This is a genomic window from Vibrio intestinalis (assembly GCF_025195085.2).
Lineage (GTDB): Bacteria > Pseudomonadota > Gammaproteobacteria > Enterobacterales > Vibrionaceae > Vibrio > Vibrio intestinalis.
On record NZ_JANAVY020000010.1, the window covers coordinates 1 to 57671 of the forward strand.

Sequence of the window (57671 nt, forward strand, 5' to 3'; positions counted from 1 at the left end):
ATGGCGCGCTCGGGAGGATTCGAACCTCCGACCGCCTGGTTCGTAGCCAGGTACTCTATCCAGCTGAGCTACGAGCGCGCAATATGCTTTGTTTCAAAGCTATGCTCCGAAGAGCAAATCTTCTAAAAAATAGAAGAAGCAAGAATGGCGGTGAGGGAGGGATTCGAACCCTCGATACGGTATCAAGCCGTATACTCCCTTAGCAGGGGAGCGCCTTCAGCCTCTCGGCCACCTCACCGTCTTGCGGAGGCACATATTACGATTTACCAAAAATATGTCAAACACTTTCTTGGCAAAAATAGTAAAAAGTCATCCAACCGTTGGGTATTTAATCAAAGCGGTGTTTATTCGTGCTTTTCCGCATAATTATTGCTTTTTTATCCACAAAAAAAGCTGACAAATTGCCAGCTTCTTTTCTGTAATTAGTAGTTGCCTGATGCAACGTTACCATTACCTTTTTCTGCCTGAATGCGCATGTAGATTTCTTCGCGGTGAACAGACACTTCTTTCGGAGCATTTACGCCGATACGTACTTGGTTACCTTTAACGCCTAGTACGGTTACAGTGACTTCATCACCAATCATAAGAGTTTCGCCAACGCGACGAGTTAAAATTAGCATTCTGTGCTCCTTGAGTAATCTCTGATTTATCTTGCTATGAAGCTATTATCCATCAAAAGTTATATTTTCGTAAACTATAAATCTAGCCTAGAAAGGCATGTTTTTGTGGGCAATCGAGCGCTTCTCTAGAAGTAACGTAGGCATGATGCAGGATGTTCGCCGCTTTGTCGACACATTCTGGTAACAACACTAAGGTTATTGATTGCCTGTCAATTGCAACGGATCGTACCGCAATGCTTTGCTTTGAGAGCAATTCTTGGGAACGTTCCGCTAGGTGTTCTGCTTGTAAGCCAACAATGGTTAAAAGACTCACCTGTTCACTATTACTAATTTTGTCTTTGAAAACTAGCTCTAGCTTGGTGTAAGCGTCCTGTTTTATCGCGATACCTACCCATTCTGCATGGTCGATCACACTCCAAGTTTCAATTCCCAGCATCTGACACTGTTTTTCTAAACTTGAGAACGCTGTACGATCAACTCGAACAAGAGACATATCACGTTGAATTGCTAAGCCACAAACATCTTGTTGGCACACTTCACCCTTAACTAAACTGCCTTCATTAAGGTCAAAGCTCGAGACCACTCTCAGTGGTACTTGATTACGCCATGCATATTGCACCGACGGCAAATGCAGTACTTTCGCACCTTTATGAGCCATCAGTTCCATGGATGGGAAATCAATCACAGCCAACTTTTTCGCCTCTTTCACCACGCGAGGGTCACAAGTATAGACACCATCAACATCGGTAAATATCTGGCATTCATCTGCGTTTAATGCGCCCGCTAGCGTTACAGCACTGGTATCCGAACCACCACGACCTAAGGTTGTGATATCCCCTTTCTCATTGATGCCTTGAAAACCCGCCACAATAACAATTTGATCCTGCTCAAGAAGCTCAAGGATTGGCGCGGTATCAATGTATTTAATCGTTGCGTCATTGTGCTGATTATCCGTCACAATGTTCGCTTGTGCTCCGGTCAGTGAACGGGAGGTATAACCCATTTTATTCAGCGTCATGGCCAATAAGGCCATTGAAACCTGTTCACCAGCGGAGAGCAAAACATCAAGTTCACGAGCTGTTGGCACGCTATCAACTTGCTTCGCGAGATCCATCAATCGATTGGTTTCTCCTGACATAGCTGATACGACAACAACCACTTGATTACCATCATTCTTCGCTCTAATGATGTGCTCAGCGACATTTTGAATACGCTCTATTGAGCCTACAGAGGTTCCGCCAAACTTTTGCACGATAAGGGGCTTTTTCACCAGTCTTCACCTTCCCGAGACCGCAGTCTCTCGTTTTCTCTCTTGCTTTAGCAGAGTAGATAATCAATCTATTTACTAGCAGCAGATTACAAACTTAATTGGTATTCTGCTACTTGGAATATCCAAAAAAATACGCCCAATCGCAGAAACAATTGAGCGTAGAAATTTTATTGGTGAGCGTTTATAGGCGCTCTTCTAGCCATGGCTGTACTGACTTCATTGCCTCTGGTAGAGCTGCAACATCAGTACCACCCGCTTGAGCCATGTCTGGGCGACCACCGCCCTTACCGCCAACTTGCTCAGCAACCATCTTAACTAGGTCACCCGCTTTGACTTTACCGATAAGGTCTTTGGTTACACCGGCGATAAGGCCGATTTTGTCACCGTTAACGTTGGCGATCATGACAACGCCGCTACCCATTTGGTTTTTCGCGTTGTCGACCATGGTACGTAGGTTCTTAGGATCAGCGCCTTCCATGCCAGCGATAAGTACTTTAACGCCATTGATTTCTTGAGCTTTACCCATGATGTTCGCGCTTTCTGCAGCAGCCATTTTCTCTTTAAGCTTTTGAATCTCTTTCTCTAGAGATTTCGCTTTAGATGCCGATTCTGCTAGCTTCTCTTCGAACTTAGCTTGTTGCTCTTCGATTGCATCTAGAGCACCTTCACCCGTTACCGCTTCAATACGACGAATACCTGCAGCGATACCACCTTCTGACGTAATCTTGAATAGGCCGATATCACCAGTATTAGACGCGTGGATACCACCACAAAGTTCTGTAGAGAACTCGCCCATAGATAGCACACGAACTTCATCATCGTATTTCTCACCGAACAGAGCCATAGCGCCCTTCTGCTTAGCAGATTCGATGTCCATAACGTTGGTTTCAATCACGTGGTTGCGACGAACTTGTGCGTTCACTAAGCGTTCTACTTCTTTCAACTCAGCTGGCGTTACCGCCTCTAGGTGTGAGAAGTCAAAACGTAGGTTATCAGGCTTAACTAGTGAGCCTTTCTGCGCAACATGCTCGCCAAGCACTTGACGAAGTGCAGCATGCAGTAAGTGGGTCGCAGAGTGGTTTAGGGATACCGCAGCGCGACGTTCCGCATCAACGATAGCTTCAACAGCATCGCCTTTTGCTAGAACACCTTCAGCTAGAATACCGTGGTGTGCAATCGCATTACCCAGTTTTTGAGTATCTTCTACTTTGAACAGACCTGATTCAGTTTTCAGTACACCTGTATCACCACATTGACCGCCAGATTCAGCGTAGAATGGCGTTTCACCAAGAATGATGATTGCTTTATCGCCAGCAGATAGAGATTCAGCCACTTCACCTTCGACAAAGATTTCAGCAACGTTACTGTTGCCTTCTGTGCCTGTGTAGCCACAGAATTCTGATTCTACTTCTGATTTAAGCGTTGCATTGTAATCTGTACCAAATTGGCCAGCTTCACGAGCACGCTGACGCTGCTCTTCCATCGCTTTTTCGAAGCCTGCTTCATCGATAGTGAAGTCACGCTCACGTGCAACGTCGTTAGTTAAGTCAGCAGGGAAGCCGTAAGTATCGTAAAGCTTGAATACGGTTTCACCGTCAAGCTCTTTGCCTTCAAGTGCGTCTAGTGCTTCATTTAGAATAACCATGCCGCGCTCTAGCGTACGACCAAAGTTTTCTTCTTCAATACGAAGCACTTTTTCTACAACCGCTTGCTGCTTCTTAAGCTCATCAGCCGCAGAGCCCATCACTTCAGCCAATACGCCAACTAGCTTGTGGAAGAATACGCCCTTCGCACCAATCTTGTTACCGTGACGAACTGCACGGCGAATAATACGACGTAGAACGTAACCACGACCTTCGTTTGAAGGCATAACGCCATCAGCAATAAGGAATGAACAAGAACGGATGTGGTCAGCAATAACGCGCAGTGATTGGTTAGATAGGTCATCACAACCTGTCACTTCAGCTGCTGCTTTGATTAGCTTTTGGAATACATCAATTTCGTAGTTAGAGTGAACGCCCTGCATGATTGCAGAAATACGTTCGATACCCATACCTGTATCAACCGCAGGTTTAGGTAGTGGTTCCATCGTGCCATCAGCATGACGGTTGAACTGCATAAATACGTTGTTCCAAATCTCGATAAAACGGTCACCATCTTCTTCAGGAGTACCAGGACGACCACCCCAAATGTGCTCACCGTGATCGTAGAAGATTTCAGTACATGGACCACAAGGACCTGTGTCACCCATTGTCCAGAAGTTATCAGATTCGAACTGCTTGCCGCCTTCTTTGTCACCGATACGAACGATCTTATCAGCAGGCACGCCTACTTTCTTGTTCCAGATATCGAATGCTTCGTCATCTGTTTCGTATACGGTAACCAATAGTTTTTCTTCTGGTAGGCCCAGAGTCTTAGTAAGAAACTCCCAAGCAAACGCAATGGCGTCTTCTTTGAAGTAATCACCAAAGCTGAAGTTACCAAGCATTTCAAAGAATGTGTGGTGACGAGCTGTGAAGCCAACGTTCTCAAGGTCGTTATGTTTACCACCCGCACGTACACAACGCTGAGCCGTAGTTGCTCGAGTGTAGGCACGCTTTTCGGCGCCTAAGAAGCAATCTTTAAATTGGTTCATACCTGCATTGGTGAATAGCAGGGTTGGATCGTTATGTGGAACCAACGATGAACTGTCTACGATTTGGTGTCCTTTGCTCTCAAAGAACTTAAGGAACGCGTTGCGAACCTCATCTGTGCTCATGTACATGCAGCTCTTCCTGAAAATAGTCGAGATAGAATTTTGCTGTATTGTACACATAAGCCCGCATCAGATGCTAGCTTGGTTATTGGTCTAATTTGAGGGTTTTGAACAAGAAGTGAAGGCTAATGGACAAAAAGCTGACCGTTATACGTTAAATCAAACAATTACTACTCTATCAATCTTCATCGCTTGCACTTAGTGCATAATTTATTTGGTCGAAGTCAAAACCACGATATTGCAGAAATCGAACTTGCTTGGCGTACTCTTTGTGATCTTGTGCTTTTGCACCTTTAAATTTTTTATATGCGGTTTGTTTGGCTAGCTCATACCAATCTTGAGGTTCTTCAGCCAAAGCCGTCTCTATGTCGTTTTCTGACACCCTTTTTTGCTGTAACTCTTGGCGAATTCTTCGCTCGCCATGGCCTTTATACACATGTTGTCGCACTTGGCTTTTAGCGTAGCGTACATCGTCTAAATAATTATGCGAGGCACAAAAGTCGAGCGCTTGTTCAACCTCTTCTTGCTCATAACCTTTTAACGACAGTTTCTGCGCCAATTCATATTGACCATGATCGCGACGGCTTAGCAGCTGAATAGCGGCTTCTTTGACGGAGAGGGTTGGCGGGTTATTTCGATAATACATGGAAAATAAAACTGGTTAGTAATACGCAAAAAGCCCTGCATTGCAGGGCTTTAATAGAATGCTATCAGCAAGATTAGAACTCTTCTTCTTGCGGCATTTCACCAGTTTCTGGCTCTTCAGGAGAAGCTGGCGTTAGTAGCATTTCACGTAGTTTACTATCGATTGTTTTCGCCGCTTCTGGATTCTCTTTCAGGTACTTACATGCGTTCGCTTTACCTTGGCCGATCTTATCGCCATTGTAGCTGTACCAAGCACCTGCTTTTTCAACTAGCTTGTTCTTAACACCTAGGTCGATCAGCTCACCTTCACGGTTGAAGCCCAAGCCGTATAGAATCTGAGTTTCTGCTTGTTTGAATGGCGCAGCAATCTTGTTCTTCACAACTTTAATGCGAGTTTCGTTACCTACTACTTCGTCGCCTTCTTTAATAGAACCCGTACGACGGATATCTAGACGAACAGATGCGTAGAACTTAAGTGCGTTACCACCCGTTGTGGTTTCTGGGTTACCAAACATCACACCAATCTTCATACGAATTTGGTTAATGAAGATACACATGCAGTTAGATTGCTTTAGGTTACCTGTTAGCTTACGCATCGCTTGAGAAAGCATACGTGCTTGAAGACCCATATGGCTATCGCCCATTTCACCTTCGATTTCCGCTTTAGGTGTCAATGCAGCAACAGAGTCGACAACCATAACGTCAATCGCACCTGAACGAGCTAGCGCGTCACAGATTTCTAACGCTTGCTCACCTGTATCTGGCTGAGAAACTAATAGTGCATCAATATCAACGCCTAACTTCTTAGCATAGATTGGGTCTAGTGCGTGCTCTGCATCAATGAAGGCACAAGTTTTACCCTGCTTTTGTGCAGCTGCGATACATTCTAGAGTTAGGGTTGTTTTACCAGAAGATTCAGGACCGTAGATTAATGTCAAACTTACTATTATTAGCTTAACTGGTTCATCTTGATGATCTAGAGGCGTAACTCTAACTTCCTTCGTTTATTCATAGTTTATTCATTCTAGGGAGTTTGACAAGCTATCCCATCGAAAAAACAAAGAACCTCCTCAGACTGCATAAAGTACGTCTCGTCTTGATCACTAAACCTCTATCTATTCTCGTTTGGTACTAAACTTCTCTGATCAAAACTTTAGCCTTAAAACAAAAATGCTCTCAGAAATAATTTTGAGAGCGTCTTAACGATTTTATTCAGTCTAAGTGAACTTCGAAAGAATAATTGTCAGCAGTGATTCCTGCCATTTCGAGCACTTCTGGATCGCTACTATCTAAATCAACTTCGATATAGTGACCATAGAGTAAACCATCATCGCTTTCAGATTCATGGACTTCATATTCAAGCAACTGCATCTCTTCGTAGGTAAGATTTAGTTGTAGTGATAAGGCTTTATCTATATCAACACGGTCAGTACTGCCATCAGGGTAGAATTGAGCTAGCGGTAATACAACAAAGTGTGCTTTCTGAATTCCTTTCTCTTTCCAGTTACGTAGCAAGCCAGACCACAAGTTACCTCTTAGGTTTGAAGACTCTGTTAACCGATTGGCATTCCATCGGCTAACTTCACGAGTTCCGTCGACTTTGTAAAGCACCACTTCGGCTTCCTTAGATTTAATAAGCTCTCGTTTAAATTCAATTTCGTCTTCTGGAATGAACGTTAACGTTGGTTTAGTTTCTGGTTTACCCTCAGCTTTATCTAGAAGTCGCTTGATAACGGCTTCAGGACTATCAAAGCCAACAGCTAGCTTTTCTAACCGAGAATATGTCTCTACGGTTATGTCAATAGTATGAGTCATTTTAGTCCCCTTTAAATCACAATGAATATTTCGGAGCATTCCGAACAGTCATTTCGCTATTATCCGGTCATCAATTTCCTGAAACGAGAGATCGCAACAACCGAAGTGTGCACACAAAAAGCGAACAACCATATTGTTAACCAAATATAGTTTTATTTCAATCAAAAATTAGTTTTCTATGATTTAAAAAAGCCCCAGCAGAAGCTGAGGCTAGTTGTTCTATTCGATTAATAAAACTCGGGCAAGAATCCTCACTGAAATGCACGCCCCAAACTAGGCAGTTTCTTGAGCAAACTTTCAATACCTGAACATTGTTTGAAATTTGCTAATTTAGCAAATTATTGAAAAATAATTCTATCCACATTCAAGTCAACGAGTTCTTCGCTGACTCATTCACGTCCTATTTATGTTGGCTTGCCTCAGAAAGCGTTATCCAACTTATGGTTGTTTAGACCACCAACCAATTGACTGTTGTTCAATGATTACTGTAGCCAACTTGTTCTTGTCCTTGAAGATAGCAATAGCAGTATGAAATGGGCGAATTGAGCAAGTAATCCCGAAATTGTCTTTTGCGGCTTTATGAAGTTTGGCTGCACCACAACATTCTAGTGAAAGCCACAATCCATAGATACTTTCTAATTGCTGCCATACGTACATTGCATTAGGGTTGCTAGTAGTGCTAGGGTTTTCCCATGGAAGCCTCCCTTTCATATGTGAGTTAGCTGACATTAATAGCCGAGTCTTACCTGTAAATGATCTCCCAACATTAGCTACGGCAATTTTTTTCTTGGTTGCGTCGGTGTGAGGCATACCGTTTCTACCCCCCTTCCTACGAGCTACACCTGCCTGCTCTAATGCATATTGTACTGCTGTTGCACTACATCCCAACCTTTCACCAATCTGACTTAGAGTCTTACCTTCGTGATATTCTGCAATAGCAATAGTGCTCTCAACTTCATCTAGTTTAGCGTTTCTTTTTCCAATACCTTTGAACTGCGTATTACAATAGAACTGCATAGCGTTACGTACAGCCTGTTCATTACATTCAAATTCCACAGCTATTTCACGACCAGTCAACCCCTTTCTATACATGTCATCAGCCTTTTTAGCTTGAGCCTCTGATAGAAGTAATCTTCGTTTGATGCTTTCATTTCGTGCTGTACCGTAATCTTCTGAAGATACTATGACACCATCCACATTTACCATACGCCACCACGCAAAGTAGGCTTGGTTGTCATCAGGGTTAGCCTTAGCAAACAAACCATGCGCTTCACAGTGTTCTTGATTGGTCAGGTATACAATGTTAGTACCGTCATCACTCCCCCCTAAGTACTGTGGAATGATGTGATGCTGAATAAGCCCACTGATTCGTTGGGTGTTATACCTGTCGGGCTGGCCACGTTTAGCTACGGCTTTTTCTATCATACGGTTATATTGTTTTAAATAATGATTCATCCGTTTTCTCACATCTATTGATGTGTCAGGTTCCACTGAAACATCTGGTTCGAACTTGTCCATTTTTTATAGGCATGGCTTACTCAATAAAAGCAGCCGCATGGTGTTTTGAGTTGAAGCACACATATGCTGTTTAATAAAGATATTTCATAACCTCGGTAAGCTTGCAGGAGTTTGGGCATTGCGTTATCCTCAGCATTTAATAGAAACAAGTGTCATATGCAAACTTTTTAGAGTAAGTTTAAGTATGCGATCTTGTCGGACAAATACATGAAAAAAATTCTACTAATATCATTGAATATTATTTTAGCTGCGTCGTCGAAAGCAAATACGATTACTAGCTCTATAGAATGTAATGGTACGTACACTGCCGCGAGCAATGGTTGGAACTACAGGTCAAATTGCACCATAAGCACGAATCTACCCTCCAAGAGTATTATTCAAAAAAGAGATGAGTTTGAAGATAAGCCAACAATGTATCGCCTCGACATTCGTGATGAAAAGGGTTCCAAAAGATCTTCGATATTTTTTAAATGTGATGCTAGCACCGAAAACTATTCATTTAGTACCTATGTTGACGGGGGAAGTATTAAGGTAAGATTTGACGAAAATGATGCTTATGACCTTGACTTGATGGACTTTAGACAAGAGTCGTTGTGGAAGGCAACAAACGGAAAAAGCGGTGTTGACTACAGTGACTTTGATGAAAGAAATGTGACCAAATTTATAGACGATATTGCACAATCTAAAGTAATGAGAACAAAGGCAAAATATAGCACGTATAAATATGACCTAACTGATTACAATAGTAAAATTAAGCAGTTCACAAATCTATGCCGAGAAATGAAAAATAATATGGACTAGCATTAAAGTCCGCCATTACAAATATTAGAATTAGAAGATGGGAATTAGTCTGGGCAGAAAATAGTCTAGCCCAGATATAATTTGACAGGCACCAATGCGAAAAGTGGGTTAACCTCTGTACGATCAGGTCAAGATACGCCCCAAAACTCTTAGAGCGAGCGTGAGTCAGTACAAATTAAATCCAATACTGCCACCTTGCAAAAAAACTATTTATCTACCTGTTTCATAGCAGATTGCTTCTTCAGTCTGCTAGGCGTTTTTCCGGGCATTAAAAATGGTATTGTGAAAGCTTCTTTGATGTTTCCTGCTGCTTTTGCAGGAACTCGTTCACCCTCTTCATTTTTCACGAAGTTCGCTACACGTCTAACTGAAACTTTTTTGCCTACCACCGGAATATTGAAATAGGTATTCCACCCTTTGAAAATGCATGATAAACGGCATAATAGTGCATATGACGTAGACTCCTTTCGTATCGATTCAAGGTAGTCTCGTACTTTATATTCAATGCTCTCTGTTGAAGTTTGTCCCAACCCTGATATGACATTAGAGATGTACATATCCGGAGTAATAGGAATTTCATCGCCTTCATAGTTTTTTAATTTTTCGTTTATAAGGTAATGCGCAAACGCCAAAGTTGCCTGAGGTGCTTGAATTTGTTGCTTATGTTCTTTTGCTAAAGATGCAACCAGATTAACTGACCACGCCAGCTCATCTTTACCCTGTACGTAATCAAGAATTTCAGCGGGCTTAAATGAAGTGCCTTGAGTGCCTCTAAAGGCATAAGGGTTGGCTGTCATGTCAAAAGCCTTTGAAAGCATGGCTACTTGAGAAAGAACCTTTGCATCTACGCTAACTCCTGCCATTTCAAGGACGTTCGCCCTTGAACGGACGTTACCAGTATCAGTGTGAGCAAATGCTAGAGCATCTGATACCCCCCAAATAATGATCGCAATAAAACCGTAAGTTGATTTCGAAGCGGCCTCTAGCCTTGTGTGACCATCCAGTATTTCACCGTCATGACCTATAATGATCGGCTCTCCAGTAAGACACCACCGTCCCTCATTCATGTCTTCCGTGAACTTTTTGACTGTGCTTCGGTTAACTCGACGGTTGCTTAAGTCGGTATTAATTTTTCCTCTTCTTGAAAACTTAAGCATGTCTCTGGCTACAGTTGGAGAAATATGTACAACCTCATGCCGAATAGGAGTTTCTAGATTTATGATCTTGAGTTGAGGATAGTACTGGGAATTCGATTTAAAGATTTCGTCCATTACCGTCCTATCTAGCTTGAGAGTGGATGATTCAATTAACTGCTTTGAGCTGGCTAAGTATTCACTGGGAGATTTTTGATATTTATCCATTAACCCCTGAACAATGGATTCTTCTATCTCATTGTTTTCTTGATCCTTATCTATATCTCTAGTCATTTTCTTACCTCAAATCTATCAGGTTTATAAGTCTAAAACCTTCCAATTCCACAATTTTAGGCGTTCAATTATTGATCGGACGGGCCGTCCGATCAATATTTATTTTAATCTCAATTTAGAATGCAGGCTCAACATAATGAGGGGGTCATTCATTGCAAAAGAAATCTGTCAAGTTGGAAGGCTTGTGCTCAATGCACACGTTTGGAAAAGTTCAGCAATTAATGGCAAATGTTAAAGTTATTGATTTGTTTAATTTATTCTCATTATTTGACGTACCAAATGAACTTGAAGAAGCTTTTCAAACTATACACAGCCGAAACAATCAAAAGAGAATAGAGCTAGCAAAGAATGCTATTGAATCAGGCTTAGATAACGCAGTGGAGGTGCCCCCCCCATCTCTCACTTTTGTTGTGGAGGAAATCTTAAGTCATAAGACTTTAGGTAGAGGAATAGTCGAAATAGAATACGATCCTCTAGATACTATGATTGTGGATGGTGTAATTACGCTGTTTGCCATGATGCAGATTAGTGGTTTCAGTCATCCTTTCGAGAAAAAGCGTATCTCTAAGAATTTAACTCAGAAAAATAGTCGAGTTAGGCAAGAACTCGCAAGTTATCCTGTGCAAGTCAACTTGTTGTTCTCACCCACAGAGCCGCTGTCACAAAAGGCATGTATTACTCTTTATAAAAAATACAGCCAAGCTGAAAACAACATTTATGCACCTTTAATTGAAAGTCTAAATGCTGAATTGCCTTTGAACACTTATGTGAAAGAGATTGCGAATGATATAGCTCTTGATTCTTTCGGGGGAATGAAAACGTCATCAGTTAGGCTTTCGGTAAAAGACCCATATGTGACTACTGAGGCAACGATGATTCGTTTAGTTCTTGGTGCAATCGGCGGTGCAGATTACCAAGATAAAAACAAAGTCGATTTGTTTGGTTCTGGGTCATTTAGTGCCGAGCATATCGATACGATAAAGCCCTATATTTGTATATTTATGGAAGCGTGGTTGAACTCAGTAAAGGCTCAACTGCTTTCACATAAAAATGGCTTTCATTACTCAACGACGCTTTGGCAATCACTAGGGCTAGTCATACATAAACTTTACCTTGAGAAAAAAAACTTAGAAGAGTTTGCTAAGGCTGGGGCTGTTTTAGGTCGTCTGGATTACTCCAAATCAGCTAAGCACTGGGGAAGGTGCGATGCACTGGAACTTGACATGTCGGGGCAAAGCTATAAAAACGTTACTGGGGGTGGTAGAGCTTTTCGTATTGCCTTAACTAACTACCTACTTACATATTTGTCAGAACGAGCAAAATAAGAGTGCTTCAGGGCGTCTTTTCTATTCTGTTGACCACGCGTGGTCAATGATGGTCAATGGTAGACAATTACCGAACCCCAGTAAAAATTAGGGTTCGGTAATCACTGAAACCATGCTCAAAAAAAGACAAAAAATCCAAGCTACTTTTGACTCACTATGGCTTTGGTTTCTGCGTTTTTCAAGCTAGTAATCACTCATACTCTGTCCAGAACTGCTAGTGCGGAGCAGGTTCGTCGTGACTTGCAGTGATGCACCCTTGTTGGTTAGTAATCACCTGACCATGCCTTCTCTCCATCAAGACTCCAAGCATTAAGGATGGTTATTTTTTGTGCATCCAGAAGATGGTAAGCGGTAATGGTTACTTGGTTATCATGCTCAATTACCTTTAGAATTGATGAATACCCTTGTAACCCTAGAGCAAATAACCTTTTCAAGGTATTTTTCGGAGTCTTGATTGTAAAAGCAATACTCTCTCTATCGCTGTTATGGAAGATTGGTAAGTTCTCTAAACTTTCATATATCTTTGCGTTAATAACAATTGAAGGGATGTAGTACGTGCCATCTATGATTTCATTTGTAGTTTTATTTATGCTTGATTGAGTAATCGTGGCTTTCAAACTCAAGTATTTATTTGGATTTATTTTTTTTAGTTTCAACGCATCCAGTCTATGACTCAATTCCTCTACGGATATTGGTAGTTGCATATCAGGTTTATCGATGTATTGAACTTTCAATGTCTTGCCCTTACGACCATTTTTTACAAAAATCCTTGTCCCTTCTCTTTTTAACATCCTCTTTAAAGCTTTTGAACGTATACCAATGATCTCATTACCATATCGATCGATGAGACAATCAAAAGCAAATATATTTGAGTTAGGTGATAGAAATAGGGTTTCTTCACCTCCCAGTTGATCTATAGCGTTGAGGTCAATTAAGGCGAAGTCCCGTAGAAGGGATTTGTGGTTACTTGTAAGATCAACCAATTTGTTGAATACATCAATTGTAGTAATGGTATCAGCAAGAGATCGGTGTGCTTCTGGCTGCTTTATATTAAGCCGTTCGCAAACTTTTTCCAGTCGAGGCCATCTTTCATAATCAAGAACAGATTGACTCCATTTCATTACACAAAATCTTTTTTTAGTTGTTATCCCAATGGTTTGGAACAGCATCTGGCAGTCAAAATCTACATTAAACGATATTATCGTTTTTCCTTCTAACAATTCAATTAAGGCTGCTTTCGCTGATTCTAGAGGCATTCCATTAGCAATCTGCTCATCAGTTATGCCATGCACGGCTCTAGCTTGCGCACTACAGTTAACTTTTGAGCTAAGTATTGAGTCAAATACAACTCGTTTATCATGCGTGCATATTGATAACTCAATAATTTCATCACTACTAGAGACACCCGTAGTTTCGGTATCCAACCAAAAACAGTTGTTTGCCTTAATTTCTTCAAGTACTTCACTAATTGAAATGCTTTCACCAAGAGCACCGACTGGGTTAGCTTGTTGCGGCATACTACTTCTGGTGAGAGGCTTTACCTCTTCAACTACTTCACTAATTGAAATGCTTTCTCCAAGAGCACTGACTGAGTTACAGCGTTGCGGCATGCTACTTCTAGTAAGAGGCTTTACCTCTTCAACCACTTCATTTATTGAACTGGCTTCACTACTAGCACTGACTGGCCTATTTGGCTGCGATTTAGTTTTTCTAGGAATAAATGGGATGCGGTTTTTATAACACTTCTTACATAGCTCAATATTTTTGTTTTCTATAACAGAGTGATATGTTTTTTGACGATGCATATTCAAAGGGAGGCCACACGACCCACATTTGTTAGCGTTAGGCATCTTGATTAATGCCCATATACAGATAGGGAGTCCTATAATTGCCAAAAAAATAATGATCTCTTCATTGCCATTCATACTCATCCTTAAACTATGTTGGGTAGACCTCGTTGCTCTTACTGAGCATTTTTATTTTTGAAGTGGCTGAAGCACCTGTCAGCATTCTACATTTAAAAATGTTGGTCAATCAGCGCATACAGGTTTAGTGAAGAGCATCTACGCTAAGTGGTTTGGGGACAGAAACAGGTTATAGTTGGCGCACTAATTCGTTGGGTTTAAAGTCTGTGATTGATAGATTCGATGGAACCAGTCAGACATAACTGCTTCTTCGTTATGTGATGTAATTGCATTGAATAGTGAGAGTGCTGTATCTCTATCCATTTCAGTACCAGAACAAGTGAACTCATTCGATTTGATATTAGAGGTGTAGCACTTCATAACCTTAGTCATCTTATCATTGGTATGACCAGATTTATCTACTTTTGTGGTTCTTCCATCTTCCACTTCGACCATCATCATACCATCTTGGCGGACAGTGAAAGTTACTTCGCCTTCACGGCTTTCGAAGCTACTGCTGGAGTAGTCGATGCGGGCAAACTTTTCCAACTTATATGTATAGACGCCATTATCGATCTTAATAACACCCTCTATATCACCTCGCCATTTAGGGTCGTTATAACCTAGCCCTCCCGGATCGATCTTGTATTCGAACGCATAACCAACAGTCTCCCATGAAGGTGTGTTGATCTTCTTCTTTATCTTAGCTGAACTAAGTTTGAATTCGTCAGAGTACTCCACATCAGCACCAATACTAAATGACTCGGTGAAGCCTTCATATTCACCATTAGTAATTTTGTATGCTTCCCAAATGTCGTCAGGGAGTTCATCTAGATTCAAGTGGTCGAGTAAGGAAGAAATGTATTCGTTATACTTTTGTCTATATTCAGTTAAGTACGCTTCGTTAGCATATATTTCGGTAGTAATACCATTTTTTATACTAGCATCATCCAACACCCATTTAATGGTAGGTTCAACAACCTCGGGCTGTTTAGACGTAGACGTATCACAACCTCCAAGGGCAACAGCAACAACAGACGCAAAAATTAACTTTTTCATAAAAAACCAAGAATTAGTACAATGGATACCACGACCAGTCATTACAAATACTTTGCCTATCTTTCTCGGGTAATGGAATACAATATTTTGGAATTTGTGAAGAGATTCTTTTACATTTCGCACTCTTGGATTAATTTGGTCACTTTCGGTTCTTGAGAACAGTATTAACCCAGATCCAACTCATTTTGGGGGCAAACCGATTTAGAGCCACCTGTAATATCCTCGTACAACTAAAAACTGATCTGCAATCATGTTAAGTTTTCATTTCTCTAGGGACGCTAGGGCTTTGTTTAAGGTTGGACGACTTACGCAAAAGTGCTTAGCCACCTCAGACTTTGTTACCATAGGGTCTAGCAGCATCGCGTTAGCCTTACGGATGTCAGATTCGGACATTGATGGCTTACGACCACCTTTTCTGCCTCTCGCCCTAGCAGCAGCTAATCCGGTTTTTGTTCGGTCTGAGATCAATCTTCTTTCGAATTGCGCAATAGCACCGATGACATGGAATATAAGTTCACCTGTAGCTGTTGTTGTATCGATACCATCATGGATAGACACAAATCTCACACCGGACTCTTTAAAACCTTCTAGTAATTCGATTAGGTCTTTCAGGCTTCTTCCTAGACGATCTAAGCGTTGAACAACGACAATATCATCTGCTCTCAGTGTATCCAGCATCCTTTGTAGTTCTGGCCTACTTTTCGAATCTTTACCACTTGCTGACTCCACATAAATGCGCTCACAGCCATAATTCAAAAGAGCTGCCTCTTGCCCTTCAGGGTTTTGTTCTAGTGTACTAACTCGTGCATAGCCAATTAGCATAATTCCCTCTAAATAAGCTGCCCATCGTGAGCAGCTTATATCTTTAAATATTTACTCTCCAGTCGCCAGAGATTCTTTCGTTAACTCTTTGCAGGTTTCGGGCATGTTAACATTCAAGATGTAGTCACTACCGCCAGCTTCAGTCTTTGACCAGATAAAGTCTGAACTACTCAAGAACTTAATAACCTCAAGATCAACTGCGATATTTTCTTCTGCACAATACCATGCAGCTACAGGTAACCCTTCGAAATCACGAACGAGGAACTTATGCTCATTTTGCATTAAGTCCACATAGTATTCATATCCTTCATCATTGATAAATAGATGAAAGTGCTCATTAGTCAGGAAAATAGCGGCTTGAGTGCCAACATGCTTTGTAACTACATTATGGATCATTAGAAGTCCTTTTAAGGTTAATCAAACGTTCGTTTTATTTACGTCGCATATGATTGCATAGAATCGCATTCTCAAACTGTGACGGATGTAAACTAACCCGTAAATAAATCTACGTAAATAATTTCTATGTTTGTTTTACATCTAGAGGCGGTATAGCTTGGTACAATACTTTTGTGCCAAGCTATACCATTTATTACTGGTTGATATGCGTGAGGTAATTTGACAGGCAGGTGGTTCGTTTTTCTGCCTTACCTTCCAGTGCAATGCAGTTTTTTAGATCTTTCGGGCTACCTACGATTTCAATTTGAGCTACGGCGCGTGTTAGGGCGGTATACAGCCAAACTCTGTCGTAGTTAAACCCTTCGCCAACTGGGATAATTACTCGCGGGAAGTGAGAACCTTGAGCCTTATGTACAGTCATGGCGTGCGCAGGTTCAATCATGGGAGCTAGGTCAAAGATCCACTTTTCTTGATTTCCTTGGAAATGAATGCTTCTTCCATTTCCTGAGCATTGTTAAAGTCGTACCCTAGGGAGCCAACGTAGTCCATGACCTTATCGAGTTGCTCTTGCTGTTTTGGTGTTAGTTTTTTGTTTTAGCCATTGCAAATCCCTTATTGGCTCATGACTTTCTCTAAGTGCGCAAGTAACTGGCGTTGAGTTTCCAGTTCAGCCCTGTGTGATTCTTGATCTCTAATTGCGATCACCTGCGCAATGTCGAGGTAGTATCGCAACGTTGTATCTTCAGATTCATGACCAGCAAAGGCTCTTAGGTTTTTCATTAGCAAATCTAGGTCTGTGTCTGAGACCCTAGCAGTATCTCTCTTGTTGATAATTTTGTCAGCTTTAATCAAGATGACCGCATAATTTGTAATTGCGTATCGTCTAAGAGTGTGTGGAGTGATGGCATCTCGGCCACCTTGCTTGCGGATATCTATCTTTGAACGATTCTGACCCGTGAAATCAAACGTTATTATGTCTGCAATGCTTTGATCAGACATAATTGCATCTGACCCTTTCTTTTTGTTTGCAGAGACGATAAACACTTGCCCTGAGTCCTTGCAGTGCCCAGCTTTGAGAATTTCATCTCGCTCGAATTCAATGTAGTTCAAGGTTCGCTCAATTAGATCTGGTTGAACTTCTACAGTTCTGATTTTCTTATACTTTGTGCCGTCATCAAGAGTAACACTTATTGTTCGGCTAACTTTGACCTGCTCATATTCATCCCCCATCAGGTCAGCATACTCCTGTTCAAAAGCATTCACCTCAGCTTCCGCTCTTTCTAGTGCATACTTGATTGTTGAACACTGAAGGTGCCTTACTTCATTTAACCGGAGGCCAGCCTGTGTAAACCAGTCAAAGATTAGAAGGTTCCTAATGCTATATTCATACCCCAAATCAACAGGATGCTTTGGTGCGTGAATATAGGCTTGCTCTTGAATAATATCTGCAAGCCTAGACATTTGAATACTAGTAGGAACATATAATGCTTCTGTACGCTTAGCTGTTTTCTTTACATATGGGTTCTTGAAAGAATCAGGGTCTTCTGGGTCGCCACTACCAACTTCAATTCTGTGAGGTGGGATTCCCTTTTCATTGTCAGCCCATCCGCATAAGTACTTATGTCCGGTATCCCAGTTTTTCTGAAGCCACCAATAGAAATCCACAATTACAGCAAGATATTGGTTAGCCGTTTGGATAGCGTTACCCTCTCTACTGACGAGATATTCGTGGTAATCATCTAAATCACCACTAACGACATCAAACACTTTCCTGTCGAAGTAAGAATTAGGGTTGGTTTTGCCTACCACACCAATTCTCGTTAGGTAATTAAAGAAACAAGTAAGAGTATACGCAGCCCCACTCCGGGTGCTTTCAGCATTCTTTTTCTTCTCTTTTCGGTAAACCAAGTATTTAGTGGCAGCCCAAAACACGTGACCATTAGGATAGCCAATCAGGAAAAATCGACTTTCGTCATCGGAATAAAAGCCTTCAGATGACTGCTGAATATAAAACTTATACTTAGCCATCTATTTAACAACCGTTATTGTTGGGCGGGGGGATTCTAGCTTCTTCTTTAATTCAGCGATCTGTTTATTCGCCTTATCAAGAGCCTCATTCTTGTCTCTGATTACAGCATTTTTTCGTTGTAGTTCGTCCTTTAAGAACTGCTGAACTTTCACCTCTTCACCAAGGTCGTAAGTTAATGCCTCGTTCCTAAACTTATACTCTCGGTATAGAGCCTCGTAATCTGGTTCATCACTATTACTGTCACTAGAGTCCAGAAGTTTAACCGCAGCGTCCAGCCTCTCTAATTTCTTGATAATATTTGACTTATTTTCTTCATAGGTCTTTGATGCTTTACTGATCGTTTTGATATTTGCAAAAGAATCAGATGTCCAAGAGATAAACCAGTTAAGACTTACCTTCTTGATACCTTCTTTTTTCAGGGCATCAGCATCCTTAATTAGCAAGTCAATTGCTTTCAATTTTGAATCGATTTTACCTTGAACCTTTGAGATGTTGCCATCAGTGGCTGCTTGAGTATTTGACATAGTTGTTACCTTTGAGCAACTGCTGCTTGAAAAATAGGTGAAGACTCGGGGTTCAATAGACATTGGTCATCTACATTCCTAAACTTCCAATTATCTAAGCGAAGTAGGTTTGGGCACCCGTCACAGAACTCAGAGCAAGCCTTAAACGTGTGGGCTAATTCATCTCCTTTGATGCACTTGGATGCATCCCTATACTTTTTTGTGTTCCCAACACACAAGCCATCTTCGGTCATTTCAAAAACAATATCGTTATCTTCAATGACTCGGGCATAAGATTTTTCGACTCTTTTGGGGTGCATCGAGGTGATAGCTTGGGCGCAATCGTCGAACTCTTTACCAATCGATGTTGACCTATCAAACCTGCCATTTTTTCTGTGTTGTTCAGCAGTTACCTCAACCATTGCTGCACGTCGGTCTGCACTGGCTGTATCAGCCCCCGACTCTCTTTTGATGTATTCGAACGTCATTGCCACGTCTGTGTGTCGTAAGTGGTATTTCAATGCATTCATACTGCCACCAAAGTGATTTACAAAAACGACAGAGAAGAACCTTCGGAATTGGTGTTCAGAAAAATTCCAATTATATTCGTCAGAGATTCCAATGAACTCTAGGTATTGAGATTTCTGATCTTTAAACTCGTATTTAAACGGCTTCTCGTCCTTACCAATGAATCTCTGCATTTGGAATAGACTTTCATCATCGTTTTGAAGCCTAGAGGGTAGGGTTAACTCCTCGAGTATTTCTATACAAACTTTTATTAGATTAGTAGCTGTGAAGTTATCATTAACTCTGTAGGTTTTGGCTACGTACATTTGTATCCAGTGACCTGATTCAGTTGTGCTCATGCAACCTGCTTTTAAGGATGTGACCTCAGCACTTCGACGGGCTGTGAAGAAGCAAAGGATCATCTCGATAGCAACCATCAAGTGATAGCAAATGGTGGTGAAACCATGATTTCTAGAGTCATTTCCAAATGGGTCGTTATGATCCCTGATCCATCGACTAATAGTGCCCGTAGTTGTTTTAAATTCTGTGGCTATGTTAGCCATAGACTCACCATCATCATGTAGCTTTGCAGCTTTCTCCATCAAGGCTTTCTTTGCTTCATCCGCTTTTTTGTACACAGTCCGTTGGAAATTAGTTACCTTGATCGTTTTTGTATGCTCAAAACCATTCAAGATGATGGGGTTTTTTCGAAAGAATTCTTTTGCTAAATCAGAACGATTCTGGCTGGGTTTAGAAGCGCAGAGGTCTTCGAATTGCTGAACTGCCTCATCTCGCTTTTCGATCAGCAACTTGCCGTAGTGCATCACAAACTCAATAGAACGCTCTATTGTGTTTTTCATTACATGAAATGGCACATCTGCGGTTTTACCTGATTTTGCGGCTTCTGCTTTGAGAATCCTACCTCTTGCATTAGATATAACCGCCACATCATTTGGGAAGCACGTGACAAGGTCAGGAAACCTTTTAGCGAGACGTAAGGTTCTGTTCAGTGCAGATATTTCCTTCTGCACTGTACCTTCTGTGTTAATCGCGTGTAGAGACGATTGCTTCTCCCCTCCATTACTGCTTCGACCACGGGTTTCATACTTGCTGATTAAGCTTTCAGAAATTTGAGATAACTCACTGTATCTACGCCAAATGTTCACTGGAATACCTGCACCTGCAAGCATTTCTGATAAACTAAACTCTACCCATGGACTGGTACTATCTGTTTCTCTAATGTACGCGTATTTCCGAAAATCAGTACTTTCAGCCAACTTCATATAGCGGCCAAGGAAATCAAGGTTATGACCAACCGTATGCTTAAACCCTTCTGTAAAATCATCAACCATACGTTGGGTTGCATTCTTCGGGTTCGAGATTCCCTGCAACCTCATTGCTCTAATAAAATAGAGAACCTTTCCAAAGTATTTCTCGATTGTCTTTTGAGTTGAGAGCGCTGACTTTGTGGCTTTATTTTCATTGATTGATAGCAGTACGAGCCATTTCACTGAGTTGAGAAGGTCTTCATCCTCAATGAGGTAGACGTTGGTGTCTAAAATGACGTCAAAAGAAAGGTCAAACTCCTTGCCATCCAGTTCAAGAGTCCAAGTATTCTCTCTGAAGTCAGATTTCAGCTTGCTACAAACTGGGTGACCTATATCAGATATATCTATTTGCGGTTGTAATTGCTTTACCGCTAAGGCTAGTGCGCTCATAAGTTAAGTACCTTGATATATGGGTTGTTATCCTGATGTTTCGCCAGTGTTCTTTTTGCTGCATTGAACATCGGCCTTATTTCTCGATTACCCTCTAATTCATCAAGGCTGTATTGATTGAATGCACGCCACAGTTTCCATTTGAGAACTTCATCTTCTGGTAGCTCATCAAACGCTTTTCTAAGAGCTTCATTCCATAGCATGGTGTTTAGGATTGAGTTCTCTGTTGCAAGCAGTACAGGGCGTCTTTTGGGGCAAGTCGGGCAAAACTCAACACTACCGCAAGTTTCACCTTTCTCTGCATAAGGGCTAGATGTGGGATCTTCACAAATAACGCCACCAAAGTGAGATTTCAAAATCATTTCTGCCTTTGCAGTGCTCGTTATATAATCGTCAGGATTTATCCCCACAAATTCGACAAAACCCTCAATATCCATTGTTACGAGAGCTTCTAGTGCGTTTTGGAAGTCGCGAATATCGAGTTCGTGGCTGAAGCTCAACCCAAGTTGATCAAGGTATGCCTTTGTTGATGACAGACTCGTGTGGGCGGCTTGCTCCTTGACCTTTAACGGATCTTTTGTAAGCAGGCCTGTGAGCTTCAAGGAGCTTTTTCGAATTAAATATGGTGAAATCATGATCGCACCATCCGTTAAATCAGCCACTACCTTGGTAAATATCGAAGTACCTCCGCCACCGCTAGGTGGTGCGGGAAAGTACCCATTGTTAGACGTGTTATTGTTCTTGTGGAGGCACAGGTAAAGGCGATCCTTGTAATGCTCTTTGGCTACAGCCCTGTAGTTCTTTGTTGCTGACTGTAGGTATGAAATAACATCTGGGACGGAGAGTTTTAGCGTATCTTTGCCAGTGAAGCTCAATACATCAATACGATCTATATTTGGGTCAGGAGATATACTGGTAATTTTACGTTTGCTTTCGTCAGCACGAGCTTTGTGATCATTGAGGTGATAGGCACCCGAGTTCTCGACCAAGCAGTCATCTTTAAGAAACCGAATGCTTGATTCATTTTTACATGTGTCGATGTATAAAATAACCTGCGCCAGTGCTACAGCCCTTGAATTCAGGTTAAACTGATCATTTATATCTTCAAGCAGATCTATGTTTAAGTTCGGGCAGATAGTGTTAGTAAGGTAGTTATAAAGCTCTGGGTTATGATAAAGCTGAGGTTCGTGTTCCTCTTTTGCTGTTCGCGGAGCAATGCCACCTACATGATGGTAAATGAAAGCAGACACCCCTTCCGCTCCGTATGAACAGATGTCCCTCTTTATTTTCTTTACTTCTTTCTGATGGAGGTCATATCCTATATCTAATAACTCATCCCTACGGGTTAGCAGATTAAAGATATTATTTGCAGCTTCAATATTGTGTGCTTCATTAGCACTTTTAATCGCACGCTTATGCGTCTCGATAATTACAAGTAGCTCTTTCTCAGCTTTAACTCTTAATAGTTTCAGGTTGTCATTAAGGTATTGTGTTGCCGCGTGTACCAGCGCCTCTTTTGTTTTGATTTCTTGGCTGGTTGCCTTAATGACACATGAGACCATCGAAACCACTTGATGATTTTCACCGTCCAAGTCCATTGCTTTTATTGCATTGTTGATCTCATTAACTATTCCTTGAGGGATAGCTCTGTTGTGAGTCAGCATTGAGGGGGTCAGCTTTGGCGGTAGTTTAAATGCTGTAATAATTAGACTTTGAGGCCACAAGCCCAAGTCTGCTGCATATCCGAGAAACATTGAGACATAATTAATGTCATTCTTTGATGTAGTGCCTTTGCCTTTTTCCTCGATGACAAAATCACGATAGTCATCAAGGACATATTGCCAATCAAGATACTCAGCTTTTTTGTAACCTTTTTCGTTAATAACGAATAACAGGCGGTTGGATGATGGTGTGTCAGAAGTAGCGATATACGATAGTAGGCTCTTAATTCTGTGATAAAACGAACCATCGCCTGAAATATCGGTCTTCGCCTTTTTAGTGACATATTTGTCATATATGTATTGAAACCTGTTTAAGAACTCTAGACCTAATGGCCTTAATTCTTTTAAGCCACAAAAGTTCCTATCACGTTCAATAAATACTGCCACCAAGAAATCCTTGTTTGTGTATGGTCTTGGAAATTACACTAGGGGAGAGTTCCCCTAGTGTGAGGGTTTTATAGATGATTAGAATGCATCATCTTGTTCAGCTTCTTTTGCTGTGTCCGCGCTTACTTCATCAGGGTTAGCTGGAGTTAGCAGCAATTCACGCAGTTTTTTGTCAAGCTCTTCAGCAATGTGGCTGTTTTCTTCAATGTACTTACAGGCATTTGCTTTACCTTGGCCTATCTTGTCGCCTTGGTAGCTGTACCATGCACCTGCTTTTTCAACCAGCTTGTTCTTCACGCCTAGGTCAATAAGCTCACCGTAGCGGTTGAAGCCTTTACCATATAAGATTTGAGTCTCTGCTTGCTTAAAGGGAGCAGCAATCTTGTTCTTCACAACCTTGATACGAGTCTCGTTACCAATAACCTCATCACCTTCTTTAACTGCACCCGTACGACGAATATCTAGGCGAACTGAGGCGTAGAACTTAAGTGCGTTACCACCAGTGGTCGTTTCTGGGTTTCCGAACATAACCCCGATTTTCATGCGAATTTGGTTAATAAATATACACATACAGTTAGACTGTTTTAGGTTACCAGTCAGCTTACGCATTGCCTGAGAAAGCATACGGGCTTGCAGACCCATGTGAGAGTCACCCATCTCGCCTTCAATCTCCGCCTTAGGAGTAAGTGCGGCAACGGAGTCGATTACCATCACGTCAACTGCACCAGAGCGAGCTAGAGCATCAGCAATTTCTAGTGCCTGCTCACCAGTATCAGGCTGGGAAACTAGAAGCTGATCAATGTCTACACCTAGCTTACGAGCGTAGATAGGGTCTAGTGCGTGCTCTGCATCAATGAAGGCACAAGTCTTTCCTTGACGCTGAGCAGCAGCAATCAATTCAAGGGTAAGTGTGGTCTTCCCTGAGGATTCAGGCCCAAAAATCTCCGCGATTCTCCCTACCGGAAGCCCCCCAGCACCAAGTGCAATATCCAGTGCAAGTGAGCCTGTAGAAATTACTTCGACGTCCATCGCTTTATTCTCGCCAAGGCGCATGATAGAGCCTTTACCGAACTGTTTTTCAATCTGACCTAGTGCTGCCGCTAGTGCTTTTTGCTTGTTCTCATCTGTTGTTGCCATATTGTTTCCTTAACTTTTATTCGTTTTAGTGAATAATAATTCACTTGAAGCTTTATTAATTGATCTGGCTCTTTTCAAGTCGGGCATCTAATGACAACATGAACCAGTTTATTTTCATCTAGCACACCTAGATTAACATATAATGAGTGATTTAATCGATATGAACCAAAACCAGTTTGTCTTTAGTAGATTTCTACGATACGACCCATTGGTAAACCACCAGCACCCAATGCGATATCAAGAGAAAGTGAACCAGTAGAAATAGTTTCAACGTCCATGGTGCGGTTATCACCAAGGCGCATAATTGAACCTTTACCAAATTGTTTTTCAATCTGACCTAACGCAGCCGCGAGCGCTTTCTGTTTATTCTCGTCCATTACTTTCTCCAAGGTACCCATCTCATCAGGTGAGTAGAAAATCGGTTTCAATCTGCTCAGTTACTACTGAACATTTAATGATTGCCATTATACTGTTGATTCATACAGTGTCCACACCTGTATGAATTTTTTTTAAGATTGCTCGATAAAATACGGATATCAGTACATTTTTAAATTTCGAACCATCAAACTATGATCTTTGGCTCAAATATTGATGAATTGTGGTTAAAACAAACACAATGGCTTGCTTGCGCACTGACGCCCTATCACCACTAAAGTGTTCGGTGGTCACATACTGCCAACCGCTTTGATCTGCAAAGCCAAAACAAACAGTTCCCACAGGCTTTTCAACGCTACCGCCCCCCGGGCCTGCAATACCGCTGATCGATGCTGCGATGGTTGCCTTCGAATGCTGTAGAGCGCCGCGAACCATTTCAATCACAACGGGCTCACTCACTGCACCGTTTAATTCTAATGTTGATGCTTGTACACCGAGCATTTCCATCTTGGCTTCGTTGCTGTAGGTTACAAAGGCACGATCAAACCACGCTGAACTGCCCGCGATATCGGTAATCGCTGTCGCAACACCACCACCTGTACAAGATTCAGCAGTCGCAAATATTTGTTGGTTTTGTTGCAGCAGTTGACCTAACTCAACACTCAATAAATGTTGTGATTCCATATTCAAAATCCTGATTGGTTCTTTTCGCCTGTAACTGATTCACGTATCCTAAGCCGCAATTGTCACCAACGTAAAGAAGTTAGCCGTGAAAGCCGAACAAAAACACACTCCAATGATGCAGCAATACCTAAAATTGAAGGCTGAGAATCCTGAAATTTTGTTGTTCTATCGAATGGGGGATTTTTATGAGCTCTTCTATGACGATGCGAAACGAGCTTCGCAACTTCTGGATATTTCCCTAACTAAGCGAGGTTCATCAGCAGGTGAGCCCATCCCTATGGCTGGCGTGCCCTTCCATGCAGTGGAAGGCTATTTAGCCAAGCTTGTACAGTTAGGTGAATCAGTTGCGATTTGTGAGCAAATTGGTGATCCAGCGACCAGTAAAGGCCCGGTAGAGCGTAAAGTGGTACGTATTGTTACACCTGGTACCGTAACCGATGAGGCGCTGCTTTCAGAACGTGTCGATAACCTCATTGCAGCAATTTATTACCAAGGCGGTAAGTTCGGCTATGCCACGCTCGATATTACTTCAGGTCGCTTCCAACTCTGTGAGCCTGAAACGGAAGAAGCAATGGCAGCAGAGCTGCAACGTACAGCGCCTCGCGAACTGCTGTTTGCTGAAGATTTTGAACCTGTTCATTTGATGGCATCGCGTAACGGCAACCGCCGCCGTCCTATTTGGGAGTTCGAGCTCGATACAGCTAAGCAGCAATTAAACCAACAATTTGGTACCCGTGATTTGGTCGGCTTTGGGGTAGAACATGCTGAACTTGGCCTATGTGCTGCTGGCTGTCTAATTCAATATGTAAAAGACACTCAGCGTACTGCCTTGCCGCATATCCGCTCGCTTACTTACGATCGCCAAGATCATTCGGTGATCTTAGATGCGGCCACTCGTCGTAACTTAGAAATTACCCAAAATTTATCCGGTGGCTATGACAATACGTTGGCAGAGGTTCTGGACCAAACCGCAACGCCTATGGGTAGCCGTATGCTTAAACGTTGGCTACACCAACCAATGCGTTGCGTGGATACGCTCAATCAACGTTTAGACGCTATTGGCAATATTAAAGATCTCGCGCTATTCACTGAGCTACAACCAGTACTCAAACAAATTGGCGACATTGAGCGAATTCTAGCTCGCTTAGCGTTACGTTCAGCCAGACCTCGCGATCTTGCTCGCCTGCGTAATGCTATGCAGCAACTGCCTGAATTGGCCGATGTGCTGACGTCGCTATCTCACCCATATTTAAATAAACTGACTCAATACGCGGCTCCAATTGATTATGTATCAGAGCTATTGGAACGTGCCATCAAAGAAAACCCACCGGTGGTGATTCGTGATGGCGGCGTGATTGCTGAAGGTTACGACGCCGAATTAGATGAATGGCGCAAACTGGCTGATGGCGCAACCGAGTACTTAGAGCAGTTAGAGCGTGATGAACGAGAACGTCATGATATTGATACTCTAAAAGTTGGCTACAACAATGTTCATGGCTTCTACATCCAGGTAAGTCGTGGCCAAAGCCACCTTGTTCCGGCTCACTACATTCGTCGTCAGACATTGAAAAATGCTGAGCGCTACATTATCCCTGAACTTAAAGAGCATGAAGACAAGGTACTGAACTCTAAGTCTAAAGCACTGGCTCTGGAGAAAAAACTGTGGGATCAGCTGTTTGACTTGTTGATGCCTTACCTAGAGCAAATGCAAAACCTTGCTTCGGCGGTTTCTCAGCTCGACGTTTTGCAAAACTTAGCAGAGCGTGCTGATAGCTTAGACTACTGTCGACCAAGTCTGTCACAAGAGCCCGGCATTACTATTCAAGCGGGACGCCATCCAGTGGTAGAGCAAGTGATGGATGAGCCCTTTATCGCCAACCCGATTGATTTGAACGCGCAACGTAAGATGCTTATCATTACCGGCCCGAACATGGGCGGTAAGTCTACCTATATGCGCCAAACTGCTTTGATCGCCCTTCTGGCTCATATTGGTTCTTATGTACCGGCGGAATCTGCGCACATTGGCTCAATCGATCGTATTTTTACGCGTATTGGTGCATCGGATGATCTCGCCTCAGGCCGCTCAACTTTTATGGTAGAAATGACAGAAACCGCCAACATTCTGCATAATGCGACTGAACGTAGTTTAGTGCTGATGGATGAAATTGGCCGCGGTACTAGTACTTATGACGGTCTATCGCTCGCGTGGGCAAGTGCTGAATGGTTAGCGAAACAGCTAGGCTCAATGACACTATTTGCAACTCACTACTTTGAGTTAACTGAGCTACCCAACCAACTGCCAAACTTAGCTAATGTTCATCTCGATGCGGTTGAGCATGGCGACAGCATTGCCTTTATGCATGCTATTCAAGAAGGCGCAGCAAGTAAATCCTATGGCCTTGCCGTTGCAGGGCTAGCGGGCGTACCAAAAGCGGTAATCAAACAAGCTCGCACCAAACTGCAGCAACTGGAGCAACTAGGTAATAACGGTGAAGGCGAAGTAAAAGCTAGCGGTGTGGATATCGCTAATCAACTGAGTTTAATTCCAGAGCCAAGTGAGGTTGAAGAGGCACTGAGCAATATTGACCCTGATAATCTTAGTCCTCGCCAAGCACTAGAAGAGCTATATAGGCTCAAGGCTATTTTATAAAATACAAACTAGACAACCAAAGCCGCATTAAACTTTAATGCGGCTTTTTCTAGTATTAGCTAGCACTTAAATTCAGCGAAGTAACTCAAGTCTAAATGCAACAACATGAAATACGGGAAGGAAACTCTATTTCACCACTCGAAGTTAGCTTAGTATCACGTTCATTTCATAGCGTTTAATCCCTATGCTGTTCTCCAACATAAATGAAAACTGTTGGAGAACAACATGAAACATCAAGTAAATAAACGTCAACGAGGTTTCACCTTGATCGAGTTGATGATCGTAGTGGCTATCATCGGTATTCTTTCCATCTTTGCCGTACCGGCATACCAAAACTACACCCTTCGTGCACATGCTGCGGATATGCTTAATGCGACAGCCGCCATGAAAACCGCAGTCGCGGTCTGTTCTTCAACAGAAGTATCCGCAGGCGCTTGCACATCAGGTAATAACGGTGTTCCTGCTACTCAAAGTTTTTCTGGCTTTACTGTAACAGCAGGAGTGAGCGGTAGTAATAGCGTCATTACATCGGCAATTTCTGGTAATAAAGGTTCATTACCTAGTAATGCCAATGTATTACTAACTTCAGTATCATCAGCTTCTGGGTTAACTTGGTCTGTGACATGTTCAGGTACAGACAGTAACGACTGGTGCCCTAACTAAGCATGACATCCGCACTGTCTAGAGCGCTCTCTCAGCATAACTACCTCTCTGCTGAGAGCTGCCAGCTTATTGAAGATAAAATCAATGCTTCTGGTGTTTCTGTACCAGAAGTATTGATCGATCTTGATATTCTCGATTCCAAACAACTTACTTTAGCCGTGTGCGAAATATTCGCGCTTGAATATACGGCTCTGCTGCGCGAACAGTATCAACCACTCAATGAAACCCTAGGATTAAAAAACCTCGTTACCCGTTTTCAATCCTTGCCGATTAAGCAGAGTTCACAAGTTCTGACACTGGCCGTCAGCGATCCAACCCAAACCGAAGCGGAGGATGAATTTCGCTTTGCGACCGGGCTTCAAATTGAGCTTGTCATCGCTGATCACAAAGAACTGAAAAACGCGATTCGAAATCTGTACGGTAAGCAAATCAATACTGACTCTAAGCTTCGCCGAGATATAAATACGTCAGAGCTAGAATCTCTAGTGGATATCAGTGACGAAGAACGTGGCGTTATTGAAGATTTAAGCCAAGATGATGCGCCGGTTAGTCGCTATATCCATCAAGTGCTACTAGAAGCGGTTCGTAAAGAAGCCTCTGATATACACTTTGAGCCTTATGAACACAGTTATCGAATTCGATTTCGTTGCGATGGCATATTGATTGAAAGCCACCAGCCAGCGCAGCAACTTGGTAGACGTTTATCCACCCGAGTCAAGATTCTCGCTAACTTGGATATCTCAGAAAGGCGCTTACCTCAAGATGGCCGAACCAAGCTTAAGTTAAATGAAGATATTTCCATCGACATGCGTGTCTCAACGCTACCCACTCTATGGGGAGAAAAGGTGGTATTGAGGCTACTCGATAGCAGCAGTGCTCAACTTGATATCGACAAATTGGGTTACAGTGATACTCAAAAACAAGCTTACCTATCAGCATTGAAAAAGCCGCAAGGCTTGATATTGATGACAGGCCCTACCGGCAGCGGCAAAACCGTTTCTCTTTACACAGGATTGAGGATTCTCAACACCGCGCAGGTAAATATCGCCACCGCTGAAGACCCGGTTGAGATCAACTTACCGGGTATCAACCAAGTTCAAATCCAGCCTCAGATTGGGTTCGATTTCGCCGTAGCGCTACGTTCTTTCTTACGCCAAGACCCTGATGTGGTTATGGTGGGGGAAATTCGAGATTTAGAAACCGCTGAAATCGCGATTAAAGCATCGCAAACTGGCCACTTAGTACTTTCTACATTGCACACTAACTCAGCTGCAGAGACATTAGTCCGCCTATCAAATATGGGCGTGCAAGCCTTTAACATTGCATCCTCTCTCAGCTTAATCATTGCGCAGCGTCTTACTCGTCGCCTGTGTAATCACTGCAAGGAAATCGATCCTAGCAGCGAAACTATCGCACAACGTTTCCAACTGACCTTTTCTACTCCCATCTATCAAGCGAACATGGAAGGCTGTGAAAACTGCAATGGCGGCTACTCAGGGCGACTCGGTATTTTTGAAGTGATGACCATCAATAGCGAACTGACCAAAGCGATATTACGCCAAGAAAGTGCGCCAGAAATCGAAACGATAGCACAGCAGCAAGGTATGTTGACGCTGCAGCAATCAGGCTTACAGCTGCTTCAAGACGGCGTCACCAGTTATCAAGAGCTACAACGCGTGCTCTATTTGTAGTAATCGGAGCAAACGATGAAGAAAGCGAAATCAGCACCACAACTAAAAAATTATCGCTGGAAAGGGACCAACAGTGTTGGCCGCCCTGTCTCTGGCTATATCTTGGCTATCAGTGAATCTGAAGTTCGTGACAAACTCAAACAACAGAAAGTTAAAATCGCCAAACTCATTCCTAAAAAGCTGTCAGTTACACGCAGAATAATGGAAAGAGCAAATCCTAAAGATATCACCATCCTCACTCGCCAACTCGCGACAATGCTCTCTACAGGGATTTCAGTGATACAGTCGCTCAAACTGGTCAGCGACAACCACACAAAAGCAGAGATGAAGTCGATTTTAACTCATGTGACAAAAGATATTGAGTCCGGTATGCCGTTGTCTACGGCCATGAAATCAGCCAGCCCTCTCTTCGACTCTCTGTATATTGATCTCATAGCAACAGGTGAAACGGCCGGTAACTTACCGCAAGTATTTCAGAGAATTGCGCAATACCGTGAAAAGTCTGAACGGCTAAAATCTAAAGTCATTAAAGCGATGATCTATCCGAGTATGGTCGTGCTTGTGGCTATCTTGGTCTGCTACATCATGCTCGCGTTTGTAATTCCTGAATTTGAATCCATGTTCAGTAGTTTTGGTGCCGATCTGCCAGTATTTACGCAAAAGGTTTTAGATTTTTCCCATTTTGTTCGTAGTTATGGCTTTGAATTTGCAATAGCAATTTTTCTCACGGTGATCACCATTAAATTTCTCCGTAAGCGCTCTCATCGTATCGAGCTGTTTTTCAGTCGATTTAGTTTACGAATCCCTATCGTAGGCAAGATTTTGTCAAAGGCCGCGATTGCCAAATTTAGCCGCACCCTAGCAACTAGCTTTGGTGCTGGTATTCCGATCCTATCTTGCATCAAGACATCCGCAAAAACCGCCAATCAAACCCACTATCAAAATGCACTTGATAATGTCTATCGCGATACTGCCGCGGGCATGCCCCTTTATTTGGCGATGCGTCATGCGGATACCTTTCCGGAAATGACTCTGCAAATGGTCATGATTGGTGAGGAGTCCGGTAAGCTTGACGATATGCTAAATAAGATTGCGACTATCTATGAAATTGAGATTGACGATAGTGTCGATAACTTGGGTAAAGTGATTGAACCGCTGATTATCGTTTTCCTCAGTGTGATAGTTGGTAGCCTGGTTTTCGCCATCTACCTACCAATATTTAATTTAATGAACGTTATAGGATAAGATAGCCGCTTATTTACCCACGTTCGCCCTACGCGATCTCCATCTTGAGTGCTCTATGGAATTATTTATCTATTACCCGTGGCTGTTTCCTCTGTTTGCCACAATATTCGGTTTAATTGTCGGGAGCTTTCTCAACGTCGTAATTCACCGACTTCCTATCATGATGGAACGCGAATGGCGTACTGAGTGTGCTGAGAGTTTCCCTGAAGCCAAGCTTGATATTCCAACGGGTAAATACAACCTCAGCGTTCCTCGGTCTACTTGCCCTAAGTGCAACACACAAATACGCGCTATCGATAATATCCCTATCATCAGCTGGTTAAAGTTGGGCGGAAAATGCCACAAATGCAGTAATAGAATCAGTATCCGTTACCCTTTGGTTGAGCTATTAACCGGTGCTATGTGCTTGTTGGTCGCTTTGCAATTCAGTTTTAGCTACTTTGCCGTAGCACTGCTCTTTTTTACCTTTGTATTAATAACCGCGACATTCATTGACCTCGATACCATGCTATTACCCGATCAACTGACATTACCTTTAGTCTGGGCTGGGATCAGTTTATCTCTAGTCGGTATTAGCCCTGTATCTTTGCAAGACTCTGTAATTGGTGCGATTGCGGGCTACTTATGTTTATGGTCCGTCTACTGGGCCTTTAAATTCCTTACTGGCAAAGAAGGCATGGGCTACGGTGATTTCAAGCTACTCGCCGCGCTTGGTGCATGGTTAGGTTGGCAATACCTGCCAATGATCATCCTACTTTCGTCACTGGTTGGCCTAGTATTTGGCATCATTCAATTACGCTTGCAAAAGAAAGGCATCGATAAAGCTTTCCCATTTGGTCCTTATCTGGCGATTGCAGGTTGGGTAGCGATGATGTGGGGCGACCTAATATTAAGCCATTACTATCAGTTTGTGTTGGGAGCTTAAATGACTTACGTTGTCGGGCTTACTGGCGGTATCGCTAGCGGAAAAACTACCGTGGCCAACTTATTCAATCAACATTTTGGCATTGAAATTGTCGATGCGGACATCGTCGCAAGAGAAGTAGTCGCGCTAGAAAGCGAAGGCTTAACGCAAATTACCGCGAGATTTGGCACGGATATTTTGCTCGATGATGGGCAGCTCAACCGAGCAAAACTTCGAGAAATCATCTTTGCGGATCCAAGCCAAAAGCAGTGGCTCGATTCACTGCTTCACCCAATAATTCACCATCAAATGCAAAAGCAACTGACTGAAGTTAAATCAGATTATGCCTTGCTTGTTATTCCGCTGATGGTGGAAAACCAGTTACAAGCGATGGCTAACCGCGTGCTGGTAGTCGATGTTGATGAGCAAATTCAAATCGAGCGCACTATGAAACGGGATGATGTATCCGAGCAACAAGCGCATTCGATATTAAAATCTCAAGCTACAAGACAACAGCGTCTTGCAATTGCTGACGATGTGATTAAAAATCACTCACAAAACGGACAACTTTTGTCTCAAATCACAGATTTACATCAAAAGTACCTAGCCATGAGCAGGGCAAATCGGTGAGAATAAAGCGAGATATTTTCAAGGCTGCACACCTCAATGACCACGCACTATTTTGAACATCCACTAAACGAAAAAACTCGTATTTATTTACGTGTTGAAGCTCTCTTACATCAATTGGATGTGTCTGCGCGTTTTAATGATGATCTGCAGCATTTGAGCTTTTTCCGTGCCCTGTTCGATCTGCTTGAAATCTTTGAACAAATCCAGCTGAAAAGTGAATTAGCCAAAGATATCGAGAAGCAACGTTTAACCTATCGCAACTGGCTTAATTTTGATGGCGTTGATCAGGATATGCTTCAGTCGATCCTGCAAGAAGTCGATCACGTTCATAGCCAACTGATGGCGGCTGAACGTTTTGGTCAAAGCTTGAAAGAAGATCGCTTCCTTAGCGCTATTCGCCAACGCTTCAATCTACCTGGTGGCGCATGTTGTTTTGATTTACCTGCGCTACACCACTGGTTACACTTGCCAAACGAAGTGAAACAGCGTGATGCCAGCACTTGGACTGAATCTTTACAGTCACTCTCTGATGCGCTGCATCTATGGCTGAAACTCACCCGAGAAACTGGCCACTTCCAAGCTCAATTAGCTAAAGCCGGTTTTTACCAGAGCGATGCTGAAGAAGCCAACATTCTACGTCTAAACATTCCAATGCACTTTGGTGTGTTCCCAATGATTTCTGGTCATAAGAACCGCTTTGCTATCAAGTTCATTGATTTCAGCACTGGCCAAGCGCACGTAGGTGACGTTGAATTTGAACTCGCTGTCTGCTGCTAACTCAGCCATAATTAGCATCATCAAATCCCTCTAATTTAAGTTGTAACTCTCATGACTCAGTTAACGAAAGTTCCGTGCCCTCAATGTGGTACTCAAGTTATTTGGGGCGAAAAAAGCCCTCATCGCCCTTTTTGCAGTAAGCAATGCCAAATGATTGATTTTGGTGAATGGGCAGATGAAGAAAACACCATCGCAGGTGCACCGGATATGTCAGATTCAGATGGTTGGTCAGAAGACCAATACTAAAATCTCGAATTGATTGATTCTAAAAGCTGATGTGAAAACGTCGGCTTTTTTGTTACCCATAAAAAAACGGGGTCGAAAATTCGACCCCGTTATTTACTATGAGAACGCTAGTTATAGCATTACTTCTTAGCAAGTTTCTCTTTAATACGAGCTGACTTACCAGAACGCTCACGTAGGTAGTACAACTTGGCACGACGTACTGCACCACGGCGTTTAACTTCGATGCTATCAACGATTGGAGAGTGTGTTTGGAACGTACGCTCAACACCTTCACCGTTAGAGATCTTACGTACAGTGAAAGCTGAGTGTAGACCACGGTTACGGATTGCGATTACAACGCCTTCAAAAGCCTGTAGACGCTCACGTTCACCTTCTTTTACCTTAACTTGAACTACAACAGTGTCACCTGGTGCAAATTTAGGTAGGTCTGATTTTAGTTGCTCTTCTTCAAGAGCCTTGATGATGTTACTCATTTTAATAAATTCCTAGAATAAACTGATACTAAATTTAATAGGTTACTGCTTACTTTTTATCTGAGCGGTGCTCTTTGATAAATTCGGCCAGTAATTGTTCCTGTTCGTCAGTCAGAGCTAGGTTTTCCAGGAGCTCTGGTCTTCTTAGCCAAGTACGGCCTAACGATTGTTTTAATCGCCAGCGACGAATGTCCTTATGGTTACCTGACATCAGTACCGCCGGTACTTCTTTGTCATCTAACACTTCAGGTCGCGTATAGTGAGGGCAATCTAACAAGCCATTTGCAAAAGAATCTTCTTCTGCTGACGCGAAGTCTCCAAGTACTCCAGGTATAAACCTTGAGACCGAGTCAATCAGCGTCATGGCTGGGATTTCTCCCCCCGTCATCACAAAATCTCCAATTGACCATTCTTCGTCAACTTCAGATTGGATGATACGCTCATCTACCCCTTCATAACGGCCACAAATAAGAAGCAAGTTCTCATTAGTTGCCAGTTCTTCAACCCCTTGTTGGTCGAGTTTACGACCTTGAGGTGATAGGTAAATGACTTTCGTCTTACCCGGTGAAGCCTGTTTGGCTGTTTGAATGGCATCGCGCAAAGGCTGAACCATCATTAACATGCCAGGACCACCACCGTAAGGTCTGTCATCAACTGTGCGATGTTTATCATGAGTGAAATCGCGAGGATTCCATGTCTCAATAGATAAAAGACCTTTTTTAACCGCTTGACCTGTTACTCCAAAATCAGTAACAGAACGGAACATTTCAGGAAATAGGCTAATTACGCCAACCCACATGTTTATCTCGCTCTGTAGTTTTGGAGATTAGAATCCAGGATCCCAGTCAACTTCGATCCGTTGAGCTTCGCGATCAACTTTGATGATCACTTGCTCTTCAAGGAACGGGATTAATCGTTCCTTCTGCCCGAAAGCATCTTTTAGATTTGCTTTAACAACCAGAACATCGTTTGAGCCAGTTTCTAGAATGTCAGTAACGACACCCAGATCGTAACCTTTAGTGGTTACTACTTGCATCCCAAACAATTCACGCCAGTAGAACTCATCTTCTGACAATTCAGGTAGTACCGCAGGGTCAATAGCGATTTCAAAGTTTGTTAGAAGATGCGCGTCTTCGCGAACTTCTAAGCCTTCCAGCTTAGCCACCATACCTTTGTTATGGCGCTTCCAGCTTTCTACTTTGTACTCGACCCACTCGCCTTTTTGGTTAATGTACCAAGGGCTGTAATCAAATATGCTTTCTGCATTGTCTGTGTAGGAAAAAACCTTGAGCCAACCACGAATGCCGTAAGTAGCACCAAACTTACCTACAACAATCTTGTCATTGCCCACTGTTTCTTTACCTTTCATCGACATAAGCTAATTTCTACTTCTATTGGAGTAAGAATTAAGCCGCTTTTTGAGCGTCTTTAACTAGCTTAGCTACGCGGTCAGATACTGTAGCGCCTTGACCAACCCAGTGGTTAACGCGATCTAGATCTAGACGTAGGCCTTCTTCTTGACCTTTAGCAGTTGGGTTGAAGAAACCAACTTTCTCGATGAAACGGCCAGTTGCTGCATTGCGGCTGTCCGCTACTACGATTTGATAAAATGGACGCTTTTTAGCGCCGTGACGTGCCAAACGAATGGTTACCATGTCGTCCTCTTTGTGCTTTCTCAAAAATAAAATTAACCCCAATAACCACTTATTAATAAGTAATCTGGGGTCTCGTGCCAAAATAAAGCTCCGGAATTTTACTCTTATTCCGGTGCAATGCAAGGTCTTTAGCTACTTTTTCACCAACATAAACTCAAATCTAAGTTTGTGATGCAGCTAACACCTTGAAACTAAAATAGGGAAATGCGATTAGCGACCAAACGGGTTAAAACCACCGCCCATGCCACCCATACCGCCGCCCATCATGCCTTGCATGTTGCGCATCATGCCTTTCATGCCACCTTTTTGCATTTTCTTCATCATCTTCTGCATTTGGGTGAACTGCTTCAGCAAGCGGTTTACGTCTTGCACTTGGGTACCTGAACCCGCTGCAATACGCTTTTTACGAGAGCCTTTGATTAGATCTGGGCGTTGGCGCTCTTTCATGGTCATCGAGTTGATGATGGCTTCCATTTGCTTGAACATCTTGTCATCAACTTTGTCTTTAACGTCTGATGGCAATTGAGACATGCCCGGTAGCTTATCTAGCATACCCATCATGCCACCCATGTTCTGCATTTGGCCTAGCTGTTCACGGAAGTCTTCTAAGTCGAAACCTTTCTTCTCTTTAAACTTCTTAGCTAGCTTTTCTGCTTTCTCAGTATCGACATTACGCTGTAGGTCTTCGATCAGTGACAGTACGTCACCCATACCAAGAATACGCGATGCTACACGATCTGGATGGAAAGGTTCTAGTGCGTCAGTTTTTTCACCAACACCTAAGAATTTAATTGGCTTACCCGTGATATGACGAACAGACAGAGCCGCACCACCACGCGCATCACCATCTACTTTAGTCAGAATAACACCGGTTAATGGCAACGTATCGCCAAATGCTTTCGCTGTGTTCGCCGCATCTTGACCAGTCATTGCATCAACAACGAATAAGGTTTCTACTGGATCAATCGCATTATGAAGGTCTTGAATCTCAGCCATCATTTGCTCATCGACAGCAAGGCGACCTGCAGTATCGACAACCAGTACGTCGTAGAATTTCTTCTTCGCGTGATCAATCGCTGCATTGGCAATATCGATTGGCTTTTGATCCGCCGTTGATGGGAAGAAGTCTACACCGACATCAGCCGCTAACGTTTCTAGCTGTTTGATTGCCGCAGGACGGTAAACGTCAGCAGACACAACCAGAACTTTCTTCTTGTCGCGTTCAGTTAATAATTTAGAAAGCTTACCTACCGAGGTGGTTTTACCCGCACCTTGTAGACCCGCCATCAAAATAACCGCTGGTGGCTGAGCCGCTAGGTTTAGAGCCTCGTTAGACTCACCCATTACGGCTTCAAGTTCAGATTGAACAATCTTAATAAACTCTTGGCCCGGAGTTAAAGATTTAGACACCTCAACACCAACGGCACTTTCTTTAATACGCTTAATAAAATCACGTACTACTGGCAGCGCGACATCGGCTTCCAGCAATGCCATGCGCACTTCGCGCAGGGTTTCTTTAATATTGTCTTCAGTCAGACGTCCTTTACCACTGATGTTTTTCAGGGTGCTGGATAGGCGATCCGTTAAATTTTCAAACATCTTTGTCTCTTCGCTAAATTCGGCGATCAATTACTATCAGTATACCTTAGCCATCCCATGCTTGACACTAGCCGATTAAGAATTGATATCTCATCTCTCACAAATGACTGCATATAAGCCATAGCCCAAGCGGTTGATGCAGGGTATAATTTGTTAAAATTCCACCAGCTTAATAGAGAATAATGGACAACTTAATCGCTGTCGTGGCAGCAATATTATATCTATTAGCGATTGCAACCATCATCCCAGGTCTAGTTCACCAAACCGGCATTCGAGCTAAGACGGTATTTATTAGTGCAATATTGGCGCTGATGTTTCATGGATGGTCACTCAGTGATTTGATACTTTCTGGTAACGGACAGAACCTGAGTATCCTAAACGTCGCATCGTTAATCAGCTTTATCATCGCACTCGTTATGAGTGTTGCGATGATGAAAACGCGCATCTGGTTTTTACTGCCCGTTGTTTACAGCTTTTCTGCGATTAACCTTTGTGCCGCAACCTTTCTCCCTACGTCGTTCATTACTCATCTAGAGCATGACCCAAAACTGCTGATCCACATCTCGTTTGCTCTATTTTCGTACTCAACCTTAAGTATCGGCGCATTATACGCACTGCAATTGGCTTGGCTTGATAACAAGTTAAAGAATAAGAAGTCACTGGCTATCAACCCTAATGTGCCACCTCTGATGGCCATTGAACGTCAGTTATTTAGAATCATCTTGATTGGTAACCTTTTACTCACTGCCACTTTAATTACTGGCTTCACTTTTGTGCATGACATGTTCGCTCAAGGCAAAGCGCATAAGGGCTTCCTCTCTTTCATTGCATGGATTGTATACTCGGTTCTGCTTTGGGGCCATTACCAAAAAGGCTGGCGTGGTAAGAAAGTCACATGGTTTGCGGTTGCGGGTGCAACACTGCTGACTTTAGCCTACTTTGGTAGTCGATTCGTTCGCGAAATCATACTTAACTAAGTGAATTCCAATCACTTAGACAGAATCAAAGGTGCATCTTATGCACCTTTCTTTTACAATATTCCACCCGATATTTACCATTGACTTACCTACCTAGTTAGGTCATAAATTAACCAGACACATCAAAAGGAAAAGATAACTTTGGACGACATATCAACGGGTATCTTATTTGCGCTACTCGCGTGTCTAATCGTAATTTCTGGATATTTTTCTGGCTCAGAAACAGGGATGATGGCTCTGAACCGGTATCGCTTAAAGCACCTAGCCAATAGCGGCCATAAAGGTGCTAAGCGCGTAGAAAAGCTACTCGACCGCCCAGATCGCCTGATTGGCTTGATCCTCATCGGTAATAACCTGGTAAATATTCTCGCTTCTGCTATCGCGACCATACTCGGTATGCGTTTATATGGTGATATTGGTGTCGCCATTGCCACTGGTGCGCTCACCATGGTGGTACTCGTTTTCGCAGAAGTAACGCCTAAAACCCTTGCCGCGCTCTACCCTGAGCAAGTTTCCTACGCGAGCAGTATTGTGCTTTCTATATTAATGAAAGTGCTATCGCCGCTTGTTATGTTCGTTAACTTTATTACCAATGGCTTTATTCGCCTGCTTGGTATTAAGGCTAACCATGGTGGTGACGACCATTTGAGCTCAGAAGAGTTACGTACCGTAGTAAATGAAGCGGGTAGCCTGATCCCTCGCCGTCACCAAGACATGCTGATTTCTATCTTGGATTTAGAGCATGTCACCGTGAATGACATCATGGTGCCGCGCAACGAAATTACTGGTATCGACATCAATGACGACTGGAAGTCGATTTCTCGTCAGTTAACCCACTCTCCACATGGCCGCGTGGTACTTTACCGCGATCAGATCGATGAGGTGGTGGGTATGCTCCGCCTGCGTGAAGCGTATCGCTTGATGCTAGAGAAAAACGAGTTTACTAAAGAGACATTGCTGCGCGCCGCTGACGAGGTGTACTTTATTCCTGAAGGGACGCCACTTAACGTCCAACTCCTCAAGTTCCAGCGTAACAAAGAGCGGATTGGACTGATTGTCGACGAGTATGGCGATATTATTGGCCTAATCACTTTAGAAGATATTCTTGAAGAGATTGTCGGTGAGTTTACCACTTCAATTGCGCCTAGCCTGTCTGAAGAGATCACACCTCAAGGTGATGGTAGCTTCTTGATTGAAGGTAGCGCTAACATTCGTGATATCAACAAAGGCTTAAAATGGAAATTACCAACAGATGGCCCACGCACGCTTAATGGCCTCATCTTAGAACACTTGGAAGACATTCCTGAAAGCCACTTAAGCGTACAAGTTTCTGGTCACCCTATGGAAATTGTCGAACTTGAAGAGAACCGAATTAAACTGGTTAAAGTTCACCCGAGAGTGAAGAAAGCTTCTTAACGTTTTACAGCGATTAGCAAATACCAAACAAAAACGCCTTGGCTTAGCCAAGGCGTTTCTTTATCAAAGCATTTTCAATGCTATACATCGTCTTCGACGCTGAACAAGCTTTCCATATTCAAACCTTGTTTAACCAGGATCTCTCTTAGTCGACGTAAACCTTCCACTTGAATCTGACGTACGCGCTCACGAGTAAGGTTAATTTCACGTCCGACTTCTTCGAGAGTCGATGGCTCATAGCCTAGTAGACCAAAACGGCGTGCCAACACTTCTTTCTGTTTCGGATTTAGCTCATCTAGCCAATGGATAAGAGAGCTTTTGATATCATCGTCTTGAGTCGATACTTCTGGGTCGGAGTGATTAACATCAGGAATAATATCAAGCAGCGCTTTCTCACCATCACCACCAATAGGCGTATCGACAGAGCTAATGCGCTCATTCAAACGCAGCATTTTGCTGACATCTTCAACTGGCTTATCAAGCTGAGTAGCGATCTCTTCTGCGGTAGGCTCGTGATCGAGCTTTTGCGATAGTTCACGCGCAGTACGAAGATAAATGTTCAGCTCTTTCACTACGTGAATTGGTAAGCGAATAGTACGGGTTTGGTTCATCAACGCACGTTCAATGGTTTGACGAATCCACCATGTTGCGTAGGTTGAAAAGCGGAAGCCTCGTTCTGGGTCAAACTTCTCTACCGCGCGGATCAAACCTAAGTTGCCCTCTTCAATTAAATCAAGCAGAGCTAGACCACGGTTACTGTAACGGCGAGAAATTTTAACAACCAGACGAAGGTTACTCTCGATCATACGTTTTCGCGCGGCTTCATCACCACGTAACGCACGGCGAGCATAAAGAACTTCTTCTTCGGCAGTTAAAAGTGGAGAAAAACCAATTTCTCCGAGGTAAAGCTGAGTTGCATCGAGGCTCTTGTTTGAAACCTCAAACTCTTCTTTTTGATTCTGATTTGATGACGACTTTTTCGTTTCGAGTTGTTGTGATTGGAATTCATCCAGATTTCCATTTGCAAGATCAAACTCTTCAACTTTTGTTGCTGTATTGCTGATACCCATAGCGCCTCCCCCTGGCGAGTTAGCAAGACATTTAAAACATCCAATGCCGCTATTATCTGTTACTTTTGGCAAGTAATTTATGGTAAGTAGCGTTTCGGATTAACCGACTTACCTTGATAGCGAATTTCAAAGTGCAAACGGACGCTGCTCGTTCCTGAGCTACCCATTGTTGCAATCTTTTGGCCTGCTTTTACACTTTGTCCTTCGTGGACTAGCAACTTGTCGTTGTGCGCATAAGCACTGAGGTATTTGTCGTTATGTTTTATAATCACGAGATTACCGTAACCTCTTAGTGCATTACCCGAATAAACGACTGTGCCTGCTGCAGTAGATGTGATGGCTTGACCACGCTGACCTGCGATATCAATGCCTTTATTACCTTGGTCTCCTGCAGAAAAGTTTTTGATTACCCTCCCCTTTGTTGGCCACAACCATTTGGAAACCTTAACGTTACTGGATGTCTTTTTATTGACATCATTATTAACATTCTGTTTACCTTTAGAGCCAACATACTCCTTTGGTTTAGATTGTTCAACCTTTTTAGCTGCACTTTTTTGTGCCACCTGTTGAGTATCTTTTGGCTTGGTTGAGCTAACTGTTTGATTCGAGTTTTTGCTCGGTTTTGGAGAGGTAATAGAGGAGACTGCTGCAGCGCCCGCCACAGCTGTAGTTGCAGAAGCCCCCGCCCCAGTTCCACCATATGCAGGAGGGTTGTAGGCAGGCTGCCACAACTTTAGTTTTTGCCCCGGATAAATCGTATACGGTGCCTTAAGTTGATTGAAACGAATAATATCATTTACATCTTTATCTGTGATGTAAGCGATAAAATATAACGTATCTCCCTTATCCACCTGATAGTAACTGCCTCGATAACTACCACGAGGAATTGAGTCATAATCCTTATTCAAACTGGATACTGGCGCAGGGGAATGAGAAGCACACCCAACTAGTGCGCTACTCATAGCAACCATCAGTAATGAAATAGACTTAAATGACATGATTAAGCGAGATCACCTGCAATCAAAGGAACAAAACGCACCATCTCAATCACTTGAGAAAGGTATTCATCGCCTTGGCGCGTAATTTTTAAAAGCTGCTGCTCTTCAGAGCCAACGGGGATCACCATGATGCCACCCTCTGCGAGCTGCTCAAGTAATACCGATGGAATAGAGTCCGCCGCCGCAGTCACGATGATTGCATCAAACGGGCCTTTTGATGCCCATCCTTGCCAGCCATCACCATGCTTGGTCGATACGTTGTAAATATCGAGCTGTTTGAGCCGACGCTTGGCATCCCATTGCAACGCTTTAATACGCTCAATGGAATAAACATGGTCAACAAGCTGAGCAAGCACAGCCGTTTGATAACCAGAGCCGGTACCGACTTCTAAGACTTTACTGGAACGGCTAAGTTCCAATATCTCAGTCATCTTTGCCACTATGTAGGGCTGAGAGATAGTTTGCCCATGACCGATAGGCAACGCATTATTATCATATGCTTGGTGCATCATCGCTTGAGAAACAAAGCTCTCGCGAGGCAAGCGATAGATAGCGTCTAATACGGTCTGGTTTTGAATGCCACTCGCGACAAGAAAATCAATCAATTTGTCGGCATGTGGGTTTGTCATACCTATTTCCCTTCCAACCAATGAGTCATACTTACTAGAGATTCATGTGCCGTTAAATCAACCTGAAGTGGCGTAATAGACACATAGCCATGCTCAACCGCATAGAAATCAGTTCCTTCTCCGGCATCTTGTTCTTTGCCCGGAGGTCCTAGCCAATAGATATCATGCCCGCGAGGATCTTTCTGCTTTATCATCGCTTCAGCGTGATGTCGCGCACCTAATCTTGTGACTTGAGTACCAGCAAGCTGCTGTAACGGACAATCTGGAATGTTCACGTTGATCAAGCGATTAGTCGGAATAGGATGAGCAAGGTGCTGCTTAACCAAATCAACCGCAATATTCGCAGCAGTGTCAAAATGTTCTTTTCCCGCCAGCGACAACGCAATCGCCTGAACACCTAGAAAGTGCCCTTCCATCGCCGCGGCAACAGTACCGGAATACAGCACATCATCACCAAGGTTTGCACCATGATTAATACCAGAAAGCAGTAAATCTGGCATGTCATCTTTCATCAGTTCATTCAAGGCAAAATGCACACAGTCTGTGGGCGTCCCTTGCACTGAATAAACCTTAGGTGAAATCTCTTTTACGCGAAGCGGCTGCTCTAAGGTTAATGAGTTTGATGCGCCAGAGCGATTTCTGTCAGGTGCAACGATCGTCACCTCAGCCATGGATTCGAGCGATTTTGCTAATGCATGAATCCCTTCCGCGTGAACGCCATCATCATTACTCAATAAAATCTTCAAACGAGGACTCATGAATATTGACGCTCCACCACAATCTCTTCAATCAGTTCTCGAACAATAGCAGTTGCAAAACAACCTGCATCTAGCGCGAAGTGAAGAGTAATATTGTCTCCCTCTACAGACCAAGTAAGGTTCTGAGGTAATAATGCAATTTCGCGGCGCTCATGACGCATGCGGTTACCACGAATCAACGCCATTAAGTCAGGTTCAGCGTCTAGCAGCGGTTGCTCTAACGCTAATGCATCCGCTTGAGTTGGCAGCGCATTGTCACCGGCCATTGCCGCAGTAAGTGAATACTCACCGGCAGCAAGTTTATCATTCGTTAAATCGATATCTTGTTTGCTTAGCAGCAGTGTCTCTTCACGACTTTTCACCATGTCGCCTTCAATAGCTTTATCAAACACGCCTTGTTCGATGCGAGCTGACAAAATGTGGTTGAAGATCCAAGAGCGAGCAGCAGAAAGATATAAACTGCGTTTGTTTTGGTTACGGGTACGAACGTTTTCGCGTCCCCAACGACGAGCTTCTTCAACATTATTGCCGTTGTTACCAAAACGCTGGCTGCCAAAATAATTTGGCACACCTGTTTTCGTGACACGCTCTAAACGCGCAATCACGTCGTCTACATCCGTCACTTCAGACAAAGTAATCGCAAACTGGTTACCTACGAGATCTCCAGGACGAAGCTTCTTGTTGTGACGATCGGTCGCTACAATTTCAATACTCGGATATTGAGCTAAAAAGGCGCTAAAGTCTGGTGTATCACCTTTTGGTAAATGCACACTTAACCATTGCTCGGTCACTGCGTGACGGTCTTTTAGACCTGCCCAGCTAACATCCTTTGACTTAACACCACACGCTTTGGCCAATTCATTGGCAACAAAACTGGTGTTTTCACCGGTCTTACGAATGCGCACCATCAAGTGCTCGCCTTCACCAGTGAATGCAAAGCCTAAATCTTCGTTAACTTGGAAGTGTTCAGGTTGCGCTTTTAGTTTGCCTTTCGCAGTTGGTTTACCGTTTAGGTAAGCCAATGAAGATAAAATATCCGACATATTTGATACCATCACGCCATCGCGTGATTTGAATTAATTCTGTTTAAACAATAGAACAACCGCTTCACTTGCAATGCCTTCTTTACGGCCAGTAAAGCCAAGGCGCTCAGTGGTGGTTGCTTTGACATTGACGTTGCCAATGTCCGTTTCTAAATCTTCTGCAATCGCTGCACACATCGCTTCAATGTGCGGAGCCATTTTGGGTGCTTGAGCCATAATGGTGACATCAGCATTACCAATCACATAACCCTGCTCTTTTACGCGGCGATATACATCACGCAGCAACATGCGGCTATCAGCCCCTTTCCACTTATCATCTGTATCAGGGAAATGGCGGCCAATATCACCGGCTGCAATGGCCCCAAGCAGCGCATCAGACAGCGCATGCAGTGCCACATCACCATCTGAATGTGCGATTAAGCCTTGTTCATACGGCACTTCAACGCCACCGATAATAACTGGGCCTTCGCCACCAAATTTGTGTACATCAAAGCCATGACCAATACGCATCATAGGGTTATCCTTTATTTCGCTTGAGATAAAACTCTGCTAACGCCAAATCTTCAGGTTGAGTAATTTTGATATTGTCTGAATAGCCTTTAACTAATGCTGGCGATAAACCTAGCCACTCAAGAGCGGAAGCTTCATCGGTAATAGTCGCATTCGCGGCGAGCGCGTCGGTTAAAGCTTGGGTTAGCTGCTCAGTTTTAAACATTTGTGGAGTTAATGCATGCCACAGTGCTTCTCTATCAACGGTATGGTCAATATCTTGCCCACCGTTAGCTCGTTTCATAGTGTCACGCACTGGGCTAGCAAGAATACCGCCGACAGGGTGCTGCATTGAAACTTGGATCAGTGTTGTTAAATCTTGTTCACGCACACAAGGGCGCGCCGCATCATGCACCATTACCCACTCAGCTAGCTGGTTTTCAGCCACATAATTAAGGCCAGACAGTACAGAGTCTGCACGCTCACTACCACCACTAACGCGAATCACATCAGGATGAGAGCTTATAGCTAGTTGAGGGAAATATGGATCGCCATCAGTAATTGCCACAATCACTTTGCTCACTTGTGAATGAGACAACAACTTTTCTACCGTGTGCTCAAGCACGGTTTGATGGTCAATGGTGAGATATTGTTTTGGTCGGTCTGCCTGCATTCGGCTGCCGACACCCGCCGCTGGAACAATTGCGACAATCGATGCAGAAGAGGATGTTGTCATTATTTATGTTCCTCTCCGATAATTCGGTAGAAAGTTTCGCCCTCTTTAACCATACCTAACTCGTGACGAGCACGCTCTTCTATGGCATCTAAGCCTTGGCGCAAATCATCGATCTCCGCGAACATCTCATTGTTGCGGTTAACTAAGTTAGCATTTACTTGGTTTTGAACTTCAATATCAGCTGAGACAGTTTGAAAATCAGCAATGCCGTTTTTCCCCAACCACAATGTGTATTGGAGCCAACCTAGCAATAACAATAAGATCAGTGCAAAAGCTCGCATAAAGTTCTGTTAAAGAAGAGAAATAGAAAGACCACATATATACCACAATGTCGCTGTAGGCGCGAGATTGGCTTATGTGGTCTTGCTAGATAAAAGTGACGGTTACGTTAGTTTAATGCCAAAAATGCAAATAAACCAAAGCCCAGAATGAGTCGGTAAATAACAAATGGTGTCATACCCATACGTGAAATCGCTTTCAAGAATAGGTGGATACATAAGTAAGCACTTACAAATGAAGTCACGATACCTGTTAGTAAGAAACCCAAATGTACTGGCTCACCACTGGAGACCAGTTTCAGGCCTAGATAACTGCCCGCTAGTAAGATAATCGGGATAGACATCAAGAATGAAAAACGCGCAGCGGCTTCACGAGTAAAGCCAAGATATAGCGCCGCAGTTATAGTTGCACCAGAGCGAGACGTGCCCGGAATCATCGCCATCGCTTGTGCCACACCAATGAATAGAGCTTTCTTCCAAGTGGCTTGGTATTCGTCATCCACTAACGCAGAGTTTTTATCGACCCACCAAAGCAGCAGACCAAATACGATAGTGGTCGTGGCAATTACCCACGCACTACGTAGATAAAGCTCGATGAAGTCTTTCAGTAATAAGCCACATAGGCCAGCAGGAATGGTGGCAAGCACAATCATCCATGCCAATTTAGCCTCTTTACTGCGATCGCCATTAAAGATGGACGCAAAAAATGCAGATAAAAGAGAGACGACCTCAGCGCGGAAATAGATCATTACCGCCAACAACGTACCAACATGAACAGCAACATCAAATGCCAACCCTTGGTCTTCCCAGCCTAAAACCGCCGAAGGCAGAATTAAGTGCGCCGAGCTAGAAATAGGTAAAAACTCGGTTAGACCTTGGATTAAGGCCAATATAAAGGCTTCAAAATAACTCATTTCAATCTCATTAACGACTAAAGTTAAACCACGGTTTAACCGCAGCAAGCGGCTGAGAATCACTCCCTGCCTTAAAAATTTGTTCTATCGTTCTACCATCATCTGGCACAACAAAATCTGGACACAACTCGCTAAGCGGTTGAATCACAAATCGATATTTATAAATATCACATCTAGGAATTTGAGGCGATTGCTTCGAGACCAGATCACCAAACAAAATTAAATCAAGATCAACGGTGCGCGGTTCAAACTTACCGGCATTTATCTTTCGACCCCATTTAAGCTCAATATTACGCAGTGCCTGTGAAAAATCCGTTAAGCTTAGAGAGGTTCTCAATTCTGCAACAAGATTGTAAAACGGCTCACTATCGAAACCCACCGCATCGCACTCATAAATGGTTGAAATTCTAAGCTGTTCGCCTAAGTGTTCTAGCTCTTTGAGCGCCGCCTCAACGTGCTTTTCTCGATCGATGTTTGAACCAATGCCAATATAGGCAGTGATCATAATTGGCCTCGTTCAATCACCACACCCACGCCTTTCGCTTGAGCAACAGCACCTGGCTTAGTTAAACGAATCTTAATCCAAGGCACATTGAACTGAGTCATGATGATTTCAGCAATTTCTTCTGCCACACGCTCAACCAAAAGAAAACGGCCGTTTTCAATATGATTCAGAACCGCTTCACTCACTTTTGAATAATCCAATGCATCAACCACATCATCACTTTTACCTGCTGGACGGTTGTCATGCGCCATTTCAATATCAAGCACTAGCTTCTGTTTAATTTCTTGTTCCCAATCGTAAACACCGATTGTAGTAATCACTTCAAGTTGCTCGATAAATACTTTGTCCATGCTAATGCTTCCTAATGGCTGGCTCTGTAGAGAGGTCGGATACCCAATAAAGAGAAAAAATCGTACTATTTGCAGCACAAACTGTTATCACTAAGTAGTTTGAGCGTAGCAAGCGCGATATGATATCAATAACTTGCTTTTTAGACACCCGTTTCCATTGAGTTAACTCTTTATGACGCCATTAGCACTCGCCATGATCATTTTCGCCTACCTCTTGGGCTCGATCTCAAGCGCAGTGTTGATCTGTCGGTTACTTAGACTCCCAGATCCACGTGGGGTTGGTTCAAATAACCCCGGTGCGACCAATGTAATGAGGATCGGCGGCAAAAAAGCGGCACTCGCGGTGCTGCTGTGTGACATGCTAAAAGGCACCATCCCAGTGTGGGGCGGCTATTTCTTAAATATTGACCCAATTATCTTAGGTGTGGTGGCTATTGCAGCCTGCCTTGGCCATATGTACCCGCTGTTCTTCCACTTTAAAGGGGGAAAAGGGGTGGCAACAGCACTTGGTGCGATCGCTCCGATCGGCTTAGATCTAACCGCAATGATCATTATCACTTGGCTCATCATCGCTTTAGCTTTTCGCTACTCATCTCTTGCAGCAATAGTGACAGTTTTATTAGCGCCTCTATTTACATGGATGATCAAACCGCACTATACGTTGCCAGTAGCCATGCTCTGCTGCTTGATCGTATTCCGACACCATCAAAATATTCGCCGTTTGTTAGATGGCTCTGAGCCTAAAATTGGTGAGAAAAAGAATATACAAAAGGCCTCATCATGAGGCCTTTGCCATTCTAATCCGGTTTGTGAAAACCTTACTAACGGGTAAATACCTTACTAAGAAAATCTTCAAGCATTGAAGTCACAAATTCTGGTTGTTCTAAGTTGGAGATGTGCCCTGCCTTCGGGATCTGAACCATCTCTGAGCCGCTAATACAATCATTCATCAAGAACGATTCAAGTACTGGACGAGGAATGTCTTCCTGACCCACCGCAATTAACGTCGGCAATGCAAAGTTATCAAGATCTTCAATTTGATCACGGCGGCCAAACACCATTCGACCAATACGTGCTACTTCTGCCGCCTGCTCTCCCACTAAATTAGACAGCTTATTCCTAAACTCTGACACTAAAGCAGGGTTATCTTGCTCTGCATCATTAGCAAAAAACAGCGGTACAACCGCATCAACAATTGGCTCAGGAACGGCTCGCGCGGCACTGATGGTATCGAGCATGGCAAAATATTTCTTATGTGCGACTTCTGGCTCTAGACCAACAAAGGTATCCATTAAAGCAATTCCTTTAACGCGTTGCGGTGCAAGAGTCACTAACTCACAGCCCCACATCCCGCCCACTGAAAGGCCAACAATCGCAAATTCTTCAATCTCTAAATGATCCAATAGCGCTAATACTTGCTTAGCATAATCTTTCAGTGAGCGCGTCGCATTCGGTGCGAAGTCAGATTCACCATGAGCCCATAACTCCGGCACGATACAACGGTAAGACTGGCTTAACGCTTCTACTTGCGGAGCCCACATTTGTGCATCCCACAAATAGCTATGGCCAAAGACAACCACTGGGCCTTGACCTATGTCCTGATAAGCCATCTGCTGGCCTTCAATCGCAAACTTATTCATTCTTCTACTCGTGCTCATATTTGATTTATAAATTCTGAATGGAGATAAAGGATAATGTTATCAAACGAATAAAAAAAGCCGCTCACGGCGAACCTTGCTGAGCGGCTTACAAATAAGACGATTGATAGAAAACGATCGCTGATTATTTAATTGGATCTAATTGATCAATCGGCCAGCGTGGAGTCGCTTGCACTGAAAGGTCAGCAACCTCACCATTTTTCAAACGTTGCATACCGGCATAAGCGATCATGGCGCCATTGTCGGTACAAAATTCGGTACGTGGGTAATAAACTTCACCGCCCATTTTCTCGGCTAGCTTACCTAGCTCTGCACGTAAACGCTTGTTCGCACTTACACCACCCGCCATCACGATGCGTTTTAGGCCAGTTTGCTCAAGCGCACGTTTACATTTGATCGATAGTGTTGCGCAGACCGCTTCTTCAAACGCCAACGCAATATCTGCGCGAGTTTGATCATCATCGCCATTCGCAGCGATCGTATTCGCGGTGAATGTTTTCAAACCAGAAAAGCTCATGTCTAATCCCGGACGATCCGTCATTGGGCGAGGGAATTTAAAGCGCCCGGGCGTGCCTTTTTCTGCCAATTTAGATAGCAGCGGGCCACCTGGGTAATCTAAGCCCATTAGCTTGGCTGTTTTATCGAATGCTTCACCAGCGGCATCATCAATTGATTCACCAAGAATCGTGTATTCACCGATACCTTGAACTTCAACAATCATCGAGTGGCCACCAGACACCAATACCGCCACAAACGGGAATGGTGGTGGATTGTCTTCCAGCATTGGCGCGAGTAAGTGACCTTCCATATGGTGAACAGGTACCGCAGGTACACCCCATGCGTATGCTAGGCTGCGACCAATCGTTGCACCAACGAGTAAAGCGCCGACTAAACCTGGGCCAGCCGTGTAAGCAATACCATCGATATCACTTGGCGTTAGATTCGCATCCGCCATTGCCGCTTTAATCAAAGGAATGGTTTTCTTTACGTGGTCACGTGAGGCCAACTCAGGGACAACACCGCCGTAATCAGCGTGCAGTTTTACCTGACTGTATAGCTGATGGGAAAGTAGCCCTTTTTCATCGTCATAAATAGCGATGCCTGTTTCATCACATGAGGTCTCGATACCGATAATACGCATGGTTAACTCAGATGCTTCTGTCTTCTATTTTAAAATTGGCGCAATCTTACCTTGCCTTGGCCTAGCAAACAAATCTTGACCACCTTGGTTAACGGTCAAAAATCGTTACAAAACCTCAAAGCCTTATCCGTGCTAACGTCAAATCTCACCTACTCTCAGTCGCTTATTTGCTGCTAGAATAAGGAAAATTTTCCTTTCCTCGCTTTAATAAGCACATCGGTTAACTTTAGACGGGTATATAATCGACAAAGTGCTTTACAAAGCCGTAGTGATCGGATTAAAATTCCGCACCATTTTTGATCAAGCTGGTTTGAGACCAAACAAAACTGTTTGGCTCACTAACGTTCCAGCATTAACGAATAACCCCTGAGGTGAAAGGCATATGCCAGTAGTTAAAGTACGTGAAAACGAACCGTTCGACGTTGCACTACGTCGTTTCAAACGCTCTTGCGAAAAAGCAGGTATCCTTTCTGAAGTGCGTCGTCGTGAGCACTACGAAAAACCAACTACAGTTCGCAAACGCGCTAAAGCAGCTGCTCAAAAGCGTCACGCTAAGAAGCTAGCTCGCGAAAACGCTCGTCGCGTTCGCCTGTACTAATCACTAAGTTTAAAAGGATTTAGTGATGGCTCTGATTGATAAACTCAAAGATGAGCAAAAATTAGCGATGAAAGCCAAGGACAAAGTTCGCCTTGGCACTATTCGTTTAGCTCTAGCAGCAATCAAGCAACGAGAAGTTGACGAACGGATTACTCTGAACGACGACGATATCCTTGCTGTGCTGACGAAGTTAGTTAAACAACGTCGCGACTCTGTCGCTCAATACGAATCAGCAGGTCGTCAAGACTTAGCTGACGTGGAAAAAGCAGAAATCATTGTGCTTGAGGACTTTATGCCTCAACCACTGACCGACGAAGAAGTTGCCGCTCTGGTAGACAGTGCAGTAGCAGAATCTGGTGCAGCGGGCATGCAAGACATGGGCAAAGTGATGGCTGTTCTTAAACCACAAATTCAAGGGCGTGCAGATATGGGTAAAGTAAGTGGTTTAGTTCGCGCTAAACTGGCTTAATTTCCCAGACCCATTTGCAACAAGCCGTGCAATCCGATGGAACGCACGGCTTGTTTGTATTCAGGATTTAAGGTCTAGAGACCTCAATTCATTCACCGTTAGTGCGTTTTTCTAAGGTTTTATGGCAGGACACATCCCTCGTAGCTTCATAGATGATCTGCTCGCTCGACTTGATATCGTCGATATCATTGATGCACGCGTAAAACTTAAGAAAAAAGGCAAAAACTACAGCGCATGCTGCCCTTTCCATAACGAAAAGACCCCTTCTTTTAGTGTGAGCCAAGAAAAACAGTTCTATCACTGTTTTGGTTGTGGCGTACACGGCAACGCCATCGACTTCTTGATGGAATACGAACGTCTAGAGTTCGTTGAAGCAATAGAAGAATTGGCCTCATTCCTTGGTTTGGAAGTACCGCGTGAACAGCGCCAAGGTGGATCGTTTCGCAACGATCAACCGCAAGCCAATAGCGAACAAAAACGCAATCTCTATGATCTTCTCGGCAGCATTGCTCAGTTCTACCGTGATCAACTGAAACAACCAAGCAGTAAGATCGCCATTGATTATTTAAAAGATCGTGGCCTATCTGGCGAGATCGTTCAGAAGTTTGGCGTCGGCTATGTCGCCGACGAGTGGGATCTGGTTCGTAAGAACTTTGGCCAACAAAAACAGACTCAAGACATGCTCGTAACTGGCGGTATGTTAATCGAGAACGATAAAGGTAATCGCTATGACCGCTTCCGTGGCCGAGTGATGTTCCCGATTCGTGATCGTCGTGGTCGAGTGATTGGTTTTGGTGGTCGAGTATTAGGTGATGGCACCCCAAAATACCTTAACTCACCTGAAACACCTATCTTCCATAAAGGCAAAGAACTTTATGGTTTGTATGAAGTTCTACAAGCATACCGTGAACCATCTCGAATCCTTGTCGTAGAAGGTTATATGGATGTAGTCGCACTAGCCCAATATGGCGTAGATTACGCAGTCGGAACACTCGGTACAGCTAGTTCTAGTGAGCATCTTCAAACTTTATTTAGGCAAACTAGCACTGTCATATGTTCATTTGATGGCGATAATGCGGGTAAAAAAGCTGCTCGCGGTGCTATGGAACATGCTTTAGAGTATTTAAATGCCAATAAAACCCTAAAAGTAATGTTCTTGCCTGATGGCGAAGATCCTGATTCCTTTGTTAGAAAGTTTGGTAAGCAAAGACTAGAAGAAGAAATGAGCAAAGCGCTTTCTTTACCTGACTTCTTGTTGAAAGATATTTTAGAAAGAGTTGTAGATAACAGTAGCCGAGAAGGTAAAAGACATGTCGTTACTTTGGCTGCTCCTCTTTTAGATAAAACTAAAGATCCTTCTTTAAAAGCTTACCTTTGGAATGAACTAGCTTTAAGAGTTGGTTGGAGCAATGAACAAATTGATAAGTTTCTGTCTGAATTAAAATATAAAAGAGACTCGACTCAAAAAGAAACCCGACCTCAGCCGCATAAAGAGATCAAGCGTACGCCAATGCGTGAGGTGATCGCTTTGCTTATTCAGAATCCGAGCTATGCTGAAATGGTACCTGACCTCACAAGTGTGAGAGATACAGCGATCCCTGGCTTAAGTTTATTCATTGAGGTGCTTGAATATTGTCAACAGCATCCCCATATCAAGACAGGCCAATTGCTAGAGCATTGGCGAAACAGTAACCAAGAACCGTTACTGGCTCGTCTCGCAGGATGGGAAATCCCTCTCGATGACGATAATGAACAAGATATATTTTTAGACTCATTGGATAACGTAATTTGCCAGTGCGTCGAAAAACAAATTGAAAACCTGCAGGCCAAAGAAAGAAGCATCGGTTTATCAACCGACGAAAGAAGGGAGCTGCTAGCACTAATGCTAGATTTGAAAGCGTAACCCTGTTTAATTAGTCAGCAATCAATTAATTTGTTAATATGTATGGTTTGCATCTCGCATACTAATTCCTTCACCAGATACTAAGTTGGATACCGTCTATGGATCAAAATCCGCAGTCACAGCTAAAACAACTTGTCATTAAAGGCAAGGAACAAGGCTATCTGACCTACGCAGAAGTAAACGACCACCTGCCAGCAGAAATCGTAGATTCTGAGCAGGTTGAAGATATCATTCAGATGATTAATGACATGGGTATTCGAGTGGTGGAAACTGCTCCTGATGCCGATGATCTAGCATTGAATGATGATGACACCATTACCGATGAAGATGCTGCAGAAGCAGCCGCAGCTGCACTTTCAAGTGTAGAGAACGAGATTGGCCGTACTACTGACCCAGTCCGCATGTACATGCGTGAGATGGGTACCGTTGAGCTACTAACTCGTGAAGGCGAAATCGACATCGCAAAACGTATTGAAGATGGTATTAACCAAGTTCAAAACGCGGTGGCAGAGTACCCAGGCACTATCCCATACATTCTTGAACAGTTTGATCGTATTCAAGCTGAAGAACTTCGCTTAACCGACCTTATCACAGGCTTCGTTGACCCTGATGCAGATGAAACTGCTGCACCAACGGCGACGCATATCGGTTCAGAACTTGCTGAGTCTGATCTTAAAGATGAAGACGAAGAAGAAAAAGAAGATGATGCTGAAGACGACGAGGATGAGGAAGAAGAAGATACAGGTATTGATCCAGAATTAGCTCTGGAGAAATTCACGGCTCTTCGTAACGCTCACCAAAACCATCAACTTGCAGTAAATGAGTACGGCTCTGAAAGCCCGAAAGCGACAATTGCTCATGAAATGGTTATCGACGTATTCAAAGAATTCCGTCTAACACCTAAACAGTTCGACTACCTAGTAGAAGAATTGCGCACTTCAATGGAGCGCGTTCGTACACAAGAACGTCTTATCATGAAGACGACGGTTGAATACGGCAAAATGCCGAAGAAATCTTTCATCGCACTCTTTACAGGCAACGAGTCAAGCGAAGCATGGTTAGATGAAGTACTGTCATCAGATAAACCATACGCAGAAAAAGTTAAGAAAAGCGAAGAAGACATCCGTCGCTCTATCGCTAAGTTGCGAATCATTGAAGAAGAAACTTCTCTAACGGTTCAAAACATTAAAGACATCAGCCGTCGCATGTCTATCGGTGAAGCAAAAGCTCGCCGTGCGAAGAAAGAGATGGTTGAAGCGAACTTACGTCTAGTAATCTCGATTGCTAAAAAGTACACCAACCGTGGTCTACAGTTCTTGGATCTGATTCAAGAAGGTAACATCGGTCTGATGAAAGCAGTTGATAAGTTTGAATACCGTCGTGGTTACAAGTTCTCGACTTACGCAACTTGGTGGATCCGTCAGGCGATCACTCGTTCAATCGCAGACCAAGCACGTACGATCCGTATTCCGGTGCACATGATCGAAACGATCAACAAGCTAAACCGTATCTCTCGTCAAATGCTACAAGAGATGGGTCGTGAGCCGCTACCGGAAGAATTGGCTGAGCGTATGCAAATGCCAGAAGACAAGATCCGTAAAGTGCTGAAGATCGCTAAAGAGCCAATCTCAATGGAGACACCAATCGGTGACGACGAAGATTCGCATCTAGGTGACTTCATCGAAGATACTACTCTTGAGTTGCCACTAGATTCAGCTACATCTGGTAGCCTGAAAGTTGCAACTAAAGACGTGTTAGCGGGCCTAACGCCACGTGAAGCGAAAGTACTTCGTATGCGTTTTGGTATCGACATGAACACTGACCATACTCTAGAAGAAGTAGGTAAGCAGTTCGACGTTACTCGTGAGCGTATCCGTCAGATCGAAGCAAAAGCACTACGTAAACTTCGTCACCCAAGCCGTTCAGAAACTCTGCGCAGCTTCCTAGACGAGTAATACGAGCTAGTGAATGTGAAAAGGTGAGCAATAGCTCACCTTTTTTGTAGCCAATTGGCTTAAGTGACCAAAAACTAAACGGAATTGCCCCTAGTAGCGGCTAGACACTCCAAGGCTCATCCCCTATAATCATTCACCTAATTTGGCCCCTTAGCTCAGTGGTTAGAGCAGTCGACTCATAATCGATTGGTCCCCAGTTCAAGTCTGGGAGGGGCCACCAAATTCAAGAAAGCCGGAATCGTTCAACACGACTCCGGCTTTTTTATTACTTTTCATTTCTTGATTTCCAGTGCCTTTAATCTAAACGTCATCGGCTAGTCATCCTAACCTCATTAAACTGAAACCCATTTGACACATCAGCCTCATAGACTGCTTGCGATAGCGTTAAGACTGAGGAAGATATGGAAGTTAGCACCCCTTTTCGCCTGCCGCGTAAAACGCCTTTTGGTTTAGCTGAGCATTTTACTGAGTGGGCAACTGGCTTAAATAAACTTGATGGGTTCTACGCCCAAAGACCTGCGCAATGCTCCACAACAGACTTCTTGCGCTTTACCTTAGATATCGACTATCAAGTGGTGAAAGGCAGTTTAGACAACGTACCCAAACAAGGGGCGACGGTCATTGTCGCTAATCACCCGCTTGGCTGCGTGGAAGGCGTTATTCTTGCTGAGCTATTACTGCAAGTCAGAAGCGATGTAAAAATCCTCGCCAATCAATATTTAAAAACGGTACCAGAGCTGGATAACCTATTTATTGGCGTTGATGTATTTAATGGTAAACAAGCCCATAAAGCCAACCTCAAAGCCCTGCGCTGCGCTCATCGCCACTTAGAGCAACAAGGATTATTACTGCTATTTCCTGCTGGTGAAGTTTCACAATTAGTAGATAGTAAAACCAATCGTATTGAAGACAAAGAGTGGAGTCGCTCTGTTAGCGCACTGATCAAAAAGAGTAAAGCCACCACAGTACCAGTATTCATCAACGGGCAGAATTCCAGACGCTTTTACCTTGCAGGAAAAGTACACTCACTACTGAGAACGCTAATGCTCGGACGAGAGCTGATCAATAAAGCTAACCAGCGCATCGATATCTCGATTGGCAGCGAAATAAAATACAAAGAACTGCATGGCTTAGCGGATGATCCCTTGGTTAACTACCTGCGGCTTAACACTTACCTACTTAAACCTGAGCCAAGTAAAGCAACTTTGCTTAACCCCTTTATCGAAGAAACCGCCATTTCACCCGCGCTCCCCATAAAGCGTATCATCGAAGACTTTTCTACTATTCCACAAAAAGATCACCTGCTCACAAGTGGCGATTTTGAAGTGTACTGCACACGCGCGAAGCACATCCCGAATATCTTGTATGAGATAGGCCGATTAAGAGAAATCAACTTTCGCGCGGCGGGTGAAGGGACAGGAAAAGCATTAGATATTGATGAGTTTGACCCTCACTATCGCCACCTGTTTGTATGGGATAAAGAGCAGCAATGCCTAGTTGGCGCATACCGATTAGGCTTGGTGGATGGCTTAATCGATAAGCGCGGGTTAGATGGCCTATACTCACGCACTTTATTTGATTATGACCACGGATTTCTCAATCAGATGGGTAAGTCTATTGAATTGGGTCGCTCGGTGATTGCCGAGCAGTACCAGCGTAGTATGGGCGCACTACTGTTGCTCTGGAAGGGAATCGCAACGTTTATTCACCAAAACCCAGCCTACACGCATTTATTTGGCCCCGTCAGTATCAGCAACGATTACAATCAACATACTCGCCAATTATTAGCTCAGTCGATGACGCTACATCATTACGACGCCCAGTGCGCACAAT

54 protein-coding genes, 3 tRNA genes and 2 pseudogenes (1 of these 59 running past the window's edge) are annotated in these 57671 nt (G+C 43.4%); 19 read left to right on the forward strand and 40 right to left on the reverse strand.

Annotated elements, in window-relative coordinates; all coding sequences use genetic code 11:
* Position 1 precedes the first annotated feature (1 nt).
* The 9 genes and pseudogenes from MU515_RS13260 to MU515_RS13300 form a co-directional block, all read right to left on the reverse strand.
* A tRNA-Arg gene (locus MU515_RS13260) sits at positions 2-78 on the reverse strand.
* 67 nt (positions 79-145) lie between these two features.
* A tRNA-Ser gene (locus tag MU515_RS13265) sits at positions 146-238 on the reverse strand.
* Positions 239-422: 184 nt separating this feature from the next.
* Positions 423-620 carry a carbon storage regulator CsrA gene (gene csrA / locus MU515_RS13270; protein WP_004415691.1) on the reverse strand — a complete coding sequence of 66 codons (198 nt, stop codon included), beginning with the start codon at positions 618-620 and terminating at the stop codon, positions 423-425.
* 82 nt (positions 621-702) lie between these two features.
* On the reverse strand, positions 703-1890 hold the full coding sequence (locus MU515_RS13275) for an aspartate kinase (RefSeq protein WP_260260911.1): 1188 nt from the start codon (positions 1888-1890) through the stop codon (positions 703-705).
* 181 nt (positions 1891-2071) lie between these two features.
* Entirely contained in the window at positions 2072-4654 is a 2583-nt protein-coding gene (alaS, locus tag MU515_RS13280) for an alanine--tRNA ligase (RefSeq protein WP_260260912.1), read from the reverse strand.
* 169 nt (positions 4655-4823) lie between these two features.
* Positions 4824-5291 (reverse strand): recombination regulator RecX, encoded by a 468-nt coding sequence (recX, locus tag MU515_RS13285; protein ID WP_260260913.1) that lies wholly within the window; start codon positions 5289-5291, stop codon positions 4824-4826.
* A gap of 73 nt (positions 5292-5364) precedes the next feature.
* Positions 5365-6219 (reverse strand): annotated as a pseudogene (recA, locus tag MU515_RS13290) (recombinase RecA); the annotation flags it as partial.
* 283 nt (positions 6220-6502) lie between these two features.
* Positions 6503-7105 (reverse strand): hypothetical protein, encoded by a 603-nt coding sequence (locus tag MU515_RS13295; protein WP_260260914.1) that lies wholly within the window; start codon positions 7103-7105, stop codon positions 6503-6505.
* Positions 7106-7543: 438 nt separating this feature from the next.
* On the reverse strand, positions 7544-8623 hold the full coding sequence (locus MU515_RS13300) for a hypothetical protein (protein WP_260260915.1): 1080 nt from the start codon (positions 8621-8623) through the stop codon (positions 7544-7546).
* Between the two features lie 207 nt (positions 8624-8830).
* Between MU515_RS13300 and MU515_RS13305 the strand changes: the two genes are divergently transcribed.
* Positions 8831-9424, forward strand: a complete 594-nt coding sequence (locus MU515_RS13305; RefSeq protein WP_260260916.1) for a hypothetical protein — start codon at positions 8831-8833, stop codon at positions 9422-9424.
* Between the two features lie 206 nt (positions 9425-9630).
* Here MU515_RS13305 and MU515_RS13310 read toward each other — a convergent pair whose 3' ends face one another.
* Positions 9631-10851 (reverse strand): ParB N-terminal domain-containing protein, encoded by a 1221-nt coding sequence (locus MU515_RS13310; protein ID WP_260260917.1) that lies wholly within the window; start codon positions 10849-10851, stop codon positions 9631-9633.
* A 152-nt stretch (positions 10852-11003) separates the two neighbouring features.
* Between MU515_RS13310 and MU515_RS13315 the strand changes: the two genes are divergently transcribed.
* Positions 11004-12176: a DNA sulfur modification protein DndB gene (locus MU515_RS13315; RefSeq protein ID WP_260260918.1), complete on the forward strand. Its 1173-nt coding sequence runs from the start codon at positions 11004-11006 to the stop codon at positions 12174-12176.
* 263 nt (positions 12177-12439) lie between these two features.
* On the opposite strand, the gene MU515_RS13320 is transcribed toward MU515_RS13315, so the two are convergent.
* The 12 genes and pseudogenes from MU515_RS13320 to pncC all read right to left on the reverse strand — a co-directional run bounded on the left by MU515_RS13320 (position 12440) and on the right by pncC (position 25418).
* On the reverse strand, positions 12440-14101 hold the full coding sequence (locus MU515_RS13320) for a 3'-5' exonuclease (RefSeq protein WP_260260919.1): 1662 nt from the start codon (positions 14099-14101) through the stop codon (positions 12440-12442).
* Positions 14102-14284: 183 nt separating this feature from the next.
* On the reverse strand, positions 14285-15181 hold the full coding sequence (locus MU515_RS13325; protein ID WP_260260920.1) for a hypothetical protein: 897 nt from the start codon (positions 15179-15181) through the stop codon (positions 14285-14287).
* 219 nt (positions 15182-15400) lie between these two features.
* Positions 15401-15961 carry a recombinase family protein gene (locus MU515_RS13330; protein WP_260260921.1) on the reverse strand — a complete coding sequence of 187 codons (561 nt, stop codon included), beginning with the start codon at positions 15959-15961 and terminating at the stop codon, positions 15401-15403.
* Between the two features lie 51 nt (positions 15962-16012).
* Entirely contained in the window at positions 16013-16357 is a 345-nt protein-coding gene (locus tag MU515_RS13335) for a hypothetical protein (protein ID WP_260260922.1), read from the reverse strand.
* A gap of 193 nt (positions 16358-16550) precedes the next feature.
* Positions 16551-16799, reverse strand: a complete 249-nt coding sequence (locus MU515_RS13340) for an ATP-binding domain-containing protein (protein ID WP_102590827.1) — start codon at positions 16797-16799, stop codon at positions 16551-16553.
* A 170-nt stretch (positions 16800-16969) separates the two neighbouring features.
* On the reverse strand, positions 16970-18385 hold the full coding sequence (locus tag MU515_RS13345; protein WP_102590828.1) for a site-specific integrase: 1416 nt from the start codon (positions 18383-18385) through the stop codon (positions 16970-16972).
* A complete protein-coding gene (locus MU515_RS13350; RefSeq protein ID WP_260260923.1) occupies positions 18386-18910 on the reverse strand; it encodes a hypothetical protein in 525 nt (174 codons plus the stop codon). It lies immediately after the preceding gene.
* Positions 18911-18915: 5 nt separating this feature from the next.
* Entirely contained in the window at positions 18916-21114 is a 2199-nt protein-coding gene (locus MU515_RS13355; protein ID WP_260260924.1) for a hypothetical protein, read from the reverse strand.
* Entirely contained in the window at positions 21111-23222 is a 2112-nt protein-coding gene (locus MU515_RS13360) for a hypothetical protein (RefSeq protein ID WP_102590831.1), read from the reverse strand. Before MU515_RS13360 ends, MU515_RS13355 begins: the two co-directional genes overlap by 4 nt.
* 78 nt (positions 23223-23300) lie before the next feature.
* Complete coding sequence (recA, locus tag MU515_RS13365) at positions 23301-24359, reverse strand: recombinase RecA (protein ID WP_102590832.1); 1059 nt, start codon at positions 24357-24359, stop codon at positions 23301-23303.
* Between the two features lie 185 nt (positions 24360-24544).
* A pseudogene (gene recA, locus MU515_RS13370) lies at positions 24545-24748 on the reverse strand (recombinase RecA); the annotation flags it as partial.
* 178 nt (positions 24749-24926) lie between these two features.
* A complete protein-coding gene (pncC, locus tag MU515_RS13375; protein WP_260260925.1) occupies positions 24927-25418 on the reverse strand; it encodes a nicotinamide-nucleotide amidase in 492 nt (163 codons plus the stop codon).
* Between the two features lie 85 nt (positions 25419-25503).
* Between pncC and mutS the strand changes: the two genes are divergently transcribed.
* The 8 genes from mutS to yacG all read left to right on the forward strand — a co-directional run bounded on the left by mutS (position 25504) and on the right by yacG (position 34224).
* Positions 25504-28068, forward strand: coding sequence for a DNA mismatch repair protein MutS (mutS, locus tag MU515_RS13380; protein ID WP_260260926.1), 2565 nt, complete (start codon positions 25504-25506; stop codon positions 28066-28068).
* A gap of 225 nt (positions 28069-28293) precedes the next feature.
* Positions 28294-28731 carry a pilin gene (locus MU515_RS13385; RefSeq protein ID WP_260260927.1) on the forward strand — a complete coding sequence of 146 codons (438 nt, stop codon included), beginning with the start codon at positions 28294-28296 and terminating at the stop codon, positions 28729-28731.
* Positions 28732-28733: 2 nt separating this feature from the next.
* Positions 28734-30422 (forward strand): type IV-A pilus assembly ATPase PilB, encoded by a 1689-nt coding sequence (gene pilB / locus MU515_RS13390; RefSeq protein WP_260260928.1) that lies wholly within the window; start codon positions 28734-28736, stop codon positions 30420-30422.
* Positions 30423-30437: 15 nt separating this feature from the next.
* On the forward strand, positions 30438-31667 hold the full coding sequence (locus tag MU515_RS13395) for a type II secretion system F family protein (protein ID WP_260260929.1): 1230 nt from the start codon (positions 30438-30440) through the stop codon (positions 31665-31667).
* Positions 31668-31722: 55 nt separating this feature from the next.
* Positions 31723-32592 (forward strand): prepilin peptidase, encoded by an 870-nt coding sequence (locus MU515_RS13400; protein ID WP_260260930.1) that lies wholly within the window; start codon positions 31723-31725, stop codon positions 32590-32592.
* The gene (coaE, locus tag MU515_RS13405; protein ID WP_260260931.1) at positions 32593-33201 is read left to right on the forward strand and encodes a dephospho-CoA kinase; all 609 of its coding nucleotides are present in this window, start codon (positions 32593-32595) and stop codon (positions 33199-33201) included.
* Between the two features lie 36 nt (positions 33202-33237).
* On the forward strand, positions 33238-33978 hold the full coding sequence (gene zapD / locus MU515_RS13410; protein WP_260260932.1) for a cell division protein ZapD: 741 nt from the start codon (positions 33238-33240) through the stop codon (positions 33976-33978).
* 51 nt (positions 33979-34029) lie between these two features.
* Entirely contained in the window at positions 34030-34224 is a 195-nt protein-coding gene (gene yacG, locus MU515_RS13415) for a DNA gyrase inhibitor YacG (RefSeq protein ID WP_260260933.1), read from the forward strand.
* 119 nt (positions 34225-34343) lie between these two features.
* On the opposite strand, the gene rplS is transcribed toward yacG, so the two are convergent.
* From rplS to ffh, 5 genes are all read right to left on the reverse strand, one after another.
* A complete protein-coding gene (gene rplS, locus MU515_RS13420) occupies positions 34344-34697 on the reverse strand; it encodes a 50S ribosomal protein L19 (protein WP_049845612.1) in 354 nt (117 codons plus the stop codon).
* 49 nt (positions 34698-34746) lie between these two features.
* The gene (trmD, locus tag MU515_RS13425; RefSeq protein WP_260260934.1) at positions 34747-35496 is read right to left on the reverse strand and encodes a tRNA (guanosine(37)-N1)-methyltransferase TrmD; all 750 of its coding nucleotides are present in this window, start codon (positions 35494-35496) and stop codon (positions 34747-34749) included.
* Between the two features lie 27 nt (positions 35497-35523).
* A complete protein-coding gene (gene rimM / locus MU515_RS13430; protein ID WP_260260935.1) occupies positions 35524-36072 on the reverse strand; it encodes a ribosome maturation factor RimM in 549 nt (182 codons plus the stop codon).
* A gap of 31 nt (positions 36073-36103) precedes the next feature.
* Positions 36104-36352, reverse strand: a complete 249-nt coding sequence (rpsP, locus tag MU515_RS13435) for a 30S ribosomal protein S16 (protein ID WP_176286878.1) — start codon at positions 36350-36352, stop codon at positions 36104-36106.
* A 210-nt stretch (positions 36353-36562) separates the two neighbouring features.
* Positions 36563-37951 carry a signal recognition particle protein gene (gene ffh / locus MU515_RS13440; protein WP_260260936.1) on the reverse strand — a complete coding sequence of 463 codons (1389 nt, stop codon included), beginning with the start codon at positions 37949-37951 and terminating at the stop codon, positions 36563-36565.
* 182 nt (positions 37952-38133) lie between these two features.
* Here ffh and MU515_RS13445 point away from each other — a divergent pair, with 182 nt between their 5' ends.
* Both MU515_RS13445 and MU515_RS13450 read left to right on the forward strand, forming a co-directional pair.
* Positions 38134-38928, forward strand: coding sequence for a cytochrome C assembly family protein (locus MU515_RS13445; RefSeq protein WP_260260937.1), 795 nt, complete (start codon positions 38134-38136; stop codon positions 38926-38928).
* Positions 38929-39069: 141 nt separating this feature from the next.
* The gene (locus tag MU515_RS13450; protein ID WP_260260938.1) at positions 39070-40344 is read left to right on the forward strand and encodes an HlyC/CorC family transporter; all 1275 of its coding nucleotides are present in this window, start codon (positions 39070-39072) and stop codon (positions 40342-40344) included.
* Between the two features lie 80 nt (positions 40345-40424).
* Here MU515_RS13450 and rpoS read toward each other — a convergent pair whose 3' ends face one another.
* The 11 genes from rpoS to folB all read right to left on the reverse strand — a co-directional run bounded on the left by rpoS (position 40425) and on the right by folB (position 48120).
* Positions 40425-41414: an RNA polymerase sigma factor RpoS gene (gene rpoS, locus MU515_RS13455; RefSeq protein ID WP_260260939.1), complete on the reverse strand. Its 990-nt coding sequence runs from the start codon at positions 41412-41414 to the stop codon at positions 40425-40427.
* Between the two features lie 77 nt (positions 41415-41491).
* Positions 41492-42412, reverse strand: a complete 921-nt coding sequence (gene nlpD, locus MU515_RS13460) for a murein hydrolase activator NlpD (protein ID WP_260260940.1) — start codon at positions 42410-42412, stop codon at positions 41492-41494.
* A gap of 2 nt (positions 42413-42414) precedes the next feature.
* Positions 42415-43041: a protein-L-isoaspartate(D-aspartate) O-methyltransferase gene (locus MU515_RS13465; RefSeq protein ID WP_260260941.1), complete on the reverse strand. Its 627-nt coding sequence runs from the start codon at positions 43039-43041 to the stop codon at positions 42415-42417.
* Between the two features lie 2 nt (positions 43042-43043).
* Positions 43044-43799, reverse strand: coding sequence for a 5'/3'-nucleotidase SurE (gene surE / locus MU515_RS13470; RefSeq protein ID WP_260260942.1), 756 nt, complete (start codon positions 43797-43799; stop codon positions 43044-43046).
* Positions 43796-44842, reverse strand: coding sequence for a tRNA pseudouridine(13) synthase TruD (gene truD, locus MU515_RS13475; protein ID WP_260260943.1), 1047 nt, complete (start codon positions 44840-44842; stop codon positions 43796-43798). The genes surE and truD overlap by 4 nt, the downstream gene beginning before the upstream one ends.
* A gap of 33 nt (positions 44843-44875) precedes the next feature.
* Positions 44876-45355: a 2-C-methyl-D-erythritol 2,4-cyclodiphosphate synthase gene (ispF, locus tag MU515_RS13480; RefSeq protein WP_260260944.1), complete on the reverse strand. Its 480-nt coding sequence runs from the start codon at positions 45353-45355 to the stop codon at positions 44876-44878.
* A 4-nt stretch (positions 45356-45359) separates the two neighbouring features.
* On the reverse strand, positions 45360-46067 hold the full coding sequence (ispD, locus tag MU515_RS13485; RefSeq protein WP_260260945.1) for a 2-C-methyl-D-erythritol 4-phosphate cytidylyltransferase: 708 nt from the start codon (positions 46065-46067) through the stop codon (positions 45360-45362).
* On the reverse strand, positions 46067-46348 hold the full coding sequence (gene ftsB / locus MU515_RS13490; RefSeq protein WP_260260946.1) for a cell division protein FtsB: 282 nt from the start codon (positions 46346-46348) through the stop codon (positions 46067-46069). Before ftsB ends, ispD begins: the two co-directional genes overlap by 1 nt.
* Positions 46349-46455: 107 nt before the next feature.
* Positions 46456-47259 (reverse strand): undecaprenyl-diphosphate phosphatase, encoded by an 804-nt coding sequence (locus tag MU515_RS13495; protein ID WP_260260947.1) that lies wholly within the window; start codon positions 47257-47259, stop codon positions 46456-46458.
* Positions 47260-47269: 10 nt separating this feature from the next.
* Positions 47270-47764 carry a 2-amino-4-hydroxy-6-hydroxymethyldihydropteridine diphosphokinase gene (folK, locus tag MU515_RS13500; RefSeq protein WP_260260948.1) on the reverse strand — a complete coding sequence of 165 codons (495 nt, stop codon included), beginning with the start codon at positions 47762-47764 and terminating at the stop codon, positions 47270-47272.
* Positions 47761-48120 carry a bifunctional dihydroneopterin aldolase/7,8-dihydroneopterin epimerase gene (gene folB / locus MU515_RS13505; RefSeq protein ID WP_260261023.1) on the reverse strand — a complete coding sequence of 120 codons (360 nt, stop codon included), beginning with the start codon at positions 48118-48120 and terminating at the stop codon, positions 47761-47763. Before folB ends, folK begins: the two co-directional genes overlap by 4 nt.
* Positions 48121-48286: 166 nt before the next feature.
* On the opposite strand from folB, the gene plsY reads away from it, so the two are divergent.
* Positions 48287-48898 carry a glycerol-3-phosphate 1-O-acyltransferase PlsY gene (plsY, locus tag MU515_RS13510; protein WP_260260949.1) on the forward strand — a complete coding sequence of 204 codons (612 nt, stop codon included), beginning with the start codon at positions 48287-48289 and terminating at the stop codon, positions 48896-48898.
* Between the two features lie 37 nt (positions 48899-48935).
* Here the strand turns inward: plsY and MU515_RS13515 are convergent, their stop codons facing one another.
* Positions 48936-49754 carry an alpha/beta fold hydrolase gene (locus MU515_RS13515; RefSeq protein WP_260260950.1) on the reverse strand — a complete coding sequence of 273 codons (819 nt, stop codon included), beginning with the start codon at positions 49752-49754 and terminating at the stop codon, positions 48936-48938.
* Positions 49755-49896: 142 nt separating this feature from the next.
* Complete coding sequence (gene tsaD, locus MU515_RS13520) at positions 49897-50913, reverse strand: tRNA (adenosine(37)-N6)-threonylcarbamoyltransferase complex transferase subunit TsaD (RefSeq protein ID WP_260260951.1); 1017 nt, start codon at positions 50911-50913, stop codon at positions 49897-49899.
* A 382-nt stretch (positions 50914-51295) separates the two neighbouring features.
* Between tsaD and rpsU the strand changes: the two genes are divergently transcribed.
* From rpsU to MU515_RS13550, 6 genes are all read left to right on the forward strand, one after another.
* Positions 51296-51511 (forward strand): 30S ribosomal protein S21, encoded by a 216-nt coding sequence (gene rpsU / locus MU515_RS13525; protein WP_001145625.1) that lies wholly within the window; start codon positions 51296-51298, stop codon positions 51509-51511.
* A 25-nt stretch (positions 51512-51536) separates the two neighbouring features.
* Complete coding sequence (locus tag MU515_RS13530; RefSeq protein ID WP_260260952.1) at positions 51537-51980, forward strand: GatB/YqeY domain-containing protein; 444 nt, start codon at positions 51537-51539, stop codon at positions 51978-51980.
* Positions 51981-52101: 121 nt separating this feature from the next.
* Complete coding sequence (gene dnaG, locus MU515_RS13535) at positions 52102-53883, forward strand: DNA primase (RefSeq protein ID WP_260260953.1); 1782 nt, start codon at positions 52102-52104, stop codon at positions 53881-53883.
* 98 nt (positions 53884-53981) lie between these two features.
* Complete coding sequence (rpoD, locus tag MU515_RS13540) at positions 53982-55838, forward strand: RNA polymerase sigma factor RpoD (protein ID WP_260260954.1); 1857 nt, start codon at positions 53982-53984, stop codon at positions 55836-55838.
* Positions 55839-55982: 144 nt separating this feature from the next.
* Positions 55983-56058 (forward strand) — tRNA-Ile (locus tag MU515_RS13545).
* A gap of 181 nt (positions 56059-56239) precedes the next feature.
* Positions 56240-57671, forward strand: the 5' portion of a protein-coding gene (locus MU515_RS13550; RefSeq protein ID WP_260260955.1) for a bifunctional lysophospholipid acyltransferase family protein/GNAT family N-acetyltransferase. The gene runs 308 nt beyond the window's last position; the window shows 1432 of its 1740 coding nt (coding positions 1-1432); the start codon lies at positions 56240-56242; its stop codon lies beyond the right edge, outside the window.

What these genes read in the sequence shown, in the direction of transcription:
- csrA (WP_004415691.1), bottom strand. Translation starts at nt 620, where the DNA reads ATGCTAATTTTAACTCGTCGCGTTGGCGAAACTCTTATGATTGGTGAT.
- alaS (WP_260260912.1), bottom strand. Translation starts at nt 4,654, where the DNA reads ATGTACATGAGCACAGATGAGGTTCGCAACGCGTTCCTTAAGTTCTTT.
- recX (WP_260260913.1), bottom strand. Translation starts at nt 5,291, where the DNA reads ATGTATTATCGAAATAACCCGCCAACCCTCTCCGTCAAAGAAGCCGCT.
- MU515_RS13295 (WP_260260914.1), bottom strand. Translation starts at nt 7,105, where the DNA reads ATGACTCATACTATTGACATAACCGTAGAGACATATTCTCGGTTAGAA.
- MU515_RS13300 (WP_260260915.1), bottom strand. Translation starts at nt 8,623, where the DNA reads ATGGACAAGTTCGAACCAGATGTTTCAGTGGAACCTGACACATCAATA.
- MU515_RS13305 (WP_260260916.1), top strand. Translation starts at nt 8,831, where the DNA reads ATGAAAAAAATTCTACTAATATCATTGAATATTATTTTAGCTGCGTCG.
- MU515_RS13310 (WP_260260917.1), bottom strand. Translation starts at nt 10,851, where the DNA reads ATGACTAGAGATATAGATAAGGATCAAGAAAACAATGAGATAGAAGAA.
- MU515_RS13320 (WP_260260919.1), bottom strand. Translation starts at nt 14,101, where the DNA reads ATGAATGGCAATGAAGAGATCATTATTTTTTTGGCAATTATAGGACTC.
- MU515_RS13325 (WP_260260920.1), bottom strand. Translation starts at nt 15,181, where the DNA reads ATGACTGGTCGTGGTATCCATTGTACTAATTCTTGGTTTTTTATGAAA.
- MU515_RS13330 (WP_260260921.1), bottom strand. Translation starts at nt 15,961, where the DNA reads ATGCTAATTGGCTATGCACGAGTTAGTACACTAGAACAAAACCCTGAA.
- MU515_RS13335 (WP_260260922.1), bottom strand. Translation starts at nt 16,357, where the DNA reads ATGATCCATAATGTAGTTACAAAGCATGTTGGCACTCAAGCCGCTATT.
- MU515_RS13340 (WP_102590827.1), bottom strand. Translation starts at nt 16,799, where the DNA reads ATGATTGAACCTGCGCACGCCATGACTGTACATAAGGCTCAAGGTTCT.
- MU515_RS13345 (WP_102590828.1), bottom strand. Translation starts at nt 18,385, where the DNA reads ATGGCTAAGTATAAGTTTTATATTCAGCAGTCATCTGAAGGCTTTTAT.
- MU515_RS13350 (WP_260260923.1), bottom strand. Translation starts at nt 18,910, where the DNA reads ATGTCAAATACTCAAGCAGCCACTGATGGCAACATCTCAAAGGTTCAA.
- MU515_RS13355 (WP_260260924.1), bottom strand. Translation starts at nt 21,114, where the DNA reads ATGAGCGCACTAGCCTTAGCGGTAAAGCAATTACAACCGCAAATAGAT.
- recA (WP_102590832.1), bottom strand. Translation starts at nt 24,359, where the DNA reads ATGGCAACAACAGATGAGAACAAGCAAAAAGCACTAGCGGCAGCACTA.
- pncC (WP_260260925.1), bottom strand. Translation starts at nt 25,418, where the DNA reads ATGGAATCACAACATTTATTGAGTGTTGAGTTAGGTCAACTGCTGCAA.
- MU515_RS13385 (WP_260260927.1), top strand. Translation starts at nt 28,294, where the DNA reads ATGAAACATCAAGTAAATAAACGTCAACGAGGTTTCACCTTGATCGAG.
- pilB (WP_260260928.1), top strand. Translation starts at nt 28,734, where the DNA reads ATGACATCCGCACTGTCTAGAGCGCTCTCTCAGCATAACTACCTCTCT.
- MU515_RS13395 (WP_260260929.1), top strand. Translation starts at nt 30,438, where the DNA reads ATGAAGAAAGCGAAATCAGCACCACAACTAAAAAATTATCGCTGGAAA.
- MU515_RS13400 (WP_260260930.1), top strand. Translation starts at nt 31,723, where the DNA reads ATGGAATTATTTATCTATTACCCGTGGCTGTTTCCTCTGTTTGCCACA.
- coaE (WP_260260931.1), top strand. Translation starts at nt 32,593, where the DNA reads ATGACTTACGTTGTCGGGCTTACTGGCGGTATCGCTAGCGGAAAAACT.
- zapD (WP_260260932.1), top strand. Translation starts at nt 33,238, where the DNA reads ATGACCACGCACTATTTTGAACATCCACTAAACGAAAAAACTCGTATT.
- yacG (WP_260260933.1), top strand. Translation starts at nt 34,030, where the DNA reads ATGACTCAGTTAACGAAAGTTCCGTGCCCTCAATGTGGTACTCAAGTT.
- rplS (WP_049845612.1), bottom strand. Translation starts at nt 34,697, where the DNA reads ATGAGTAACATCATCAAGGCTCTTGAAGAAGAGCAACTAAAATCAGAC.
- trmD (WP_260260934.1), bottom strand. Translation starts at nt 35,496, where the DNA reads ATGTGGGTTGGCGTAATTAGCCTATTTCCTGAAATGTTCCGTTCTGTT.
- rimM (WP_260260935.1), bottom strand. Translation starts at nt 36,072, where the DNA reads ATGTCGATGAAAGGTAAAGAAACAGTGGGCAATGACAAGATTGTTGTA.
- rpsP (WP_176286878.1), bottom strand. Translation starts at nt 36,352, where the DNA reads ATGGTAACCATTCGTTTGGCACGTCACGGCGCTAAAAAGCGTCCATTT.
- ffh (WP_260260936.1), bottom strand. Translation starts at nt 37,951, where the DNA reads ATGTTTGAAAATTTAACGGATCGCCTATCCAGCACCCTGAAAAACATC.
- MU515_RS13445 (WP_260260937.1), top strand. Translation starts at nt 38,134, where the DNA reads ATGGACAACTTAATCGCTGTCGTGGCAGCAATATTATATCTATTAGCG.
- rpoS (WP_260260939.1), bottom strand. Translation starts at nt 41,414, where the DNA reads ATGGGTATCAGCAATACAGCAACAAAAGTTGAAGAGTTTGATCTTGCA.
- nlpD (WP_260260940.1), bottom strand. Translation starts at nt 42,412, where the DNA reads ATGTCATTTAAGTCTATTTCATTACTGATGGTTGCTATGAGTAGCGCA.
- MU515_RS13465 (WP_260260941.1), bottom strand. Translation starts at nt 43,041, where the DNA reads ATGACAAACCCACATGCCGACAAATTGATTGATTTTCTTGTCGCGAGT.
- surE (WP_260260942.1), bottom strand. Translation starts at nt 43,799, where the DNA reads ATGAGTCCTCGTTTGAAGATTTTATTGAGTAATGATGATGGCGTTCAC.
- truD (WP_260260943.1), bottom strand. Translation starts at nt 44,842, where the DNA reads ATGTCGGATATTTTATCTTCATTGGCTTACCTAAACGGTAAACCAACT.
- ispF (WP_260260944.1), bottom strand. Translation starts at nt 45,355, where the DNA reads ATGATGCGTATTGGTCATGGCTTTGATGTACACAAATTTGGTGGCGAA.
- ispD (WP_260260945.1), bottom strand. Translation starts at nt 46,067, where the DNA reads ATGACAACATCCTCTTCTGCATCGATTGTCGCAATTGTTCCAGCGGCG.
- ftsB (WP_260260946.1), bottom strand. Translation starts at nt 46,348, where the DNA reads ATGCGAGCTTTTGCACTGATCTTATTGTTATTGCTAGGTTGGCTCCAA.
- MU515_RS13495 (WP_260260947.1), bottom strand. Translation starts at nt 47,259, where the DNA reads ATGAGTTATTTTGAAGCCTTTATATTGGCCTTAATCCAAGGTCTAACC.
- folK (WP_260260948.1), bottom strand. Translation starts at nt 47,764, where the DNA reads ATGATCACTGCCTATATTGGCATTGGTTCAAACATCGATCGAGAAAAG.
- plsY (WP_260260949.1), top strand. Translation starts at nt 48,287, where the DNA reads ATGACGCCATTAGCACTCGCCATGATCATTTTCGCCTACCTCTTGGGC.
- MU515_RS13515 (WP_260260950.1), bottom strand. Translation starts at nt 49,754, where the DNA reads ATGAATAAGTTTGCGATTGAAGGCCAGCAGATGGCTTATCAGGACATA.
- tsaD (WP_260260951.1), bottom strand. Translation starts at nt 50,913, where the DNA reads ATGCGTATTATCGGTATCGAGACCTCATGTGATGAAACAGGCATCGCT.
- rpsU (WP_001145625.1), top strand. Translation starts at nt 51,296, where the DNA reads ATGCCAGTAGTTAAAGTACGTGAAAACGAACCGTTCGACGTTGCACTA.
- MU515_RS13530 (WP_260260952.1), top strand. Translation starts at nt 51,537, where the DNA reads ATGGCTCTGATTGATAAACTCAAAGATGAGCAAAAATTAGCGATGAAA.
- dnaG (WP_260260953.1), top strand. Translation starts at nt 52,102, where the DNA reads ATGGCAGGACACATCCCTCGTAGCTTCATAGATGATCTGCTCGCTCGA.
- rpoD (WP_260260954.1), top strand. Translation starts at nt 53,982, where the DNA reads ATGGATCAAAATCCGCAGTCACAGCTAAAACAACTTGTCATTAAAGGC.